The following is a 54,821-nucleotide window of genomic DNA, read 5'->3' on the forward strand; positions in this document are numbered from 1 at the left end:
GTGCTCGGGTCCCGAGGCACCGTCCACGCCGCACGGCCAAAAGCGCCGGAGACGACGGGCAGCGTCGGGAACGGCGCATCCGCCAGACCGAAGCCGGACGACGGCCTCGATCATGCGGGGCTCGACAACCTATCGCGCAGCGCGTCGGAAGCACCGGAGTCTCCGGCCTACGACGGGGAGGCGGACGATGACGGTCTTTAGGAGCCTGATGATCGCGGTCGTTCTTGCGACCCTGGGCGTAGGGGCGGCCCATGCCGGCTCGGAAGCGCCGGCCAGGTACTACGCAGACCAGAAGGTGGTCTACCATAACGACGGCGGCCCCGACGGAGCCACCTACTTCAAGCGCCTGCTCGGCAACCTGCGCAATCACGTCAAGGCCGTGGGCAAGTCCCACGTCGAGATCCGCGTGGTGAGTCACGGCGACGGTGTCGCGCTCTTCCAGTCGGCCGCGAGCGACAAGGAGGTCGCCGCCCGCATCGAGGCGCTCAAGGTGATGGGCGTTCGGTTCCTCGTCTGCGGCCATACCCTGCGCGAGCGGAAGATCGACCGTGATACGCTCTACGGCGTCACCGAGGACGATGTCGTGCCGAGCGGCGCCGCCGAACTGGCGCGGCTGCAGGGCATGGGGTTCGCCTACATCCATCCCTGAACTGGTCGAACGGGAGACGGCGAGCCTCCCGTCGGCATCGACGCCACGCCATCAATGGCGTCCGCCCGAAGGCGAAGGCGCCCGTGCGCCACCGCACCCCCTCTGCGCGTCCCAGTCCAGGCCGTCGGTTTTACGCTTGCCATTACATTAGATGATGCTAAATAAGCTTCATCTAATGTTCATGGCTTGGCAGGGGAGGACGTCCCTTGCAGCCAGCCGGGCATCCCCCGGACCACCGCCTGGGAGCGACCACCATGGATGGCTTCACGCCTGTCAGCGCCCTCGCCGGCGGTGCCTTGATCGGCACCTCCGCGGCCCTGTTCCTGCTCCTCAACGGACGGATCGCCGGCATCAGCGGCATTCTCGGCGGCCTCCTAACCCCGCCGTCTCGCGAGACCGGCTGGCGCGCCGCCTTCGTAGCAGGACTCGTCCTGGCGCCGTTCGCCTACGCTGGCCTGGGTGGCAGCCTGCCGCCGGTGACGGTGGATGCCTCGTTCCCGCTGCTCGCCGTCGCCGGCCTGCTGGTCGGGTTCGGATCGCGCCTCGGTGCCGGCTGCACGAGCGGCCACGGGGTCTGCGGCATCGGCCGTGGCTCGCCCCGCTCCGTGGTCGCCACCGGCACCTTCATGGCCGTCGCCATCCTGACCGTCCTCGTCGTGCGCCATCTCGTCGGAGCCTGAGCCATGGCCAAGACCGCCTCCGCCTTCGCTGTCGGCCTCCTGTTCGGGCTCGGCCTCCTCGTCTCCGGCATGGCCGACCCGGCCAAGGTCCTCGCCTTCCTCGACGTGACCGGGCGCTGGGACCCGAGCCTCGCCTTCGTAATGGCTGGCGCCGTCGCGGTCTCGGCGACGGGCTATCTCGTGGCGCGGCGCCGGGGGCGGCCGTTGCTCGCCTCCCGGCTTGAGATCCCGAACCGGCGCGACCTCGACCCGCGCCTGATCGCCGGCGCCGCGGTGTTCGGTCTCGGCTGGGGCCTCGCCGGCCTGTGCCCGGGGCCCGCGCTCACCCTGCTGACGGTCGCACCGGCGCAGGCGGTGACCTTCGTCGTCGCCATGGTCATCGGGATGCTGGCGTTTCGCCTTCTCCCGGCGGCAGCCCCGAAGCCGGCGGTCCAGGGAGCCGACGCATGACGCCCGGCCTGCTGACATCCGGCCTAGCCGCCGGCTCGGGCGGGGTCGTCGGCGTGATCCTCGGTCTCGTCGGCGGGGGCGGCTCGATCCTGGCCGTCCCGCTCCTGACCTACGTCGTCGGCGTGTCCTCGCCACATGTGGCGATCGGCACCAGCGCCTTGGCGGTGTCGGTCAGCGCGGCCGGCAACCTCGTCCCGCAATGGCGGGCCGGGAACGTGAAGTGGCGATGCGCGGCGGCGTTCTCGGTCGCCGGCGTCCTCGGCGCGCTGGCCGGCTCGGTCGCTGCGAAGGCGGTCGACGGGCAGAGCCTCCTGGCCCTGTTCGGGGTCGTGATGCTGGTGGTCGGGAGCCTGATGCTGCGCAAGCGGCGCGGCGACGGCGACCCGGAGGTGCGCCTGACCATGGCCAACGCCCCGGTACTCCTGCCCTGGCTGCTCGGCATCGGGTTCGCGGTCGGCCTGTTCTCCGGCTTCTTCGGCATCGGCGGGGGATTCCTCATCGTGCCGGGCCTGATGCTGGCGACGTCGATGCCGCTGCCGATGGCCATCGGCACCTCGCTGGTCGCGGTCAGCGCCTTCGGGGCGGCGACCGCGGCGAGCTACGCCGCCTCCGGCCTGATCGACTGGCCGTTGGCCGGCTTGTTCATCCTGGGGGGCGTGCTCGGTGGCCTCGCCGGCACGCGCTTCGGTCAGCGGCTCGCCGGGCGCAAGCGCGCCCTGACCGTCACCTTCGCCGGCCTCGTCATCCTGGTCGGTCTCTACGTCGTCGCCCGCGGGGCCCTGCCGCTCCTCGGGGCCAACACCTGAACCCGGAAAAGGAGGCGTTTCATGTCGGACCAGACCATCGAAGCCCTGCGCGGGCATCCCATCGTGACCGGCTTCCATGACGAGCCGACCGGCAGCATCCAGTACGTCGTCGCCGATCCCGGGACGAAGCGCTGCGCCATCATCGACCCGGTGCTCGACTTCGACCCGAAGTCCGGCGCGACCGCGACCCGGTCCGCCGACGCCCTGCTCGCCCACATCGAGCGCGAGGGCTACGAACTGGAGTGGATCCTCGACACCCACCCGCACGCCGACCACTTTTCGGCGGCCGGCTACCTGCACGACAAGACCGGCGTCCCGACCGCCATAGGCGAGAAGGTCGTCGACGTGCAGCGGCTCTGGAAAGGGCTCTACAACCTGCCCGACACGTTCCGGACGGACGGTTCGCAGTGGGACCGGCTGTTCGCTGACGGCGAGCGCTTCCGGATCGGCGACCTCGACGTCGAGGTGCTGTTCACGCCGGGCCACACCCTGGCCTCCATCGCCTATCGGGTCGGCGACGCCGCCTTCATCCACGACACGCTGTTCATGCCCGACAGCGGCTCGGCGCGGGCCGACTTTCCGGGCGGCAGCGCGCACGCGCTCTGGCGCAGCATCCAGCGCATCATGGCGCTGCCGGACGACACGCGGCTGTTCACCGGGCACGATTACCGTCCGGACGGGCGCGAGGCGGCCTGGGAGAGCACGGTGGCCCGGCAGCGGGCCGAGAACCCGCACCTCGTCGAGACCCCGACCGAGGAGGCGTTCGTCCGCATGCGCGAGGCACGCGACCGCGAACTGCCGATGCCCAAGCTGATCCTGCATTCCCTGCAGGTGAACATCCGAGGCGGCCGCCTGCCCGAGCCCGAGACGAACGGCAGGCGTTACCTGAAGATTCCGCTGGACGCCCTCGACGGCGCGGCCTGGGGCGAGTGACGGAGGAAGCTATGACCATGAGAAGCGCGAAGGATTTGGTGGCGGAAGCCAACCGCGAGGTGGACACCCTGTCGGCCGAGGAGGCGCTCGCACGCCTCGGCCAGCCCGACACGATGCTCGTCGACGTGCGCGAAGGCGAGGAATTGGCCAAGACCGGCAGGATCGCCGGCGCGGTCCATGTGCCGCGGGGCTTCCTGGAGTTCCAGGCCGATCCGGAGAGCCCGACCCACAAGGCCGAGCTCGGCGGCAGGCGCCTGGTTCTCTACTGCGGCTCCGGCAACCGCTCGGCCCTGGCCGCCAAGGCGCTCAACGACATGGGCCTCGGGCCGGTCGCCCATGTAGCCGGGGGCTTCCCGGCACTGGAGAAAGCGGGGGCGACGGTCGATCCGGCCTAGGGGCGGCTTACCTCGTCGATTGCCACTAGGAGCGGAAGGAGCGGGAGTCGGAACGGCTGCAGGCGATGGCCGCCGATATCGGGGGCGCGAGGCGCTGACGCCGGGCGTCGGCTCAGTTCGCCCCCTCGTCGGGGATGCTGAGGAGGTGGCCGCACGCCTTGCAGTGGACGGCATCCGGCTCGTGCCGCTGCAACCCGCAGGCGGTGCAGGGGTAGCGCACCTTGTAGGGGCGGAACACCACCTGCGCGAGGCGGAAGAACAGCGTCACGCCGCAGATCATCACGAAGACCGACAGCAGCCGACCCGTCGTCCCGGGCAATGTGATGTCGCCGTAGCCGGTCGTCGTGAGCGACGTCACCGTGAAATAAAGGGCATCGACGGGCGTGCGGATCGCCGGGTTGCCGCCGTGTTGGGTGGCGTAGACGATGCCCGTCATGACGAACACGAACACAACCAGGTTCGTGGCCGCCAGGATCGCGTCCTCGTTGCGGCGGAACAGGTCGCTGTCCTGCCGCAGCCGCTCCAGCAGGTGGTAGGTGCGCAGCAGGCGCAGCGTCCGCAGGATGCGAAGGAAGCCGACGCCCTCGACGACCACCGGCGCGACGAACGAGGCCACCGCCACGAGGTCCGTCCAGGTGCTCAGGTGCCGGAACTCGCGCAGCGGCGCGCGGCTGATGAGGAGGCGGGCGGCGAAATCGGCCAGGACGCAGGCGCCCACCGCCAGGTCGCATGCGACGATCCACGGCGACAGCGGAAGGAACGAGGTGACGACGACGAAGGCGATGGTCGCCACGTCGAACACGAGCAGGGCGTAGCGGAAGCGGTGCGCTCCCGGCGTGTCGCCTTCGTACAGTTCGCGCAGCGTCGCTTTGGGTGGTGTCATCGGGGTCGACGCGCGAGCGGTGAAGGTGGGAGTCCCGCGTAGGCCGGTTCAGCGCCGGGACGGATGGGCCGGGGCGAACCGCAGCACCAGCGCCCCGGCGGCCATGCAGGCAAGAGACCCGATCAGCACGCCGACCTTGGTCTCTGCCGCAAGCTCCGGGGCGTTCGCGAAGGCGAGCAGGCCGATGAACAGGCTCATGGTGAAGCCGACGCCGCAGAGGAGCGAGACGCCGTAGACCTGCGGCCAGGTCGCGTGCGCCGGCCGCTGCGCCAGCCCGAGCCTCACCGCGGCGAGGACGAGGCCGAACACGCCGACCTGCTTGCCGACGAACAGGCCGAGCGCCACGCCGAGCGTGACCGGGTCCAGCAGCATGCGCGGCGTGATCCCGGCGAGCGACACGCCCGCGTTGGCGAAGCCGAAGATGGGCAGGATGAGGTAGGCCGACCAGGGATGGACCGCGTGCTCCAGGATGTGCAGCGGCGAGGTCGGATCGTCCGGCTTGCCGACGCTCAGCCGCAACGGGATCGTCAGCGCCAGCAGCACGCCCGCGATGGTCGCATGGACGCCGGACTTGAGCACGAACACCCACAGCACCACGCCGAGCAACAGGTACGGCCAAAGGCGGGCCACACCGGCCTTGTTGAGGCCGTAGAGAACCGCGAGCGTGAGGCCCGCGCCACCGAGCATCGGAAGCGATAGGTCGGCGGTGTAGAACGCCGCGATGATGAGCACGGCGCCCAGGTCGTCGATGATGGCGAGCGCCGTCAGGAAGACCTTGAGCGAGACCGGCACCCGGGACCCGAGCAAGGCCAGCACGCCGAGGGCGAAGGCGATGTCGGTGGCGGCCGGGATCGCCCAGCCCCGCAGGGTCTCAGGCGAGTTCCAGTTCACGGCGGCGTAGACGAGGGCCGGCGCCGCCATGCCGCCGAGCGCGGCCAGCCCCGGCAGGACGCGGTCGGGCCAAGTGCGCAGGCGCCCGTCCAGCACCTCGCGCTTGATCTCCAGTCCGACGAGCAGGAAGAACACCGCCATGAGGGCGTCGTTGATCCAGTGCAGGACCGACAGGGGACCGAGATAGGCCTTGAGCGCGGCGAAGTAGGTGTCCGCCAGCGGCGAGTTGGCGATCACCAGGGCGAGCGCGGCGCTCGCCATCAGGACGAGGCCGCCGCCGGCGTCGCTGGTCAGGACATTGCGCAGGGCCGACAGGGGACGGCGGCGAGGCCGCGGAACGATGTGCGAAGGCGACGCCACGGGCACGGGTCTCCGGCGCTGGCGGCCCGACCAGCGCTCGTCCTACCGGTCCGACAGACGGACCGCGCACCCTGCGCGGGCTATCGCATCGAAGCGGGATAGGGACAACCCGTCCCGCCCCGGATCCCAGGAGAGGGGGGCCGGAACCCGCCGGCTTGTCGTGGGACGTATCCCAGCCCACGCTTGAGCGGCCTCGGGTCGGGCGGCATGGGCACGGGTCACCGCCTGCGCCCATGCCTCTTCCTAGGTTCAGTGACCGGGGGCGGCCAGCGCAGCCCCCGGCTTGTCATGGGTGCCGAGCCGTTCGACCATCGTGGCCGTGGCCTCGTTCATGCCGATGACGTCGACCGGGATGCCGTGGTGCCGGAACTTGAGCACGACCCGGTCGAGCGCGTTGACGCTGGTGATGTCCCAGAAGTGCGCAGCCGTCAGGTCGAGCACGACGCCCCGGAGGTCCTCCTCGCGAAAGTCGAAGGCGGAGTGGAACGCCTCTGCGGTCGCGAAGAAGATCTGGCCGGTCACCTTGTAGGTGCGCGCCGCACGGGCCTCGTCGCGCGAGGACGCGACGCCGAAGAACTTGGTGACCTTGTGGGCGAAGAACAGGCCGCTGAGGATCACCCCGAACAGCACGCCCTTGGCGAGGTCGTGGGTGGCCACGACGACCACGACGGTGCCGAGCATGACGAAGCTCGACGACTTCGGATGGGTCACCAGCGTGCGGAAGGACTTCCACTGGAAGGTGTTGATCGAGACCATGATCATGACCGCGACCAGCGCCGCCATGGGAATCTGCGCGACGTAGGGGCCGAGCACGACGATCAGGAACAACAGGAACACGCCGGAGAACAGGGTCGAGAGTCGTCCCCGGCCGCCGGAGGAGACGTTGATCACCGACTGGCCGATCATGGCGCAGCCGGCCATGCCGCCGAGGAGCCCGGAGGCGATGTTGGCGACGCCCTGGCCGGCGCACTCGCGGTTCTTGTTCGAGGTCGTGTCGGTCATCTCGTCGACGATGGCCGCAGTCATCAGGCTTTCCAGGAGCCCGACCATGGTCAGCGTCAGCGACACCGGCAGGATGATGCGCAGGGTCTCCCAGGTGAACGGCACCTGCGGCAGCGCCACCCAGGGCAGCTCGCTCGGCAGCGCGCCCATGTCGCCGACCTTGTGGATGCCGAGGCCGAGGTACATCGAGACCCCGGTCAGCAGGACGATGGTGACCAACGGCGAGGGTACCGCCTTGGTGAGGTACGGCAGGCCGTAGATGATGCAGAGGCCGACCGCCGTCATCAGGTAGACGGTGGTGCCCTGGCCGATGAGTTCCGGCATCTGCGCCAGGAAGATCAGGATGGCCAGGGCGTTGACGAACCCGGTCACGACCGAGCGCGAGACGAACCGCATGAGGTTGCCGAGCCGGAGCGCGCCGGCGGCGATCTGGAGAAGGCCGGTGAGGATGGTGGCGGCGAACAGGTAGCCGACGCCATGGTCCTTCACGAGGCCGACCATCAGGAGCGCCATGGCGCCGGTCGCGGCGGAGATCATGGCGGGCCGGCCGCCCGCGAAGGCGGTGACGACGGCGATGCAGAAGGAGGCGTAGAGGCCGACCTTCGGATCGACGCCGGCGATGATGGAGAAGGCGATGGCCTCCGGGATGAGGGCGAGGGCCACGACGGCGCCCGCCAGCAACTCGCGCGTGACGTTCGGAGCCCACTCGCTCCGTAGGTGGACGAGATCCATTGTTGTGAAAGGCTTTCCTTGTCCCAGGCGCGTTCGGTACGTCGCATGGGGCGCGCAACAGGGCCGGTCGGCCTCCTCGGAGGTCCGCGACTCAGGCACCACGATTTGCGTTGTCCGGCGGATCGGCGGCCGGAAGAGCCACCCGGGCTTTCACCGGGTCCGGTCTTGTGGAGGAACCATAACCGAAGAGTTCGCTGCAGCGCAATACGGCAGCTGCGTCCGGTTCCCGTCCTGGGCGGTGGGGGGCGCGGGTGATCGTCAGAGGTCGAGGGCACCGAGGGCCGCGCCGATGGCGAGAAGACCACCGAGCACGGCCGCGAAGATCGCGCGGGCACGGTCCCAGGCGCCACCCTCGTTGTCGTTGCAGGCCGTCGGGCGCGTGCCTGATCGACGTCGCCACCTGCGGGTCGAGCAAGGCGCGTCCCGGAAGCTCGGCGGGGGGAGGCTATCGGACTGGTGGCGACACGACATAGGCGAACCGCGGAGATGTTGCTGCCTTGCTGCGGGACGGCTCCGAGATACCACATCTCCTGCCCGCAGCGGCCAGGTCCACCCGGAACACGCTGTCATCGCGCTGCCGCGACCCTCGATATTGGCCGAAGCTCCATGCCCGAAACGGATTTCAACAATCGAGATGCACGACGAGGCGTTGATCGCGAATTGGACGCCGCGGTCGGCGCCGATGACGTTCAAGGCGGCACGGTGCCGGAGGGTGGCGCGTTCTGGCCGAGGAGAACGCCATCCACCGTCTGGCCATAGAAGTCGAGCGGGTCGTCGTGATGCGCCTTCCGAGTCTCGTCGACCGAGCCTTCGAAACGTGGATCCTGCGGCCTTTCGCGGCTGTCGATAAAGGCCGCGACGGACCAAGCTTCCTCGTCCGAAAGGGTGTTGCCCTGGCCGAGCGGCATGTTCGCCTTGATGAAACCGGCGGCATTGGCGACCGAGCTCATGCCCGCTCCCCAGTTGTAGGACCGCGCCCCCCAGAGCGGCGGGAACACGGTATATCCATCCGCGGTCGCTTGGCCTTCCCCGCTGGCACCGTGGCACAAGGCGCATTTTGCGGCATAGACGTCTCGCCCGCGTGCGATGTCGAGCGAGACGGGCTGCGCTAGCTTCGGGTAACCCCGGCCCGGCGGACTCACGCCGGTCCGCGCGCCCCGTGCCAGGAAGAAGGCGTAGCTCTCCAGCGCGACCAGCACCGGATCGCCGAGCTGCGGGGCCTTACCGTTCATGCTGTAGCGGAAGCAGCCCTGAAGCCGCTCCGCGAAGGTGTTCACGTGCCGGTTCTTCGAGCGATAGGCCGGATAGTTCTCGTAAGCGGCCCAGAGCGGCGCCGAGCCGGGGAGCCTGCCGCCGTCGAGATGGCAGTTCGAACAGCGCAAGTCGTTGCCGACGAAACCGCTGGCGTGTCTCCCGGTATCTTGAAAGATGTCACTGCCCATCCGGACCATCGTCCCGAACGGACCGTCCGGGATCGCGCTCTCCGGCGGGGGCTGGACGTGCCCCGCGGCGTTCCCGGCAGGGTCGGGCCGACGCGTCTGTTCCGCTCGGCCACCGCCCGTCCCCTCGGCCTTAGGAAACCCTTGTCCGACGAGCACGATGAGGCCGAGCGAGGCCGCGCCGACGGTCCGCGTCCACCTCCTCGAAACATCTGTGCTCACCGCGGACCTCCGTTTCGCGTCGCCGGGACGGGCAAGCTCGCGTAGTAGGCGGAAACGGCGGCGGCCTCGTCGTCGGTGAGCTTTTCCGCCACGCCGGCCATGAGGCCGAGCGGATCGTTCGCCCTGGTCTTGTTCTTCCAGGCCGCGAGCTGCGCGGCGGCGTAGGCCGCAGGCTGCCCGGCGAGGGCGGGGAACACCGCACCGACGCCCTGACCGACCGGGCCGTGGCATTGTGGGCAGCCCGGCATCCCACGGGCCCAATCGCCGCTCTTTGCCAGGGCACGTCCCCTGAAGACGAGCTGCCCGTCAGGAGGCTCGCCGCCCTCCGCCTTCCAGGCTGGCAGCCCGGCGTAGTACGACGCCAGCGCCCTACGCTCGGGCTCGCTCAGGGCGCTGGCGATAGGCTGCATGACCTCGCTGGCGCGGCCAGCGCCAGCGAAGCTCGCCAGTTGGCGGAGCAGGTAATCGGCCGCCAGCCCGGACAGCCTGGGAAAGCCTGCATTCGAGTTGCCCTCTCCGTTGGCACCGTGACACGAGCCGCAGGCCGGCGCGCCGTCCGCGCTCCCGTTCGAAGCGATGCTTGCCGGGTCGAGCGCGGCCGAAGGCAGGGTTTGTAGGGTCAGGCCGAGCGCGACGGTCAGCCGAGTTGCATCGCCGGGCAGGCGCCACAGGCAAAAGCCCACCCATGAACGTTTCTGCTTCCGCTGACCGGATCGCTCCATGGGACAAGCCCACCATCAGAGACCCATGCAATTTATCGCATATGTTCCGCCAGGCAAGCTGGGGTGAAGTCGGTCGGCTGACATGAGAATGCATGCCCGGTGCCGCGATGGCCGAGTTTGTCCATACGGGGGCTAGGCTCGGCCTTGTCTGTGCGAAACGGTCAGGGGGGCGCAAGCCCCAAAGCACTGACGGGCACAGGGCTGGGCGCTGAGACCCAAGGTTCGGCCAAGAGGCTTGCAAGTCACGGGACGCGGCGCTCGGCACCGGTGCGCACCGCTCCAGTAGGGCGCTCGGGGCAGCCGCGAAGGCATCCGTGCGCCTGCCGGGCATTCGCCGCCCTGCCAAGGTTACGGCGCCGGCCCATATGCAGTCTGCCGGCGAACAGGCGGCTAGTGTGACCGGTTGAAGGCGAGCCCGTTCGATTGACGATCTCGATCGCCCCGCGCCGCAACTCGACCATACCGGCGTCCATCCACTCCCCGAGGACGCGACTGGCCACCTCGCCCACGCTTCCGAAGTCGGCGGCGGGCCGCTGGTGCGGCTTCGCGACAGTCCCCTCCCTGTCAGCCTCGATCGGCAGACCTCGCGCCAGACGCTGTTCGACAGTGGCGAAAGCGAACTGTTCGCCACGAGGGTTCGATAGGCATCGGCAGGCAGGGCGGCCAGCTCTATTCGGTCCTCGACGACGCTCTGGGCCGGGAAGCCGCCTCCCGAGGCCAGGCATTGGGCCGTGAGCACGCAGCCCCCGCGCCCCCCGCCAACCTTGTAGATCAGCTTCTCGCGGCCGGCCTCCGACATCCGGAAGACCCGCATCCGGCCGTCCATTCGCATATGGCAGTCCGCGCAGGTGCCGTTGAGTTCGCAGGCGACGGCACCTGCTTCCCGCGTTGTGATGCGGGCTGCCTCGCGTGCGAACTGAAGGTATGTGGCGCCAAACCAAGGGATGATCGGGAACGGCTCGATCCGTCGCTCGATTCGGTGCGCGCTCGACGTGCGGCTTCTCGATGCCCTGGCTCGGGATAGCGGAAATGCCCGGGTCGACCTGCAATTTCGACCCGTGTTCCGCCGGTCTCGGTGACCCCGGTCACAGACGGTACGGACGAGGGAGGATACCGTCGGGGTATCACAACGAGAATTCGCCTTGAGATCGGCCTCCAGCGCGGGGCGCGGTCCCGGCGATCCTGGATGGGAGTGAACATGCGAAGCCTCGTACCCCTCGTGCTCGTCTCCATGGCGCTGGCGGGTCCGGCGCGTGCCGAGCAGGACCTGCTGCTCGGAGCGGACATGAACACGCCTGCCATGACCCGAGCCGAGATGAGCCGAGCGGACATCGAGGCCCTGATCGCCAAGGCTGACGGAAAGCCCCTGGATCTCTCCGACAAGGCCCTCTCCGGCCTGAACCTCAAAGGCGCCAACCTGCGCACCGCGCGCCTCAACAAGGCGAACCTTCGTGGCGCCGACCTAAGCGGGGCGAACCTTGAACAAGCTTGGCTCCTCAAGGCCGACCTGTCGGGCGCCAAGCTCGTCGACGCCAAGATGTTTGGCATCACCGCACGAGAGGCGAACTTCAGCGGAGCCGACCTGAGCCGCGCCCAGCCCATCGGCGACTTCAAGGGCGCCAACATGAGCGGCGCGACGTTGGTGGACCTGAGGGGGGGCGCCGACATCAAGAACCAGTCCATGGGGCTGATGCGGGCGGTGTTCACATCCGTCAACCTTTCAGGGGCGAACCTCAAGGGAGCCAACCTGGGCCGGTCGCGTCTGGAGTACGCCAACCTCACAGACGCGGACCTCACGGACGTCGTGTTGATGGGGTCCGACCTGTCCGGCGCGAACCTGACCGGCGCAACCGTCGCGGGAGCCGACTTCAAGAGCGTCGATGTCAGCGGGACGCGCCTCCTGTCGCTCAAGGGACAGGACAAAGCCAAGGACTGGGCGTCGCGGGTGAACGCCGACCGCGCCATCACCCAGGCTTCCAACTGATACCGTCCCGTTCGTCGAGGAGCCTTCCAGCATGAAGACCCATCGTTCCCTAATCGGTCTCCTGACCCTCCTCCTTTCGCTCGGCGGTACGGCGGCATTCGCCGCGGACCCGGTTGCCTACACGTCCGCAGCCTTCGAAACGGCCCAGAAGGCTGGTAAGCCGATCCTCGTGCACGTCACCGCGCCGTGGTGCTCCACCTGCGCTGCCCAGAAACCGATCCTGGCCAAACTGGAGGCCGAGCCGCGTTTCAAGGAACTCAAGGTCTTCGAGGTCGACTTCGACAGCCGCAAGGACGTGCTCAGACGCTTCGGAGCGACAATGCAGAGCACGTTGATTACCTACAGGGGCGAGTTGGAAACCGGCCGCTCGTCGGGTGAGACGAAGCCTGAGGCGATCACGGCCCTCCTCGAAAAGGCGTTCTGAACGGGCATGCCGACCGGTTCCAGCCACGCATTTCTCCCCGGCATCCGCTCGGTACCGTCGCCTTGCGTCTTGCCGCTGCAGCCGTTGGTGCTTGAGCCGCCGCCTCGGAGGTCCGTCTCGGACCAGCGGCCCTCGCGCTTGGGCTCGCCCTGCTCGTTCCGGCGGGCCGGGCCGTCTTGCGGTGCCAGCGGGCTCCGGAAGCGACTGGTCGGAAAGCCGCTTCGGCGGCTTCCCGATCCACGGTCTCGCGTGCGGCTTGCCGTCGGCCTTCTCCCCGGAGCGGTCCGGAACCCGAACGACATCGCCGCTCGGCTCGCCGATGCGGCCCCGTCTCCATCCGGCCCGGAACGACGCTCTGAGGTCATGCCCGCCGCCCGCTGGATCGAGCGAGTTTCTATCCGATGACGAGCGATTGGCCGTCGCTACAGACGGCGAAGATCGTGGTCATGGAGGCACTGGCTTCCCGATACCACCAATAACCCTCTTCGCCGTTGTAGCCGTGGACCTGGTAGGAGGCGACGTGGGCCTCGACGAAGGCCGCTGCGGCCTCGCGGCTGGCGAACCCCTCCTTGTAGACGCCGGTCCACGATACCAGCTGTCCAGGTCCCAGAGGACGCTTGAAGCGGTGAATGCAGGCCATCGGATCCCGTCGCCTCCTCTCGTCGGACGGACCTTTCCATTCCTCGGCCACCCGTGGAAGCCGGCGTGACGTCCTACGATCCGACGGAGTGCCGCGACCGGCGCACGAAGCGGGCCAAGCGCGCGCGGATCGCCACCTGCGGGTCTGCTTGGGCGACGGTGGCGTGCGGGCCGAATTCCGCAAGGCCTTGCGCCACGGCGTCCAACGCCAGGATGAAGTCGCCCTTCCGCTTGAACGAAGCTTCCATCGCGTCGAGGACGGCCTCGATTTCAAGCGCCGGGTCGGGTCCGGACGCACGAGCGCGTAGGAGCCTGGATACCCACGAGCTGCCCCTTGCGTCAGCCCGCGTCAGGCATTCCGACAGATTCGACACCGTACGCCTGAGCGCTAGCGTTCCCGTCCCGTCCACCAACCCCACTTGGCGAAGATACGTGCCGCCTCCGGTGATGCGAGGTAGTCGGCGAACGCCTTCGCCCCCTCCTTCTCCGACCCGCGCTTTGTCACCGCGACGCCGGTGTCGCGATAGATGCGGTACTCGGGCTCTATTTCCACTTGATCGGCCACCGTCTGGTTCGCCACCTGCCATATGTTCCAGATCAACCATGCGTCGAGGTTCGTGTCGGAAAGCCAAGCCTGCTTGGCATCCGCGCTGGTCTTGGCGACGAGGGCGATGTTGCGGCGGAAGGCGCGCACGGTCTCGACGTCGCCGAGGCGCCCTGCGACATCCTCCCAGAGGCCACCCTGGCCGGACCCGTTCACGACCACGATGCGGTGCCCAGGTTTCAGCAGGTCGCGTAGACCCGTGATCCGCCCTGGATTGCCGGGCCGGACCAGGATGGCGGCGGGGCGGAGGTAGAGCGGCTGCGCCGCCTTCGAATCGATCTGGTCCGGCATCAGGGCGACGAACTCGGACATCATCGCCTCCGATCCGCTGTAGACCACGTCGGCATCCTGCTTGGCCTTGTCGATCCAGCCGGGCGTGGGGCCGGCCGTGACCTGCACGTCGATGCCGCGGGCCTTGCCGAATGTCTCCGCCGCCTCCTTGACAGCCGGCAGCGGGCCGCCGGGCCCGTAGACCCGAACCGTGTCCGGCGCGGCGCGGGCCACGCCGACGAGGGCGAACGTCATGGCCGCGGCGAGAACCTGGGCGGTACGGGGCATGGCTAATTCCGATCCGGGGTGCCGTCGGCGCTGTAGGTCTTGAAGCCGTAGCGAGTGAAGATCGCGCGGGCTTCCGCACCGCGCAGGAAGTCCAGCCAGGCACGAGCTTCCTCGGGATGGGCAGCATTCTTCACAGCGGCACCGGCGTAGACGCCCGTTTCGTTCAGGTCGGCCGGGATGTCGACGCGCTCCGTCGGCAGGTTTGCTTCGGCCTGGAACACCGCCTCCGAGAGCCATGTGACGCCGGCGTCCGCCCGCCCCTGCATCAGCCACACCGGTGTTTGCCGGTGATGCATCCGCGTGAGGGTTGTCGTGCCCTCGGCCACTTTCGTCTCGTAAACAGACCTGACGAGCTCCTCGCCGCCGGCTTTCCGAAGCGCGGCCTTGATCTGCCGTGCGACGCCCTCGAATTCTGGGTTCGGCATCGCCAACCGGAGGCCTGGCCGCGCTAGGTCTGCGAGCCCTGTCACCTTCGCCGGATTGCCCTTCGGCACCATGATTGTCAGTTGGTTTGTCACGTAGGGGATGGCGGGCCCGACCAAGTCCCCCTCGCGGACGAGCCGCTCGACCGCCCCCAGCCCGGCGAGATAGGCATCCGGCTTGGCGGTCCAAGTCATGTTGCCCACCGTGATGCGTCCGTCAGCGCGCATTTGCCTGACGAGTAAGCCCGGCGGTATGGTCTCGTAATAGATCAAGCCGACGAGTTTCGGGTGTAGAGCCTCGAAGGCGGCGACCAACGGGGCCATTGCGAAGAAATAGTTGCCGCCGACGTAGAGGATCAGTCGGGCGTTCGTAAGGTCGCCGTGGAAGTCCGCTAGATTGTCCGCCTCGTGGACCGTGAACTCCAGGCCCTTATCGCGAGCCGGGGCGTTGGCGCCCCCCTGCCAGGGTGGGAATGTGCGGTCGGCGTCACGCCGCGGGTCCGCACCGGCCGGTGGAGCGGCGAGCAGGGCGAGGCAGGAGAGGACGGCGGGAAGCGGGCGGGACATCTGGCGCTCCTATGGATGGATGTAGGTGAAGCCCAAGCCCTGGAGCCGGGCGAGTTCGGCGACCCCGCTCGGCACGATGTCTTCCTCCTTGACGCCATAGAGCCCGTGCCAGTCGATCTTCCGCTCTGTCAGGGTGTTGTTGCAGATCAGGAATCGGACGCCCATGCCCTTGAGGGCCTCGATGCGTCCAGCGAGGTCGCGGTCTTCCTTCGCCATCTGGAACAGGACCAAGCCGTCGCCGTGGTCGACGACGCGGATCTCCACCTTGTCCCTGCCGAGCGCCTCGACGTGGTTGCGGATGTTGCCGAGCAGGCGTTTGAAGTAGGCCCCGTTGTCCGGCGGCGCGCCGTCGTTGTGGTAGACCACCTTCTGCGGGGTGTAATAGCCGGGTGCCGCCTCCCCGGCCGCGAGGGCGTTCCCGAGGCCGAGTCCCAGCATGAGCAGTACGGCCGTCAAGAGGCGGGACGGGATCATGGTGACCTCCGGATGCGTGTCTCGGGCTAGCCGGAATGGCCGCCTTGGAAAGGGAAAGGGTCAATCAGACGCGGAGGTAGCTCCAGCCTGCCTCCTGCAGCGCGACGAGCCGTACGGCACCGGCGCGGACCACGCCCACGCCCGGCAACAATTCCAGCTTTCGCCCTTCCGCGTGCTCCATCGCCGCGATGGTGTTGCCGCAGGCCGAGAGGACGATGCCCGGCACGCTTTCCGTCACCGAGTGGATGCGCGCCTTGGCCGGCGAGGTGTCGGCCCGGACCATGTGCAGTCCGGGGCCGTAGGCGACGATCTCGACCTCGACTTCCTCCGCGGCCTCGCCGTACTCGCGGGCGAGGTTCACGGCATTGCTGAGGGCGAGATCGAACACGCCGGCATCGTTCGTGCTCACCTGCATCGCGACCCGATGCGTCTTCGCAGCGGTCTCCGCGGCCTTCGCCCGCGTGACCGCGAGGCCGGCCACGAGCGCCGCGATGCCTGAAACGCCCCTGCGCGACACCACCATGACCGTCCCTCCCGGTTCCGAGTTTCCCTCGGTCGTCCGCCCCCGCCTGCGGGCCGCGCCTTAAGCGGGCCTTAACGCGCGGCCCGTGGCCGTACGGCTCATGCCGGCACGAACCGATAGGCGTCCCCGGACCGCTCGACGCGACCTACGCCCGAGCCTGGCAAGTGGAAGCCGACGAGCGTCACCCGCTCGTTGGCCAATCGGTCGAGCAGGGCGAGGCGGGTGCGGATCGCGAGGTCGCGGTCGAGATCGCTCCCGAAGGCCCATGCGGGGCGACGGAAGGAGGCTACGGCGTGGCTTAGGGCATCCCCACCGATGAGGAGCTGCTCCCTGCCGGCCTCGACGAGGACGGAGGCATGGCCGGGCGTATGCCCCGGCGTCGCCACGTAGGTGAGGCCGGGCGCGACCGCCTCGCCGGGCTTGCGGCGCTCGACCTTGGCTTCGAGGCGCCTCAGGGTCCGCCGGGAGCCGACGGCGAAGCCCTTCAGCCAATCCGGCACCAGGGTCTCGACGTCGTCGCGTGTCCAGAAGTCCCATTCCGCTGTTGGCACGACGTAGCGGGCGTTTGGGAAACGCTCGCTGTCGTCGAAGTCGTCGATGGCGCCCCAGAGATGGTCCGGGTGGGCGTGCGTGAACACGATGCGGGTGACCGCCTCGCGCCCAACGTTCCTGCCCTCCAGGGTATCCCCGAGCTTCCCCGCCGTCGGCTGGAACGAATTCCCCGAGCCCGCATCGATCAGGATGACCTCCCCGCCGACACGCACGAGGCTCGCGTTGGTTGGGATCGGGCTCCCTTCCGCCGGTTGTCCCTCGGCGCTGAACACCGCATCGACCTCCGCGCGCGGCACGTCGGGGAGCATGAAGGCAAGGGAGGACGACAGCGTGCCGTCACTCGCCGTCTCCACGGTTGCGTCGCCGACCTTGAGCGGCGCCGTGGGGCTGGCCACCGCCGGCCCGACCGGCCAAGCGGGGGCCAGCAGCGCCGCCACGCCGGCCAAGACGGTTCTCCGGTCGCAACTCCCGGGGAACGATTTCCGCCAAGCCGCCTCGTGGAACTCGCTCATCGATACATCTCCGCATCCCAGCAGGACACTATTGGACCGGAGGCGATTTCTTCTCGGAATCGGGCGCCTTGTCGGGTGTCACGTCGAGGATGCGGGCGCGCCCCGTGATCATCGCTTCCTTCGGCAAGCAGTTCGACATACAGGGCTTGGCCGTCCAGAACTCCTTCTCCGCGGTCTCGCGGTCGTCCATGAAGAAGTTCTTCTCGTTCGGCAGCCGGATCGTGGCGAGGTTCTTCTCGTTCACCTCGAAGTCCTGGTCCTTCAGGATGTCGTTGAGGTAGAGAAGGTAGGCGGTGACAGAGTAGGTCTCGTCCGGGGTGAGGGTCTGGGCAGCGCCGAAGGGCATCGCCCGATGCACGAAGTCGAACACCGTCGAGACGTAGGGCCAGTAGGAGCCGACGGTCTTGACGGGGCTTTCCGACTTGATCGTGCCGGCCCCGCCGGCGAGCTCGGGCCAGCGGCCGGCCCCCTCGCCGAACTCGCCGTGACAGCTGGCGCAGCGCTCCTGGAAGATCGTCTCGCCGAGTGCGGCCGTACCCTTGCCGACCGGAAGGCCCTTGCCGTCCGGACGCACATCGATGTCCCAGCCCTTGATCTCCTCGGGCGTCGCGACACGCCCGATGTTCAGGCGCTCGGCGACCGCCGGAGAGGCTGTGAGGAAGAGGGCCGCGAGAGCGGCCCCGATGCCGTTACGCGACCTCGACATTCTCGATCTCCCCGTTCGGCAGCACGTGCCAGGTCTGGATGCCGTTGTTGTGGTAGATCGAGTTGAGCCCGCGGTGCTGTCGCAGAGCCGCCTTGGTCGGCTGGACGTAGCCGGTTTCGTCGAGCGCCCGCGATTGCAACAGCAGCGGGTCCCCGTTCCAGTCGAACTCGTAGTAGAAGCGCGTCAGCGCCTTATCGAGGACAGGGCCGTCGAGGCGGGCGGCGCGCCAGTTGCGCCCGCCGTCGAGTGACACGTCCACGCCCTTGATCGTGCCGCGGCCGGACCAGGCAAGCCCGGAGAGCACCGTGAAGCCCTTGTGGTGGATAGGCGCCTGCGGACTCGGATTGGTGATGACGGACTTGGCGTCCATCGCCCAGGTGAACCGCCTCGCCTGCCCGTCCGGCATCAGCGCGGTATATTTCGAGGTCTCCTCGCGGGTGTGCCAGGGCTCGTCGCCGACCTTGATCCGGCGCAGCCACTTCACCCACATGTTGCCCTGCCAGCCGGGCAGGACGAGTCGCAGCGGATAGCCGTGCTCGGGATAGAGTGCCTCGCCGTTCATGGCGTAGGCGACGATGGCGTCGTCGAGCGCCTTCTCGATGGGCACCGAGCGCGTCATCGCCGCGGCGTCGGCGCCCTCGGGCAGCAGCCACTTGGCGTTCGTCTTGAGGCCGGCCTCCTCCAAGAGGCGCCTCAGCGGCACGCCGGTGTACATCACGCAGTGGACCATGCCATGCGTGAACTGGCAGCCGTTGAGTTGGGCGCCCTTCCACTCCATGCCGGAATTGGCCGCGCATTCTAGGAAGGCGATCCGGTTGACCCGGGGGAAGCGCTTCACGTCCTCCAGCGTCAGCATCAGCGGCTTCTCGACGAGGCCGTGGATCATCAGCCTGTGCTCGGCCGGGTCGATCTCGGCGATGCCGCCATGATGGCGCTCGAAGCCGAGGCCGTTCGGGGTGATGATGCCCTCCAACTGATGCAGGGGCGTGAAGCTGACGGAACTCTGGCGCGAGGCTGTCAGCCACTCGACATCACGCCGGATCACGTCCGCCTCGAACTTCGACGGGCGGCCGTAGGGGCGGCTGACGACGCCTTCGCCGAGCGCCTGCGACCATTCGGGCACGTTGGGCGGCAGGTTCTTCGCGTCCGGCGTCTCGGCGGCGGCCCGGCCCGTGAAACCGCCGGCCCCGACTGCGCCGCCGAGCGCCAGGCCGGTGCGCAGGAAGGAACGGCGTGAGGTAGGGCTCGATGGACCGAGGTGGCGCTTCGGTTCAGACATGGGTCTCTCCGAACTGTTTCATATATTCAGATACGTGAATGAATAAGGCGCGATCAAGCGCCGCGGACCGTGACCTGCGCAGGCGTCGGGTTTACCGTGCCCTTTCTCCGGACATGCGTGGCCACGACGTCCCAGATCGGTGGCCCCTCGGTGCCTTCGTTGACGCTGGCCCAGCCGGCCACCGTGTAGGAGGCTCCGGCTTCGATGGGCTTGCCGGTGCGCAGTAGGGTCAAGTCGGACACGCGGCTGCCGGCCGGCCGGGCCACGTCGATGGCGTAGGAGACGCCCCCGACCCGCACCATGTCGCCGCCCTGCTGATAGTAGGGGTCGGCGTTGAAGAGGTTGTCGGCCACATCCTCCAGCACCTCCTTGAGCCGGGTACCCGTCATGGTCATGCGATAGGCTGCCGGGTAAGTGATGGCGGTGGCGTTGTAGACGTCCTCGCGGGTGATCGGCTGGCCCGGCAGCAGGGTCGTGCCCCAGCGGAAGCCGGGGGAGAGCGCGATCTCCGCCTCGCGCTCGGCGAGCAGCGCGTCGCAGATCATGTCGTCGAGGGTGCCGTTGAAGTTGCTACGGCGGTAGAGCAGTCCCTCGGTCCGACCGAGTTCCTCCTTCAGCATCGCCTCGTGGGGCTCTCGGATCGATCCGATCTTCTCGGCCATCGCCTTCTGCGGCGCGATGACGTCGGAGAAGATCGGAATCAGCTTCGAGCGGAACCCCTTCACGGCGCCGTCCCTCACGTCGAGATCGACGCGGGTGAGGAACTTGCCGTGGCTGCCCGACGCGATGAGCAGGGTCTGGCCGACCTTCACGGCCTGCGGCAGCGCGTCGTGGGTGTGGCCGGTGAGGACGACGTCGATCCCCTTCACCCGCGAGGCGAGCTTTCGGTCGACGTCGAAGCCGTTGTGGGAGAGCAGCACGACGAGGTCGGCGCCGTCCTTTCGGGCCTTGTCGACGCTCGCCTGCACCTCCTCCTCGCGGATGCCGAAGGACCAGTTCGGGATCATCCAGCGCGGGTTGGCGATCGGCGTGTAGGGGAAGGCCTGCCCGATCACCGCGACCTTCGCGCCGCCGCGCTCGAACATCTTCATGGCCTCGAAGGCCGGCTCGTTCCATTCGGCGTCGCGGACGTTCTGGCCCAGGAAGGGGCAGCCGAGCCCGTCCACGAGCTCCTTGACCCGCTCGGTGCCGAGGGTGAACTCCCAGTGGCCGGTCATGGCGTCGGGCTTCAGCAGCGCCATGCAATCGACCATGTCCTGGCCCTTGCTCACCAACGAGGTGTAGCTGTTCTGCCAGGTGTCGCCGCCGTCGAGGAACAGCACCTTATCGCCGCGCTCTGCGCGGATCGCGTCGAGCACCGTGGCGATGCGGTCGAGGCCGCCCATGCGGCCGTAGCCGCGGGCAAGCGCGACGTAGTCCTCGGGCGTGAGCGCGTAGGCGAGCGGGGAGCCGCCCGGAATGCCGTAGAGGTCGAGGTAGGCGCGCCCCGTGACGTGTGGGACCTGCCCCCGCGCCTCGCCGACGCCGAGATTGGTCGAGGGCTCGCGAAAAAGCACTGGCAGAAGCTGCGCGTGGATGTCCGTCAGGTGGACCAGGGTGACGTTTCCCATGGGCTCGAAGGCCAGGAGGTCGTCCTGGGTCAGGCGCTGCTGGGCGAAGGCACGCGCCCAGCCGGTCGGCACCAGGGCCGCGGTGGCGGCGGCGATCTGCAGGAAGTCGCGGCGTGAGGTCATCGTAGGTTCCGACGCTCAGTTGCGGACGGCCGGCGTCTCGACCGGCAAGCCGAGGCCACGCCAGGCGACGTAGGTCTCCAGCGCGATGAACTCGTCGGAGAGCGGCTTGTAGGGAGTGGCCCGGACGTCCTGCATGCAGCCCTCCATGCGCTCGTGGAGCGGCACCAGGCGCTGGTCGCGCAGGCGGTAGACGGGGAAGCCGTTGCTCTGTCCCTGGCTGAGGAAGTCGGCGCGCAGATACTTGCCGTGGTTCGACTGGTGACAGCTCGCGCAGGCAAGGTCGAGCTGGCCGTTGCGCTGGTAGTAGAGAGCTTTGCCTCGCTCGAATCAGGGCGTCATCGGCCCGTCGACCTTCACGGCGACCGGCATGCCGCGGGACTGGTTGCGAATGTAGGTCGTCATCGCGGTGAGTTCCGGCGAGCCGAAGGCCCAGGGCTCGGCCTTCAGCGCGCCGCTGCGGCAGATGTTGATCCGCTGCTCCAGGTTGACCGGCTTGGCCAACTTCTCGTTCCACTTAGGGTACGCGGCGGCAATGCCCTTCATGGTGGACGCGGCATCGTTGTGGCAGCTCGCGCAGGACTTCCCAGCCGCGCCGTCGACCTTCGACCAGAGCTCTTCGCCCTGCTCCACGGCGAGGAAGCCCGGGTTGTTGAAGTCGTCGGCCTGCATGGCCTGCGTCTCCTTCGAGCGGAAATACAGGCCCGAAACGACCTCCTCGAAGGGGGAGTCGGGGCTCTGCGGCTTGATACCGTGCTCCTGCCAGGCCGGGCGCTCGGACGTCTCCTGCACACGCGGCGTGGACGAGGACGTGTCCTGCGCGCGCGGTGAGACCGCAAGGGCGAGGGTCGCAACGGCGGCGAACGCCAGAGGATAGCGGACTGACGGCATGGGAGCTCCGGCTCGGCGTAGGGAGACGCCCCGGGGCGGGATGCCCCGGGAGGGCGTCAGGCAACCTTGATCTGCTCGGTGGCCTGTATCTTCGACCCGTCGTCATCGACCCATGTGAAGGTCAGCGTACCAGATTCCTCGGGCTTTAGCTTGAATTGGAAATACGGATTGGCTGAAACGGCACTTTCGAGTTCTGCGCTGAAGATCGTCTTGCCGTTCAGGTCGCAGGTGAACTTGTTCAGGATCTTGCGCGGGATTGTCTTGCCGTCCTTGTCCTTGCGCTGGCCGGATTCCATTGTGTGGGATACCAGGGTCTTAACCTCGATGACGCCACCCTTGGCGACTTCCTTCTTGTCCAGTTTGATCCGCGGTTTCACGTCGGCCATGTCGTCCTCCGGGTCCTGTCCTGATGGGCTTCGTCCAGGCGCTAGCCGCCGCAGCCGCCGATGGTGACCTTCACCTGCCTCACGTCGCTGAAGACCGAGCCATCGTTCATGCGGGCGACGGCGATGACGTTTTGGGTCTCGGCCAGACGGATGCGCGTGTTGGCCTCGGGGACGCTCGACGGGGTGAAGTGGAAGCTGACGACGCCGGGGTTCGGGTTGCCCTCGGCGACGATCATCACCTCCTCGACGTAGCTGTCCGGCGTCATCGGCGCATCGACGCTGACCGTCATCGGGACGGTGTTGCCGTTCTCGGCGATCTCGGGAAGTTCGAGCTTCACCTTGCCTTTGGCCGGCTCCTTGCCGCGCGTGAATGCCTTGATCGCCTCGTCGGTGTTGTTCTTCGCCGCGCGCGCGGGGCCGGCGCGCAAGGAGAGCGTCGTCGCCACCACGGCGCCAGTGCCGAGCGTCAGGGCTTGGCGGCGGTTCAGGGAATGTCTCATCGGAAGCGGCTCCTTCGCGGCTCGCTATGTCACTTCAGGGTGGCGAGGTAGGCGACCACGTCCTCGACCTGCTGGGCGGTCAGGATCGGCTTGCCTTGGAACTCCGGGCGGACGCGGCTGAGGCCGTCGACCCGGTAGAAGGCCGGCATCACCGTGGCGTCGGTGAAGACATGCTTCGGGTTGACCACGATCATGCGCAGATGCGCCGCATCCCACCGGCCCGCGACGCCGTCGAGGGAGGGACCGACTTCACCGTGGAAGGATTCGGTCTTCAGCGACGAGATCTGGTGGCAGCCGAGGCAGTTGCCCTGACGGCGGTTCGCCACGACCTTGGCGCCGGCGGAGGCGTCGCCCGGCTTATCGGTCAACGGATCCGGGATGGCGTCCGTGCCATCGAGTGCCACGATCCGGAAGGTGGCGAGCCCACCCGGGGCGGTCTCGGCTCCGGCGGCGGTCGCGAGGACGCATAGCCCTGCGAGCGCATAGGCGGTGATCGGCCCACGCATCTGGCGTTTCCTCCGTGCGCCGTCTCTGCGGCTTTCGCGACCGTTTTCCGGCCGCACGCAACGCCTGTGGGTCGCAACCCATCGACATATGCGAATTATTGCAAGTTTGACCCGGATCGCGTTTGAGTCAAGTCGAAATCTTTCCTGAGGGGCGGCCGTCCGGCTTGCCTTGCTAGCCCTTCTGCCCCGGCCCCGGGGAGCGCAGGTATTCGCGCAGGCTCATCCGCTCGTATCCGCGCTCGGACACGAAGGCGAAGGAACGGCGGAAATCCTCGGGTGCGACAAAGCCCTGGATGCGCAGGACCTCGCGCTCCCGGGGCCGCTTGCCCGCCAAGGCTGCTCCCTCGTCCGGGAAGAATTGGAGGGTCGGCGTGAAGCGGACGCCGTACTTCTCCGCGAAGCGCTTCTCGGACAGGCGCTCCCCGTCGAAGTCCGTCACCTCCCGCGCGCCGATGATGTTGAGTTGCAGGATCTCGAACCGGTCGCGGACGAAGGCACTCGTGCCCGGGTCGGCGAAGTTCACGAGGTGCATCTCCTTGCAGTAGGGGCACCCCTTGAGCTCCCAAAGCACGGCGAGGCGCTTGCCTCGCTCGTGCGTCGCCTTCAGATCGTCGGGGAGATCGAGGAAGCTTTCGAGGAACCAAGGCTGCCGGTACAGGCCGTCGTCGCCCAGGACCGGCTCGGCCCCGGCACGCCGGGGCAAACCGAGCGTCAGGACGCCCGCGAGGAACCGGCGCCGGGTGGACATGGCGTTTCCTCCAAATATTCTGCTTCGTGCATGTGTAGGGCGCTTCGTCGGCGTCTGGCAATCCAGGGAGCGCGGTCCGTGCACGAACGACGTCTACCAACCGCGCTTCGCCGAGCCTGCCTCTGCGCCCTTCTGGTCGCCGCGTTCGGTCCGGCGCCGCACGCCGGAGAGACGCCTGGTTCAGACCTCGGGACGGTCCTGGACCGTCTGCAGGGTGAACGGCGTACGGTGTTGGCCTACCTCGCGCACGACAACGCAGACCTTGCCCTGACCGCGCTCGACCGCTGGCGTTCGACGCTGCGGACGGAAGGCGCCAAGCTGGTCGCGCTCACGCGACGTCGCTCGGACCTGAACCCCGTCCTCGAAGCGCTCGACGCCTCCCTGGTCGAGGCGGCGAAGGCGGTCGAGCGGGAGGATGGCGCGCGGGCCCGCGAGATCGTCCTGGCGGCGACCGCGCCCTTGGAGGCATGGCGGCGCTCAGGCGGCTTGGCGTTGTTCTCCGACTGCATTGCGGACCTGTCCGGGCGCTACGACGCCCTGGACCGGTATCGTCTGGTCCGTCCGGAACTCGCGGAAGCCGCTGTCCGCGCCGGGATCGGGGTCGCCGCCACCGACGTGGCCGCGGCCGTGAGCCGTTGCGACGCGCAGGCCGGCGAGACTATCCGGTCCGACCCGGAATTCCGGCGCATGGCAGACGGGATGTCAGCCAGCCTTGCGAAGGTTCCGGTCGCGCTCGACGCCCGCGACCCGGAGCTCCTGCATCGCCTGTTGATCGAGTTGCGCGCCTTCGAGCGACTCCTCGCGTTCCGCTACGGGTGAAGTCCCGGGCCGGTCAGGTTGCCGGAGCCCCCCCCGAGCGCGGCGGACGCTCAGCCAACGCGCCCGAGGACGGGCACGGCGTCGGTCAGCCAGGCGCCTACGAGCGGCATCCAGCCGCCGAAGATGATGAGCCCCGTCACAACGAGGGCGAGCCCCATCGTCGCCTCGACGGCACGCACGTGGCGCCGGAACCGACCGGCCAGCCTCAGGAACGGCCCGGTGAAGAAGGCGGCGGCGATGAACGGCAGCCCGATCCCGGCTGCGTACGCGGCCAGCAGCCACGCGCCGCGCGCGACCTCGTCCTCGCCGCCGGCGAGCAGCAGGATCGAAGCCAGGACGGGCCCCACGCACGGCGTCCACCCGAACGCGAAGGCGAGCCCTACCAGGAAAGCTCCGATGATGCCTTCCGGACGGGCCTCGACTTGGAAGCGCACGTCGCGCAGGAGCGGCATCCAGCGGAAGACGCCGATCATGTGAAGTCCGAGCGCAACGATCACGATCCCGGCGACGCGGGACAGCACGCCGACATGGTCAGCCAGGAGCTGGCCCGCAGCGGACGCGCTCGCGCCAAGCATCACGAAGACCGCTGCGAAGCCGAGCACGAAGGCCAGGGCCCGCAACACGGCCCGACGCGCGAGCGTGCGGTTCGGCCGTTCAACCAATTCCTGCAACGAGGCGCCCGCCAGGAAACAGAGGTAAGGTGGCACCAGCGGCAGGATGCAGGGCGAGAGGAACGAGAGCAGCCCGGCGCCGAAGGCGGTAAGGATCCCGACGTCGGCAGTCACGATGCCCCCTCGAACATATTCGACTTTCCCTATATTATGCGCCTGGATGGGTCGCTTGGGAAGGCCGATGCGCGCAACGAGGCGGTCCATGCTGGCGTGGGCGGGCGGGCTCTGCCTGCTGACCCCGACGGCGGAGGCCGCCGAACTGCTGATGTTCGAGCGGCGTGGTTGCCCCTGGTGCAGGGAATGGGAGAAGGTGATCGGCCCGATCTACCCGAGGTCGGAGGCAGGCCGCCGGGCACCCTTGCGCCGGGTCGACCTCGACGCAGGCGTGCCGCCGGGACTCACGCTCAAGCGCCCGATCCGCTACACACCCACGTTCGTCCTCGTCGAGGATGGGCGCGAGCTGGACCGGATCGAGGGCTATCCGGGTGAGGATTTCTTCTGGGGGAGGGCCGAACGGCTGCTCGGTCGATTGCCTGCCTCGCCCCGAAGCGGTCCCGACGGCACGACACCTGCAGGCGAACGGCCAGGAGAGGAATGAACGATGCCGCTGCAGCAGGCGGAGACGGCGACGAACGACACGGCCTCCGGATCCATCGACTTGGATCTGCTACTGGCCAATGCCCGCGATGCGAGCGAATTGCTCAAAGCCCTCGCGCACGAGGCGAGGCTCGTCATCCTCTGCCTCCTGGTCGAGGGCGAGCGTTCCGTGTCGGAGCTTGAGCAATTGCTGAACCTGCGCCAGCCTGCCGTGTCGCAGCAACTCGCACGCCTGCGCGCCGACGACCTCGTGGAGGCGCGTCGGGATGGCAAAAACATCTATTATACGCTCGCGCGTCCCGAGGTCCGCGAGATCATCGCGGCCCTGCATCGCGCCTTCTGCGAAGGGCGAGCTGGCTGACGGAAAACCGGGACCGCGGTGCCTGTCCGTCGGCTTCCGGCACAGCCCGGGCCGGCAGGCGTCGGTGCCCGGGCGAGACCTATAGTTCGAGCTTGTCGCGCACGGCCTGGATGCCAGCCTTCGCGCAACCCTCGTCTTCCGGGCCCCCGGGTGCTCCTGACACGCCGACGGCCCCGACGGTGGTCCCGGCGCTCTCGATGAGCACGCCGCCGCCCAGCACCACGACGTTCGGCAAATGGCGGATCCCAGCTTGCGGCTGCCCCGGTTGACTTAAGGCGACGAGTTCCGAGGTGTTCGTGCGGAAGCTTGTCGCGGTCCAGGCCTTCGCGCTCGCCGTCGTCAGGGTGTGTGGTCCGGCAAAGCGGTCGCGCAGAATGACTTGCGGCGATCCGAACCGGTCCGTCACGGAAACGGCAACCTGGTATCCCGCGGCCCGGCATGCCTCCAACGACGCACGGGCCAGATCCAGCGCCACGTCCGGGGACAGGCTACGGTAGCTGACGAGTCCGTCCTGAGCCGTGGCGGCACACGACGACATCATGGCCACCATCAGGCAACCGCGCCGCAATGTCATTCTCATCGTCTGCTCCCGTCGAACGGGCGTCACGGGCGTCGAGGTCGGGGCGCCGCTTCAAGAAGCCGCTTACGAACGTTCCCGACGCCCCCGCACCGCCGTTATTCGCGATACGATTCAGGCCGTACCATAACACGCCGCGGCGGCCCCGACAGCGAAACGCTCAAGTGTGACGGTCCACGAGATAGTACAGACCGGCCCGTGCCCCGACGAGAATGGATGCCAGGGCGAGCATCGAGCCGGCCGAAAGTGTCGACAGTCCGCTGAGGCCCTGGCCGATGGTGCATCCCAGGGCCGTCACGCCTCCGGTGCCCATCAGGAAGGCCCCCAGGAGATGGCGCTTGACCTCCCGCGCGTCGTCGGGAGCCTCCCAATGGAATTCGCCTGTGCCGCGCGCGGCGAGGAACGCGCCGAGGAGCACGCCGAGGACGGAGCCCACGCCGAAATCGACCTTCGTCCCGCTGGCGAGCATGGCGTACAGCAGCGTGTCGCCGACGGGTCGGGCGAAGCTGAAGGAGCCGACCGCACGGGTTTCGAACTCATCGAAGCCGACGATCCCGTTCGTCCACCAGCCGGCGACTATGAGGCATCCGATCAGGATGGAGCCGAACAACAGCCGCCGGTTATTCCGGAACTCGCGTCCGGCGAGCGCCATGAAGCCCAAAGCCGCGGCGGCGGCGATGCCTAGCGTTTCGCTGCCCCCTCGACCGAGGCCGAGCAAGGTCCCCAAGCGTTGCGCTCCCGCCGCGCCGAGCTCCACACTCAACGGCTCGGCCAGCGCTACCCGTCCGAGCGCGGTCAATCCGCTGACGGCCATGTAGGCGGAGAGGCCCAGCACCAGCAGGACGAGAAGCGCCCGCAGGTCGCCGCCGCCGAGGCGTAGGAGGGCCCCGAAGCCACAGGTCCCCACGAGCGCCATCCCGAACCCGAACATCGCGCCCCCGATGACCAAGGCTCCCCATTCAAGACGGGCGCCAGCATAGATCGACCGCGCGAGGTCGAGGCCCGCATAGGCCTCCAGCAGGTGGGTGCCGAGGATCGCGATGCCGGCGGCGAGCATCCAGGCACGGGCGCGTCGCGTATCTCGCGCGTAGACCGCGTCCTCGACGGCACCCAGGGTGCAGAACCGGCCACGTCGGGCGACGAGGCCGAGCAGCACTCCGAGGACGAAGCCGAGCGCCGCCCGGAGCAGATGCGGGGGAAGGAGTTCCAACATCAACCGAGACTCGGGGCCGAGGATGCGACGGCATGGGTCGAGATGGCGACTGCCTCCGCAAGCACGGTCCGGTTTCCGGTCGGAGGATAGGTAATCCCGGGAGGCGCAAGAGACAGCCGAGTGGTCATGGCGGGGCGGTCGCGCCGGCGGGACGTCGCGAGAGCAGCCGCCGCAAGGTGCGCGTCTCGATGCCGAGGGCACGGGCGGTCGCGGGTACGTTGGCGTCCATGGCGCGTAGCACCGCCTCGGCATGGCGTCGGTCGACGTCCCGGATCGACGACGCGGGCGCACGCGCCAGCCTGCATGCGGCCGGGAGGTTTCGCAGGACGGCATCGATCTCGCCAGGCGCCGCCGGTCTCGCAAGGAATTCCTCCGCCCCCATCCTCAAGGCGGCAACCGCCCCGCGGAGGGATGCGTAGCGCGACAGGACCACGATGCGGGCGGTCGGTCGCGTGGCGACGAGAGGTGGGATGAGGGCGAGGCCGCTGCCGTCGGGCAAGCGATAGTCGATCACGGCGAAGCTCGGCTTCTCCGTCGTTATGACAAGCGTGGCTTCGGCCAGCGTGGAGGCGACCTGGACGCGGTATCCGCGCTCGGCCATCTCGACCGCCAGCCGCTCGCGCGCGACGGGATCCGCCTCTGCGAGCAGCAATGCGCCACATCCGAGGCCCAGTTCCGGCGCAGGATCTGCCGGCGCTTCGTTGTCCGGGGAGCGCATCCAACGGACGGACCGGACCCCGAACCTCGTGTCGGCCACCTGGCGCTGCCCGCTCAAACCGCCAGCTTGGGCCTTGCCATCCATTCGCGTCCCTTGAGCATGCCTTGCCAGTAGATCGGCGGGAGCATGCGTTCCTTAAGCAGCCACGCGGCCCGGCTTGGCTTCGTGCCGTCGATGAGCCAGGACGGAAAGCTTGGGAGGAGTTTGCCGCCGTAACCGAACTCGGCAAGCAGGATCTTGCCGCGCTCGACCGTGAGCGGGCATGAGCCGTACCCGTCGTAGACCGCATCCGGCTCCTTGATGAAGCCCATGTCGCGCAACAGGTTGTGCGCCAAGACGGGCGCCTGCTTTCGCGCCGCGGCGGCGGTCTTGGCGTTCGGCGCACTGCAGGCATCGCCCAGCGCGTAGACGTCGGCGAAGCGTTTGTGGCGCATGCTCGCCTGGTCCACCTCGACCCAGCCGCTCGAATCCGCAAGGGGCGACGTCCTGACGAAATCGGGGGCCTGTTGGGGCGGAACGACGTGGATCATGTCGAACTCGGTCTCCACCGTCGACTTGGTCCCGTCCTCGGCCGTGCGAGAGAACCAGGCGCGCTTGGCTTGGCCGTCGATGCGCGTGAGGTTGTGATTGAAGTGCAGCTTCGCGTCGTAGCGACGGACGTACTCCATCAGCGGCGGGACGTACTCCTTCACGCCGAACAGGCCAGGCGTAGCGGTGAAGAAATCGATCCCGATGTCCGGCAAGCGACCAGACCGCCGCCAATGGTCGGCGGAGAGATACATCGCCTTCTGCGGAGCGCCCGCGCACTTGATCGGCATGGGCGGCTGAGTGAACACGGCCCGTCCCCTGCCGAGGCCTTGCACCAGTTCCCAGGTATAGGGCGCGAGGTCGAAGCGGTAGTTCGAGGTGACCCCGTTCCGGCCGAGCGTTTCGTCCAGGCCGTCGATGCCGGCCCAGTTGAGCTTGAGCCCCGGGGCGACGACGAGGCGGTCGTAGCCGATGGCCCGGCCGCCCTCCAGCACCACGGCCTTCCTCTCGGGCTCGAAGGCGACCACGCCGGCCTTGATCCAGGTCACGCCGTCCGGGATCAGCGACGCCATGGTCCGGGCCGTTTCGTCCTGGTCGAACACGCCGGCGCCGACCAGCGTCCAACCGGGCTGGTAGTAGTGGACGTCGGCTGGGTCGATGACAGCGACCTGCAAGTCGGGCTTGCGCGCCTTCAGGCTTGAGGCCGCCGCGATGCCGGCCGCGCCGCCGCCGACGACAACGACCGTGAAGCGCCTCTCGACACCCTCCGTCGCGACGCCGCCGCGCGTTGCCATCCGGGCGGCCGAGCCGCTCATGTCGTAGCCCGCGGCCTTGGCGGCGGCCACGATCTCCGGCACGGCGCGACCGCGCCGCGCCTCGGCGAGCGACCACAGCGTGGCCGAGCGCGTGCCGGTGCGGCAGTAGGCAAGCGTCGGCTTCGGCAGGGCGCCCGTCGCCGTCTCGAAAGCCGCGACGTCCGCGTCGGTGATCCCGCCCGAGGTGACCGGCAGGTAGCGCGCGGCGATGCCCGCCTGCCCGGCCAATCTTTCGATCTCGCGGAATGCGGTTTGGTCGGCGGCCTCGGCATCGGGGCGGTTGCAGATGATCGACCGGAACCCGGCGGATGCAACCGCCGGGATGTCGTCTGGCCCGATTTGCGGCGCGACGGCCAAGTCGTTCGTGATGAGCTTGGCGTCCATTGCAGGCTCCTTCGTTATGTCAAATTACATATTGACTTTGGCTGATCTGAGCATAAGGGATATTGACAGGGGCGCAATCCCCAGAATAGCTGGCGCTGTGCCGGCGGAACGCTAGGAACATCAATATATGATTTCACATATTGATTTGGGCGACGATGCGGTCGGCAGACCGGCCTGTCCGCCGGTGATGGGCGATCCCGCCCCTGGCTTCCGGGCGCGCACGACGATGGGCGAGCGGACGCTTGAGGAGTACCGCGGGCGCTGGTTGGTCTTGTTCTCCCACCCGGCCGACTTCACGCCGGTCTGCACGAGCGAGTTCCTCGCCTTCTCGCGCGCCTATCCTCGGTTCCAGGCGCTGGATTGCGACCTGCTCGGCCTCTCGGTCGACAGCCTCTCGTCGCACCTCGCATGGGCCCACAACATCGAGGAGCGCTTCGGCGTCCGGGTGCCGTTCCCGATGCTGGAGGACCCCTCCATGGCCATCGCGCGCGCCTACGGCATGTTGCCGCCGGGCGCCGTGTCGAGCGCGACCGTAAGGACAACTTTCGTCATCGATCCGGACGGGATCATCCGGGCCGCCTCCACCTACCCGATGACGGTGGGGCGCAACGTCGAGGAGATCCTGCGCCTCGTCGCCGCGCTTCAGCTCACAGACGAGGAGGACGTCGTCACGCCGGAAGCTTGGCGGCCGGGCGATCCGATCCTCGTCGCGCCACCGCTGACGTTCCACGCGGCCGCCGGCCGCTCGGAGGGCGAGGTCGGCGACTGGTACTTCCGAACGGGGACCCTACGAGCATGACGGAAGCGGACGGCCCACGCCCCATCGTCCGGGGGTTCTACGAGCGGCGAACCGGCAGTATCCAGTACGTGGCCTCGTGCCCGCGGACGAGGCGCTGCGCCATCATCGATCCGGTGCTGGACTTCGACGAGAAGTCGGGTGCGACCGCGACGCGTTGCGCCGACGAGATCTTGGCGTACGTGCGGGCGGAGGGGCTCTCCGTCGAGTGGATCCTCGATACCCACCCGCACGCCGACCATTTCTCGGCCGCTCGGTACCTTAAGGAGCGAACCGGAGCACCGACCGCCATCGGCGAGCGGGTCGTCGAGGTCCAGAAACTTTGGAAGGCGATCTACGGCTTCGTGGACCTGCCGACCGACGGCTCGCAATGGGACCGCACCTTCGCGGAGGGCGATGCCTTCTCGGTCGGCGAGGTACCGGCTCGGGTTCTTTTCTCGCCGGGCCACACGCTGGCTTCCGTCACCTACGTGATCGGAGACGCCGCCTTCGTGCACGATACCCTATTCATGCCGGATTCGGGCACCGCACGCGCCGACTTCCCAGGCGGCAGCGCCGCCGCGCTCTGGCGCTCGATCCAGGCCATCCTCGCTCTGGCGGGCGAGACGCGCGTCTTCACCGGCCATGACTATCGGCCCGGCGGTCGCGAAGCGCGCTGGGAAAGCACCGTCGCCGAGCAGCGGGCGCGGAACACTCACATCGTCGCGGCCCGCACCGAGTCGGACTTCGTGCGCATCCGCGAAGAACGCGACGCCACCCTGCCGATGCCCAAGCTCATCCTGCACGCGTTGCAGGTCAACATCCGCGGTGGTGGGCTGCCCGAGCCCGAGGCGAATGGCAGGCGCTATCTCAAGTTTCCTCTCGACGCCTTGGAAGGGGCTGCGTGGGAATGAGCCCGGCGGCGTCGCTTCCCGAGGACATGGCCCGGGAGGTCTCTGACCTCCTGAAGGTGTTCGCCCACCCGGGTCGCTTGCGCCTCCTATGCCGATTGTTCGAAGGCGAGTGCTCCGTGGCCGAGATGGAACGCGAACTCGGCATACGCCAGCCGAGCCTCTCCCAGCACCTGGGCGAGTTGCGGGAGGCCGGGTTGGTCTTGACCCGCCGCGAGCACAAGACCGTATTCTATACGCTGACGGAGCCCCGTGCGGTCGATCTCGTCCAGTTCCTGCACGAGATGTTTTGTTCGGGAGAGCCGCGGCGGCGTCCTCGCCGCGGCAAGGCGAGCGAACATGCCCGGAGCGGCGGGGCGGCCATGTTCGCATGGACCGGCGGCGCGGCGCTCGACCAGGGGGCGAGGCGTCCGGGGCGGCCCACGCGATGAGCGCCTTGCTCGCTCTCCTGTCCGGCGGCTTCGTCGGCTTCAGCCTCGGCCTCATCGGCGGCGGAGGGTCGATCCTGGCGACCCCCCTCCTGCTCTACGTGGTCGGCGTCGGACAGCCGCACGTCGCAATCGGGACAGGCGCCCTCGCGGTGGCGGTGAGCGCCTTCGCGAACTTCACCGGCCACTGGAGGGCGGGCAACGTGCGGTGGGGCAACGCGCTCGTGTTCGCTGCCTTCGGCGTCGTCGGTGCCCTCGTTGGCTCGACGTTGGGCAAGGCGTTCGACGGCGAGCGCCTGCTTTTCCTGTTCGCCCTGGTCATGATCGCCGTCGGGCTGCTGATGCTAAGGTCCGGCACGCGCAATCGCTCCGGCAACGCCGCGGCCGGCGAGGCGGTCGCCCCGCCGGCCTTCACGCCGAAGTTGGCCGCGGTGGCGCTGGCCGTCGGCGTCATGTCGGGGTTCTTCGGCATCGGCGGGGGCTTCCTGATCGTGCCGGGTCTCGTGTTCGCCACCGGAATGCCGATGATCAACGCCATCGGCACCTCGCTCTTCGCAGTCGGTGCCTTCGGCGTCGCGACGGCGGCCAACTATGCCCTGTCAGGCATGATCGATTGGCCGGTCGCGGCCGAGTACATCGCTGGCGGTCTCGTCGGCGGCTGGATCGGCATGCGGCTCGCGTGCCGCCTTGCCGGGGAGAAGGGCACGCTCGACAAGATCTTCGCCTCTCTCATCTTCGCGGTCGCCGCTTATATGCTGTACCGGACAAGCAGCGCCTGGACCTGAATCGAGAGAACGTCTCGGATCGCACCATGTACCTCGCAAGTCTCGATGCCCTTGTGCTCGCTCGCGCGCAGTTCGGCTTCACGGTGGCCTTCCACATCGTGTTCCCGGCCTTCTCGATAGGTCTGGCGAGCTACCTCGCCGTACTCGAAGGCCTGTGGCTCGCCACGGGACGCGCAGTATACATCAACCTGTTCAAGTATTGGCTGAAGATCTTCGCCGTGGCCTTCGCCATGGGTGTCGTCTCCGGCATCGTGATGTCCTACCAGTTCGGCACCAACTGGTCGGTCTATTCCGACAAGACCGGGCCGGTGCTCGGGCCGATGATGGCCTACGAGGTGCTATCGGCCTTCTTCCTGGAGGCGGGCTTCCTCGGGGTGATGCTGTTCGGCATGAACAAGGTCGGGCGCGGCCTGCACTTCCTCGCGACCCTGATGGTGGCGGTCGGCACCTGCTTCTCGGCCTTCTGGATCCTGTCGGTGAACTCGTGGATGCAGACGCCCCAGGGCTACGGCGTCAACGCGCAGGGGCAGTTCGTGCCCGCCGATTGGTGGGCCATCGTCTTCAATCCGTCCTTCCCCTACCGCCTCGTCCACATGGTGCTGGCGGCCTACCTCACCACCGCGCTGGTGGTCGGCGCGGTCGGCGCCTGGCACCTCCTGCGGGAGCGCGCCAACCCGGGCGCGCGCGCCATGTTCTCCATGGCGATGTGGATGCTCGCCTGCGTCGCGCCGCTGCAGATCCTGGCCGGCGACGCGCACGGGCTTAACACCTTGGAGCACCAGCCCGCGAAAGTCATGGCGATGGAGGGCCATTTCCAAAGCCATCCGGATGGGGCGCCGCTGATCCTGTTCGGCCTGCCCGACGAGGAGGCCGCCACCGTCCGCTACGCACTTCAAGTCCCGAAGCTTTCATCGCTGATCCTCCAGCACAGCCTGGACGCGCCGCTGAAGGGCCTCGACACCATGAAGCGGGAGGACTGGCCGCCCGTGCCGGTCGTGTTCTGGTCGTTCCGCGTGATGGTCGCCCTCGGCTTCGCGATGCTGGGGCTCGGGCTGTGGAGCCTGTGGGCCCGCGTGAAGGGTCGCCTGTATGCGATGCCTTGGCTGCACCGCGCTGCCGTGGCGATGGGCCCGGCCGGGTTCGTGGCGGTGCTTGCCGGCTGGATCACCACCGAGGTCGGGCGCCAGCCCTACACCGTATACGGGCTCCTGCGCACGGCGGATTCGGTCTCGCCGCTGCAGGCACCAGCGGTGGCCGCTTCCCTGGTCGCCTTCGTGCTGGTCTACTTCGCGGTGTTCGGCATGGGCGTCCTCTACATCCTGCGGCTGATGGCGCACGCGCCCCAGGGGGCCGAGCCCGGCCTGCAGCCGGGCCTGCCGATCCGCACCGCCGGCGTCACCCCGGCGCCCGCGGTCGATCCCGACCGCCACCTCCAGCCCGCGGAGTGAGGCCATGCCCGTCGATCTCGGCCTCTCCCTCGACCTCTCGGTGGTCTGGGCCTTCGTCATCGCCTTCGCGGTCTTCGCCTACGTGGTGATGGACGGCTTCGACCTCGGCGTCGGTCTGCTCTTTCCGGGGCTGCGCCCGGGGGAGGAGCGCGACACCGCCATGAACTCGATCGCCCCCGTCTGGGACGGCAACGAGACCTGGCTGATCCTCGGCGGCGGCGGCCTGTTCGCGGCCTTCCCGCTCGCCTACGCGATCATCCTGCCCGCGCTCTACGCGCCGATCATCGCCATGCTGCTCGGGCTGATCTTCCGCGGCGTCGCCTTCGAGTTCCGCTGGCGCGATCCCCGACACCGCGCCGCATGGGACGTGGCCTTCACGGGCGGCTCGCTGGTGGCGGCCCTCGCGCAGGGCATCACGTTGGGCGCGCTCCTGCAGGGCATCGCGGTGGCGGGCCGGGGGTACGGCGGCGGCTGGTGGGACTGGCTGACCCCGTTCAGCCTGCTCACCGGGGTGAGCCTCGTCGTCGGCTACGCGCTGCTCGGAGCCACCTGGCTCGTGATGCGCACGGAGGGCACGACGCGCATCCACGCGCGGCGCATGGCCTTCCGCCTCGGCGTCGCGACCGTCACCTGCATCGGCCTCGTCAGCGCCGCGACCCCGTTCCTGGACGCCACCTATGCCGGGCGCTGGTTCGCGTGGCCGAGCGTGCTCCTGACAGCGCAGGTGCCGCTCCTCGTGGTGGTCGGCGCGGCCCTGTTCTTCCGGGCGCTGGCGCGCGACGCCGACCGGGCGCCCTTCCTGCTGGCGCTCGGCCTGTTCGCCCTCTCCTACATCGGGCTCGGCATCAGCATCTTCCCCGACATCGTGCCGGGCCGGGTCACGATCTGGGAGGCGGCTTCGCCCCCCTTCTCGCAGATCTTCATGCTGGTGGGCGCGAGCGTGCTGATCCCTGTGATCCTCGCCTACACGGCCTATGCCTACTGGGTGTTCCGGGGGAAGGTCGGCACGGAGGGATACCATTGAGCCGCCCCTCTCTCTCCTGGGCCGCCCGCGTCGGCTGGTTCGCGGCTCTCTGGCTCGGCGGCGTCGCGACGGTCGGTCTCGTCGCCTATGGACTGCGTCTGTGGCTGAAGAAATGACTGCCGGCAGGGCCTCCAGCCTCCGGAGGCCGACGCCAACCGAGATAAATTCAATTTCTTGCATATGTTGTTGGCTGCCGGACCGACATGTGCAAACGATGCGCGTGCTCTCTCCGGTGCGGGACGTCTAGTCGGAGGATCGGATGGCAGGGGCCGAGCAGGTTCAGGATCGGTCGTTCCCCCTAAGCGCGGGCATCCTGTTCGGGCTCGGCCTGGGCGGCTTCTTCGATGGGATCGTGCTGCATCAAGTGCTTCAGTGGCATCATATGCTGAGCAGCTGGTACCCCATCAACTCTATCCCCAACCTCGAACTGAATACCTTGTGGGACGGCATCTTCCATAGCACGACGTACGTTTTCGTGGTCATCGGGCTATTTATCCTCTGGCGGACTGCGCATCGCCGTCACCTCTACTGGTCCAACAAACTTCTTGCCGGCACTCTCCTGATCGGGTGGGGTTTCTTCAATGTCGTCGAAGGCGTGATCGACCATCAGTTCCTCGGCGTGCACCACGTCAACGAACTCATGCCCCGGGAACAGTGGATTTATTGGGATGTTGGCTTCCTGGCATGGGGGCTCGCCATGCTCGTCGCCGGCTGGTTATTGGTAAGGTCCGGACGTGCGGAGCAAGCGACGGCGCGAACGGTGCGGGCATAGTCCGGTGGACGTCAGGCGACGCGAACTCCGGCTCGGCATCCGGCAGGGCCTGCCATGGCTCGTCCTGTTTTCAGCCCTGGTTCTTGCCACGATCCCGACGTGGCGGCCTCTGATGTTCAGGGTTTCGCCGACCCTCGACGACCTACTCGACATCCGCTGCCGCCAATGGTGATGTCCCCCCCACCGGGTACGCCGCGTGCCATCGATCCGCACGCGAAGGGCGCGACGCGACCGTTCCGAAGCCGCTCGACGGGCCGCAAGTCTTTTCGTCGAGGGCTGCGATTGGCTGGTGGCAGCCGGCAAGCGGGACTGCGTGCGGCGGCGAACTGGTCAAGCACAGCCGGCCGCTTCACTCATCCTGAGGGCGAGGCTTCGCCTGCCGGGAGCGGACCGGTCCCGAGGAAGGGGGCCTGACGTTGGAAGGTGAATGAGGGGCATCCGCGTTGCCCGGCGCACCCTGCCCAGCAGGCTCGGACACGATGCCCACGCCAGCCGTGCGCCCGGTCACGATCACCCCGACGAAATCCTCCCCCGCGATGAAGCGGGCACCTGCGCAGCGTAGGGCAGCCACCAACCGCCCAGCGAGTGCGACGCGGAGCACGATGAAGCCGTTCTCGTAGTCGTTGATCGACTTTTTCGAGACGCGCGCCAGCACGTGCAACTCCTGCTGGGTAAGGCCGACCAGCAGGCGGGCGGCTTGGCACAGGTAACCCGGAACCACCCGATCCAACGGAAAATCCCGCACCGACGCGAAGTCGAGGCCTGGGGGGATGTCGGGAGACGCTTGAAAGATTTTTATAGCACAGGTATAATTAAGCCCTTCATCGAGTACCGCCGCCTGCCCGACCTCCCTCGACCCCGCGTCGAGCGAGACGGCCTTCCTCTGCCTTTGGGGTTCCACCATGATCATCGCGCTGTTCGGTGGCGATGGCCGTGCCGTTGGCACGTACGCCGCCGTCCTCATTGCCCGTGCCGCAGCCTCAGTCGGCACCGCCACGACGCTGCTACGCGTCGTCGGCATGCACGAATCCCGGTTGCTCCGTCCCGACAGCGTGCCGGACCCGTTGCGCGTTGTCGAGGTATGCAACGATGATCCGTCGTTCGCCACGGTCCTTCGTGAGGAAACGGCTGCCGTTCCCGGAAACCGCCTCGTGGTGCTCGACCTGCCGCCGGGGTGGGTCGCGGCCTGTCCGGTGGAACTCGGGGACTGTCCCAAGGTCGTGGCGGTAGGGCCTTCCGCTCTGGAATGCGCCGTCGCGGCGTCCGCGCTTCGCCGGATCGGCGACAGCCCTGGCCCGTGGGTGCTGGGTTGCGGGGCCACTTCTGGCAGAGCGTTCGAACAGACCGTGCGTGAGATGGCGTCCGCGGTCGGGCTCGACGACGCCCTTGTTCGCGTAATCGCTCACGGCCTGCCTGCCTCACGACCGGATGACGCGGCGTCGACCCACTGGGTGCCGCTCCCTCACCTGTTCCGTTGCGCCGCGCTCCAAGTCCTGAGTGCCATACTGCCGGGCGCGTTCGCGCCTCCCAAGCATCCTGCCGACTTGCTCGCATGCTTCCTCACCGGCATGGGCGAGGCAGACCGCCGCGGTCCGCAGGAACGGCTCCGGGATCTCGCCGACGCCTTGGACGCCGCGGAGGGGGACGGTTACCCGTCCGCCCAGGAACTCGCCGCAGCGCCTCTCCTGGATGACTGGGAGTTCGGGGTGCGGCCGGTGGCGGCGCTCGTGGGTCGCGTCACGCAGCATCCTGACTTCCCCGCCGGCCGACGGGTTCGCACCTCGGAGGTGTACGTCTCCGACCGTCGCACCTGGGCCAGGACCTATTCGCGACTCTACCGGCTGGGGCGTCCCGCAGGTTCGCGTCCGAGCTTGCAGTAGGGCGCAGGTCCTTTCGTCGACACGAGCTGTCGCACCTTTCCAGACACGTGGATGCCATTCCCACCCTTGGAGACCCAAGAGGAAGGGTGCCCTCGCCTGCCTGCGCCGTCATGAGAGGAAGGCACGAGATGCCGGTGCACATCGAGGGCGGACGCCGTTGGGCGCTGCCGGCGGCCGATGGCGCGTCATCCCTCCGCCGGCTGTGGCGGACGGTCGGGCCCGGCGCCCTCACGCCCGACTTGGCCAAGCCCTTGATGGCCGCCGTAACGGACGCCCTCGCCGCCAACGGACCGGGGAGCGCCATCCTGACCTGGGACGACGGCCCGGCGGTGATCGGCGAGGCCCGAGCGACGCTCGAACGTTGGGGGCCGACGCATCCGGGCATCGACGTGGCCGCCACGGCGGCCCTCGCGCTGGCCCTTCGTGGCGACGAGATCGCTGCCACGTTTCTCGCCGACGCCCTCGACCGGCTCGCCGTCGGAGCGGGCGGGCCGCACCATGCCCGCTTCGCCCGCGCGTGGCGCGCCCGGTCCGGAAACACTGCGAACGCCGCGTCCGCAGGCGGGTGACAGGACGCCGGCCCCACGGTCGATCTCAGCCAATAGCCAGATGGAGGCTCCATGCGCTTGTGGATCTTCTCCGACCTGCACCTCGATATCGGAGGTCCCTGGATGCACGCGCCGGTTCCCGCCGCCGACCTTGCGGTGGTCGCCGGCGACGTCGGCGAGGGATTGACCCGTTCAGTGGCGTGGCTCGCCGCCACCGTCCGCCCGCACATGCCGGTCGCCTTCGTAGCGGGAAACCATGAATACTATCGCCAGTGTTTGCCGGACGAGTTGCAGGCGGGGCGTGCCGCCGCAGCCGAAGCCGGCATCCATCTGCTGGAGAACGACACCGTCCGCTTCGGCGATCTCGCGATCTCTGGGTGCACCCTTTGGACCGACTACGAGCTCGATGGCCCGGCGACACGGACCGCCGCCATGCGGGATGCACGCGTGGGGATGAACGACCACCGCCTCATCGCCTGGATGCGCAAGCCCGAGTGGCAGCGGTTCCGGCCGGAGGAGGCGCTCGCGATGCACGTCGCGTCCCGCCGCTTTCTTGAAAGTGCGCTGCGGCCGGACGCGGACAGTACGCTGCGGGCGCACGTCGTGGTCACCCACCACGCTCCCGCGGCAGCCAGCATCGCCCCCCGGTTCGTCGGGAAGCCCCTCAATGCTGCCTTCGCGTCCCGGTTGGATGACCTGATCGAGAACGGCCGGCCGTCACTTTGGGTGCACGGTCACACCCACTCGTCGTTCGATTATCGCCTCGGCCAGACCCGCGTCCTCTGCAATCCACGTGGGTATCCAGGCGAGAATCCGTACTTCCAGCCAGGCCTCGTCGTCGAGGTCTGAGATCGCCCGCGACGACCCGCGGGCCCTTCCCGTCGCACCCTGCCAGCACACCGCGAGTTGAGGACCGATGCCGAGGCTTCGCTTGGACACCTTGCGCGCTCAGATCCGAGCCTACGTCGGGCAGGCGCCCCGGGAGGATCAGTCTCCGGGCGCCTTCCCACCCCCAGCCGGGGCCGATGCCGCCATGGCGGCATCGCCCGGGTCGGGCTCGCCGGCCGTCCGCCCTCCTCGCGCGCCGGCGCCGTCGTGGAAAACCGGCGAGGTGTCGCCATGACGCGGCACGTCCGGCCGCCGCGCCGGATGCCGGGCGAGGTCGTCCCGGAGCCTCTTCCGCTACCGTTCCGGCCCAAGGCACGCATCACCCCGAAACCGGAGGTGCTGCCGCCCTGTCCCGGGCCGGCATCGAGCCCGGGGCGGCGGGAGGGTGCCCGGTTCTGGATCATCTCGGACCTGATCGTAGACCGGCATCCGGGCTTTCGGCTCCCGGACCCACTTCCGGAGTTCGATGTGCTCTTGGTTGCCGGCGGCGTGGCCATAGGGCTGGAGCCTGCGCTGCGATGGCTGGCGCAGGCCCTGGACGGTCGGCAGGGGGACAGGCCCGTCATGATGGTCGCGGGTAGCGCCGAACTGTGGTCCGAGACGCCGATGGTGGAGGCCGTCGCCCGCGGTCGTGAAATCGCCCGGGAACTCGGCATCCACCTCCTCGCCGACGAGACCGTCCGCGTCGGACCACCCGCCGGGGGCGGGACCATCGTCGTCGGGGCGACCTTGTGGACCGACTGGTGCCTCGAAGGCCGGTTCGAGGGCCGCCTCGCCAGGGTGGCCGCGCGGCATTCCTGGGCGGATTGCAAGCGCGTTCTGCTGCGGCGGGGGCGCCCGTGGACGCCAATCGACGCCCTCGGGGCGCACGCACGATCCCGAGGCTACATCGAGGACGCTCTGACCAGCATCGTTTGCCAGTCCCTCGGTGTCGCGAGGGGCCCCGGCACGCTCGTTCCCGACGTTCGCCCGGGAGACCGTGCGGTTGTCCTCACTCATTTTGCGCCGTCGCGCCGCTCCCTGCCGGAAGACTGGCCGGGATGGCTTGGGGACGCTTGGTTGGCGGCATCGCATGCCTCGGACCTGGAGGATGTCATGCACGCCTGGGGGGCGCCGGCGCTCTGGGTGCACGGTCGGGCCGTCGCATCGGCGGACTACAGGATCGGCCGGACGCGGGTGGTGGCCAATCCCTTACGACGCTGGAAGACGGCCGCCACCTTCAACCCGGCTTTGGTGATCGAGGCCTGAAGCGGATGTGCGGTCGGCGATCTCATCCGCGGCTCTCACGGACGCCGCGTATGTGAGGCCCCGGCCTGCGGAACGGTACGGGGCCCAGTTGCCCTCAAGGCGGGGCCGATAGCTACCGCGTCTCGGGGTGCTTGCTCCATAAATATATCGCTGGTATAATTGTGGTCCTCGAACGGTTCCGCCAAATCACACCGCAATCCCTTCAATGATGAGGAACCGCGCGGTCGAGCCATCGTGGTCGACCGGCTGCTGGGGCGGTCGTGTCGCGAGATCTCGGGTGGGTGACGGCTTCCACGAAACTTTCGAGTTCTGTCGTGGCGAACGTGGCGGGTGCGCTGCCGGCTCGGGTCAGCGGAACGGTCGGAGGGGAGATGAGTTCGAAGACCGCCTGTATCCATTCGGGTCCGGACGTGATGCACGCGGGCCGGGCATCACGACGGACGCCGTCGATCCGCGTCGACGCTGGACCGATGGCGGCTTGGCGGACGCGCGCCCCTGGTAGTCTCGGCGGCTCGGAGGCGATGGCGCTTGCACGGCTATTGGCGTCGACGTCGATCCTGGGCGAGCCGCGGTGGCCAGCCGCGAGGAACGGGGATGCCGCCGCCGCCGCCGCGCTGGCGATCCGCCAAGTTCGGGCATGCGGTGCGGACTCGGTCGCGTCAGACCTGGTCATGGGCAACCTCCTGCTGCTGGCCGAGCGGGGCGACCCGACGGCGCCGACAGTCATCGCTTACGCCTTGCGCGCGCTGGCACGGCGCGGCGCGGGCGACCGCCGCCTGTTGCGGCTCGCGGCGCGCTGGGCACGACCGAGGAGGCGCCCCCCCCGCGCCGTCGCTGAGCCATAGACCCCACGCCAACGCCTTGCCGAGTGAAGCCGGAGGAAGCCATGCCCGAACCGAACGTGGCGGGGTGCGCCATGGCGCGCGCCTTTATCGAGACTATGCGGAAGGAAGCCGCGAGCCCGGACCCGTCGTGGTGTCTGGACGAGGCGGAGATCGACGCCCTCGCGCACGGGCGGCAGGAAGGCTCCGCCGTGCCCAGGCTAGCCGCCGACATCGTAGCCGCGGCGGTCATGCTGGCGCACGCTCTCGCTCCGTCCGAACCGTTGCTTGCCGACGACCGCTTCCCGGTGCTGCTGGTGCGCGTGCCGGCGGCGGATTGGGTCGAGCCGATGCGGTGCGTCGTGGGCCCCTGCCTCTTCGGTTTGGGATGGAGGGTCCGCGACGGTGAGGCCGGTCGCGGATCATGGGGTGAGCGAGGCCGCCGCGAGGTCGTCGTTTTCGCACGGGACGGGTCGTCGCGCGAGCATCGGCCAGAACGCGGCAACGAAGTGGTCGGCGCGGCCGTGGTCGCGGGCATCCCGCTCCTGGGCGTGGCCGACGATCCCGCCAAGACGCTGCCGCGCGACCTCCTTCAGGCCGTCGACCGGGAGATCCTCGTCGGACCGCTCGACGCCGGAGCGCTTCGCCTCGTAATCGAGGTGGTGACCGGCGAGGTTCCGCCTCTCTCGACGCTCCCGGACCGCATCGGGGCGTGGGCAGCCGCCGAGCTCCGCATCGGTATCCGTCCGGGCCGCGGAGCGTCGGAAGCCCTTGAGCGCCTCGGGCGCCCACGCCTGCGAGAGAGGCAGCGAGCGGCGAATGTGCCACGCCTTGAGGAACTGCTTGGCTTCGGAGCCGCCCGCGACTGGGGCCTCAACCTCGTGGCGGACCTAAAGTCATGGCACGAAGGGCGGATCCCGTTCGAGGCCTGCGAGTCTGCCGCCCTTGTTAGCGGCGCGCCCGGCACGGGCAAAACGCGGTTCGCCATGGCCCTGGCCCGGAGCGCGAACCTGCCGTTGCATCCCGGCTCGCTCGCGCAGTGGCAGAGCGCCCGCGACGGCCATCTCGGCCACACGCTGGGTGCCATGCGACAGTTCTTCGAGGAGGCGCGGCGGTCGCCTTGCGTAGTCCTTCTCGACGAGCTCGATTCGTTCGGAGATAGGAATACATTCTCAGAAAATCATCGGGATTACTCCAGCCAAGTCGTCAATGCGCTCCTGGAGCATCTCGATGGCGCCGTCGGGCGCGAGGGCGTTGTGGTCGTGGCTACGACGAACCATCCTGCAAGGATTGATCCTGCGATCCTACGTTCGGGGCGCCTGGAGCGGCACTTCCGGATCGATTTACCAAACCTCGACGCGCTGGCCGGCATGCTCGGCCAGTATCTCGGGCCGGGAGCCGGAAGCCTCGAACTGGCCCCGGTCGTCCCTCTGTTGCGCGGCATGACGGGCGCGGACGTCGAGGCGCTCGTACGCCGGGCAAGGGGCAGCGCACGAAGGGCCGCCCGGCCCCTCACGGTTGACGATCTGGTGGCGGCCGCGTCGAACGGTGCGCCGGCGCTGGGGGATGGGCTCCGGATGCGCTGCGCCGTCCACGAGGCCGGCCATGCGGTCGCGCTCCTGGCCGCAGGCGCGAGCGGACCGGTGACGCTAACCGTCGCGCCGACGGGCGGCCTGACCGAGCACGTCCTTGCCGACGCCTACGGTACCTTGACCGAGGGCGATCTCGAACGGTCCCTGGTGATGACGCTGTCTGGGCGTGCGGCCGAAGAGGTTCTTCTTGGCGAGGTCTCGGCAGGCGCGGTCTCCGACCTCGCCGAGGCGACCCGCTGCGCGGTCGCCATGGAGGCATCTTGGGGATTCTCGGCGGAGTTCCCTCTGCTGTCCCTCGCCTCCGTCCACGACGCCGACCTCATTCGGATGCCGTGGTTGATGCGCCCGGTACTGGAGCGCCTCGGCCGTGCCTATGACCGCGCATGCGATCTGATGCGGACCGAGCGCCTCGCACTCGAACGGATTGCGGAGGCCCTTTTCCGGACAGGCTACCTCGACGATGCGACCACGCGGAGGCTGTTCGCGGGAACGACCGCCTCGCCCCGACGCCGGGTCAATCCGGGCCGCGGTGCCCGACGCACGCACGCCAACTGAGCATGACAATTGGGAAGGAGAGGCCATGACGTCCTTCGCTCGCCAACCGTCCGCCCGCCGGGAGCCGTCGGCATCGCGGTCGCCTGCCCGCCATCCGCTTGCGGAACGCACCCTGTTCGATGCCACTGCCCCGAAGGAGGTCCCTAGACCGGCAGGGGGATGGCGTCCGGTGCGCCGCCGCGTCGACGAGGAGGCCTGTAACGACACGCTGATGATGCTCGACATCGAGACCGTACCAGACCCGGTCCTGATGCCGGCCGACTGGGCCGCCGACCGGTTCCCGAAGGCGCCCTGGCATCAGGTCGTCGCCATTTCGGTGGTGGAGGTTTCGGTCGAGCGTGACCCGGCCACGGGCTTCGAGACATACGCGCTGCGATCGTGCCGGAGCGGCGGCGAGCCGGGGTGGGACGAGGCACGGTTGCTGCGAGCGTTCTGGCGCCTCTTCGAGAGCGAGCGCTACCGGCTCGTCACATGGAACGGCAGGGCGTTCGACATGCCGGTGGTCCTCGCCCGTTCGCTCATGCACGGTCTCGCGGCTCCGTCATGGTTCTTGCGCGGGACGCGCTGGGCCAATTACGGCCAGCGGCATGCCCAGGAGTGGCACCTCGACCTCATGGACACGATCTCATCCTTCGGGGCATCCCCGCGGCTCACCCTGGAGGAGGCTTCGGCGGCGGTCGGGGCACCGGGCAAAATGGGAGAGCACGGCTCCTGCGTCGGCGACTTGGTCGCGCGGGGGGAACTCGGCCGGGTGCGAGCCTACTGCGAGACTGACGTCGCCAACCTCTACGTCGTCTTCCTGCGTTGGGCGCACCTGACGGGAAGGACCAATGCCGCGGGGCACGACGCCGCGGTCGATGGGCTCCTGCGGTACCTGGAAGCGGAGGGGACGGCGCGCCCGCACTTGGCGGCGTTCGCACGCGAATGGGTGCGGAATGGCAGGCGCGTGCCGATGTGCGTGGGGCGCACGACGGGGGCTAGCGACGCCGAGGCCGGTGAGGGAGCCGATCCGGGAGACCGGGGGGGCCTCTCCGGCGCCTGATTGCACGCCTGATAGTGACGTCGTTGCTGGAGCGTCTGCGGGGGCGCTTTGGCATGCTTCGCCAAGGCGGTTCGGGCGGCGTCGGTAGAGGAAGCCGTCGGTCGGCTGGACGCGGAACGGAAGCGGCTCACCTCCAAGCCGCGCGAAAGACGATCTGCGCGTTGCAGCGACGACCCAGGCTTCGCGACCGAGAACGCGACCTTGTGGGACGAGGTCGCGCGGCCTCGCCGACGCCCGGACCGCGTTCGCTCGGAGGGGGGCTGGGACCGCGTGATGCGGGAAAGGTCGAACGGCGCTGGTATGATGATGGGCTCGCCCGGGAGCATGGCCTTGACGGTTAAAGTATCCCACAGATCGACAGATCCCGGCCGGCCGGGTTTGGCGCCCACGCGAAGAGCGGTCGTACCACGCGGCGGAATCTCTCCGTTTCGTCCCGATGCCACGGCCGCACGGAGGCCATTACAGCGGCGCGCGGCCCCACAGCTCACTGAGATCAAGCTCGGCGACGGCGACGTGCGCAGCCGCGGCTGGCTGGTGCATCACGACGGCGCCGTCAGGGCGTTGCTGCTGCCGGCGGGCGACAATCGCCTCGGACTGTTCGCCCTTGATGCACGGCTGCGGCCGCGCGGGTCATACAACCCGGATTTCTCCTCCTTGCCGGAGGCGGCCAAATGGATGGGACGCCGATTGAGGAAGGCTTGAGCGCCCCCATCGGCAGCCGAGGGAGGCGCGGATGCCGGCGGTCGGTCGGGGTACGGGACGTGCATCGATGCTCTACGCCTTTCGGAGAAACCTACGAGGGGCGGAGGGCGCTTGCGGTGCCGCCGGTATTCCCGGGATCGATCAAGCGCCGGCGCCGATGTCCGATGCCGGACCCGATGAAGGCCCAGGCCGGGTCGTAGACCGGGAAGAGGCGGCACAGGGCGCGACCTTCGTGAGGGATGCTTGCGTAGACGCAGTGGTTGTCCCGACCTTCGTCGACTTAGCCGATGCAGCTGGGCGTCTGGCAGATTTCGTCGCGCCGAACCCGCGCTCGGTGCACGCGCTGCCTGACGGGCGTGGGCCTTTCGACGCCTGGGGGGGCGACGGGAACTTGCTTCGTGTTCACCGCGATGCCGGCAGCTTCCGATGCGGTCGGCGTTACGACGCCGGTGATCTCCTGGCCGACGGCGTCGACGACCATCAGGCTTGTGTTCTTCTCGCCGGGCACGAGACGCACCTCGTGCGTGGCGAGTGCGCCAGTCAAGGTTTGTTGATTTTTGGTGGCCATGCGGTTTTAGCCCTTGAACTCCGGCTGGAGGGCTTCGCCGAGGCAGGCACCCTCGGTGGCCAGGATTTGCAACATCACCGAGCCCTGCACGCCGGGAAAGATGCCGAAGTGGATCGCGTCAGAGTGGGGTTGATCGTTCCAGAGCGCGATGGCACCGGGCGCCGCGCAACGACTGGCCAGTCGTGGTCGTCACGATCTGCAAGCGGGAACGGCTGGGGAATATCAGCGAGCCGCGATGAGAACGCTGATATGGGCGATGTCCACCATCAGCTTGGCGCCAACGTAACCGGCGATGGCACGGAAGCCTTGAAATTTTGGGTCCAGGCGTAAGCCGAGCCGCCCGCAGGACGAGCTTGGAACGATACCCGCGCGTTAACGACCGCTCATAGTCCAGCTCGACCTTCTCGTCTTCCGGTCGACGCAGTAACGCACGCTAACGTAGTCTCGTCCGGTCGATCTAGCCGAGAGGTTGCGATTGGTATGGCCGCTTGCCGTTGCCTGCATGGACAGTTGAAGCCGCAATGCAGTCGCTCGCCGCATAATTCACAGAATTCACACCCCTGACGGCGATCTGAGCCGGCCGATGAACCCTGTGCGCTGGCCAGAGCGTCGTTCCCAAGGCATAATATACCAGCGATATAAAAAGTTTCGTTTGTCCTTCCGCTGCGGTACCGCCCGCCGCGACGCGCGAGTCCCCCTGAGCGGCGGGCCAGTCCTCGTTCCCGTCCCCCTGTTTGGCCGCAAGGGCCCCGCCGGGGCCCGCGCGGTGACGATGGCCAACTCCCGCTTCACGACACCCCCTTACTTACGGCAGGAGCGATACGATGAAGCATGCTTGCCTACGCAACGTCGGACAGGATGTGGACCTGCGCAGGGCGCCGACTAAGACGGCACGCAGACGCCCGCAACCATCTAGGCAGCGGCTGGGCAGGTTGGAGGCGATAGGCGGCCGGATCGCGGGCCTCCTCAATGCCGACGAAGAGTGCGAGGAGGAAGCCTCCGACATCGCCGGCCCCGAACTGCTCGACGCCGCTTTCGATGAACTTGGCGACCTCGCAATCGTCAGGGGCCACCTGTCGGATAGGGTGAGACTGCACGTCTCGACCAAGCATCGTCACGACCTGGAAGACCTTTGGTGAGCCTTGACGCCGCGGCCGGGCTCGCTCGACCGGCCGCGGGAGACCGGGCGGACGGCGCCGACGCCCTGTCGGTCCCACCGAATGCGTTCACGCTCACCCCGCGCCCCGTCCCCGTCGGGCAGTCGCGCGTAGGCGTGGTCCCAAGCCTCTCGAAGTAGCCTTCGTGCTCGACGCGAACCTCCATCTTCTAACGGAGCATGCCCTCCGATGATGGCTCGCACGCGAGGCGACCGCCTTTCGGCTTTGCCGCTCGCAGCCGTGTCATGATCTACACCGCCGACGTTCCACCTCGCTGCCGCTGGATCTCGTGAGCTTGGGGAGCACCCAGGTCGCTGCTTAGCCCAACCTCATACTCGGGCTGCCGCGCCTGGCAATGGTCCGCGAACGACGACCGGAGGGGCCGTGCGGGCCGGTCTCGGGCCGAACCTCCCGCGCGGCCGCCGAATGCCGCTTCGGGCATGCTTGGTCGCGGCCGAGTCCAACCTTCGGTTGGTACCCAAAGACAGGTCGCATTCTCGTGGCGCCTAGCTGCCGCATCCCGCACGACCAGCGCAGGATGGGTCATCGTCCCGCGGTGGATCTTCGGATGGCCTTCCCGGTGCACACCGCGCTTCTTCTCCGGCGCAGTGGAAGGGGTGGCGGGCCACATCGGAGTCGCTAGGCCCATGCGGCTCGCAGCACGGAGGGCGGGGTGCCCAGGGTCAAGCCGTGCGGTCCCAGCCCGGATTTTCACGAACCCATCGCAATGTCTCGGCGATGTTGTCGTTCTTGGCCCGCTCCCGCTCACTTAAGTGATGATAAAGTCGATCATAGCGGTCGAAGTAGTTCCTGGCGGCCTCGAACGCCTCGGCCGGCACTTCGCCATACCTGCGCCTGAGGTAGCCACGAAGATTGCGCCGGCGCTCCCCCCTGTCATCGCCAAAGAGCGCCGAAAGGTTCTGGGCCTCTATGTCGGAGGGGAGGCAAGGAAACTGTCCCATCCGCAAGCCGCCCGCATATCCGGCTTTGACATGCTTGATGCCCTTGAGCACGGCCACGGCGTAACCGTCGACGCCTTCGGCGTCGGGCCAGCATGCAATAATCCCATCGTGCTGGGCGAAGAGGGTGGCGGCGGCCTGGTGCCGCTCGTCTTCATTGAGAATGGAGTATGCGGGCTCCATCTGTAGGCAGATCTCAACCTGCGCCCTTCTCGATGGCAGATCTTGCGTGACAATGTGCATGTCCGACACTCCGTGCGATCATCGCAAGCTGCACTGAACCTCTCACTTTCGACCGAAAGCATTCGGTAAAATGCTTGATATCCGTGACGTCCGCTTCCGTGGGTGAATTCGACGGCCGGCACGCGATCGAAACGAGAGCGCTTTGTTCGTCATGCGCCGGGCACGTCGGTACAGGTAACTTCGAGGCGTACCCAGGCAACGCAAGGCACCGGCTATGTGACCGGCGACATCGAGGGGGTGGCGAAGGCAGTAGACCATACAGGTTTGGCGACCAGTCAGGTCAAGCCGCCGGCCTGTCGAGACAGTCAAAGCATCTCTTGGGCGAGCTCGCACGCTTCCCGGCCACCATTCGAGCGGCGTGAGATCAGGGCGAGTGGGACGGTCGCAATCATGCGCTTCGGTCGCGTCGCCTTGTCCCGGATGGCGACACCAGCCGATTGCTAAAACCTTCAAGAAACGGTTGGCGCACGAACAAGCACTTGGGCCGCCTCCCATGTCGCACCTTGGGGAACAGCTCCCACTCGGCTGGTCACGCTCGTTCCGATGAATGGCATCGAACGTTCGTTTCCGTGACCAGTTTCGTTTGTGAAAAGGCGCATGAGACGTCGCGGCGCGCTGTGGAGTATGGCTGCGGAAGGGGGAGATACCTACCTTCGTCTGCAGCCCTGTCACATTCCGCCGGTCTACTTTCAGCCGCCTTCCCAACGTGGCAGCGGTGAGTGCGACGACCATATGTGGATACATCGAAGGGGGTAATATGGCATGGTATCCCACCCTTCGACTCCATAGTTCGAGGAATATCAAAGACTTCCATATGTGGGTTCCATAGTAAAACCCCGGAATTCTCCACAGTTGGAGCCGGCCACGCCTCTGCGAGGATCGGGAAAGCGCCCGCCGGCCTCCATCGCGGACCTTGCTATGGGGTTCCCGGGTCGGCTCCACTGTGGATTTCTGTATGGGCCCATACCGGAGCCCACAGCAGGGCCGAGCGCCGGCTTCGGAGCCGTCCACAATGGACTCCACAGTGGAATCCATTGTGGACGGCCCGGCCGACAGCGGCGGGAAGGGGCCGATCTCCCGAGACGATCGGAAGGGGCGTGCGCCCGGCGGGGCCGGCGAGACCGCCCCTAGACGCGGCCGCCTCCCGCTGCGATCGTCCGGCTCGATCACGGCGTCGAGACGCCCGCATGGATGGAACGTGGGGCCCCTGACCAAGACATACGGCAACCTCGACGTCGCCGGCCGGCTGCGCGAGGCCCGGCGCATGGCCGGCCATGCCTCGGCCCGGGCCGCGGCCAAGGCCCACGACTGGGCGCCGAGCAGCGTCCACGGTCACGAGCGGGCCGAACGCGCCCTGACCCCCGAGGACCTCGTCCGCTACGCCAAGGCCTACGGGGTCGACCCCGGCTGGATCGAGACGGGCGCCGCCGGGCCCGATGCTGCCCTCGGACCTCCACGCGAGCCGGATCCTCGCGGACGAGCCACCGACGCCGGTCGCGAGACGTCGCCCGTGGAGAGCGCGCGCCGGACCCGCATGGCGACGCGCACGGGAAACCACTTCATGGGTTTCCGCCTCGGCGTCGCCAGACGCCTCGCGGGCTTTCGCACGGCGTCGGCGGCATGTGCCCAATTCGGGTTCGTCCGCTCGACCTACGGCGGGCATGAATACGGTCTCAAGGGCTCGCTCCCGGCGGAGGCCGCCGAGGCCTACGGCGCCGCCTTCGGCGTCCCCGCCGCCTGGCTCCTGCTCCGCGGGCCCCCGGCGGGGCTGCCCGAGCCGGTCGCCGCCGAAGTCGCGCAGGCGGAGGCACGCGCCCCCGAGGTTCGCATGCTCGTCGATTGGGATCCCGACTTCCGGTACCGGTCGGTCGCCGCCGAGCCGGTCTTCGCCAAGTGCGCCGCGTTTGCGGACCCGAGGCGCCGGGGAGACCCGGAGACGGTCGGATCGATCCTGCGCAACTCCGCCGCGGCCCGCGAAGCCGCGCGGTCCCGGTCTCGCATCGGACGGTCCGTGACCTTGCGCGAGATGCCGGTGGAGCATCTCCGGACACCCGGGTCCCGCGCGTCCGGCACGACGTCGAACCATTGGTCCATCCCGGCGGACTTCATGGACGGCGCGCGCACGGCGACCGCCGTCGTCGCGGTCCTGTCCGATCACCAGCCGGCGCTGGGGCTCGGGCCAGGCGACCGCATCCTCGTCGAGATGGGTGGGGAGAGGCGGGTCGGCGACCTTTTGGTCCAGTCCCAAGGATGCCTGCGCATCGAGCGGGTAGGCATGCCTTCGGGCGAGCCCCGACCGGCGTCCAGCGACCAGGTCCTCGGACGCGTCCTGGCGATTATCAGGCGCGGCGTCGACCGATAGCGGGCACGACCCCGGCCACCCGCCCGCCGATGGACGATCCACGCTCCTGTCCGGTCGCGTCGGCCGCCGCATCCCCCGCGCGGCGCAGGCGCTCGGGCATCCCGAACCCCTCGACGCCCCGCGACCGACGAGGATGGACCCGCCTCGAACGTGCCGGGCCACCCTCGACGGCAGCCCCCGCTCCGTGACGGTCCGCGGCTCCCAGGGGCCGTGCCCCGAAACGCCCGCCGCAGGCCCCTCACCGCCGCGCCAATCCGGCCGCTCGACCGCGCCCCGCGACCGGGGTTCGTGGGACTGCCAACATCCCATGCATCGAAGGCCGACGGTTGGATCCGCTGTGAGCGCCTGCATCCGACCATCGGCATCCGAAGCACAAGAACCTTCGTCGCCCCAGGAACGGACGAGGAACATCATGAGGCCGCGTACGTTAGCTCGGCGGCGCTCCGGGGGCCTGGGCGCCTGAGGTGCCGTGGTCGAATTCCATGGCGCCCGAGACGGACGGCCCTGCCACCGGGGCGGAGGCTTCGGTTCGCACGGGGGCCGCCGTGAAGGTGTTCATCAGTTCGCTCATCGCCGGCCTGGAGCCGATCCGCGCCGCCGCGCGGGCCGCGGTCGTCGGGCTCGGGCACGAGGTCGTCATGGCCGAGGACTTCGGCGCCAGGCCGACGTCGCCGCAAGTGGCCTGCCTGGAAGGCGTCCGGCAGGCCGGCATCGTCGTGTTGATCCTCGGCAAGGATTATGGCGCCAGGCAGCCGTCCGGGTTGTCGGCGACCCATGAGGAATATCGCGAGGCCCGCCAGTCCCGCCCCGTGGTCGCGTTCGTGCAGGAGGGCGTGGACCGGGACGCCGACGAGGCTGCGTTCGTCAGGGAAGTCCAGGAATGGGTGGGGGGGCTGTTCAGGGGCGGCTTCACGTCGCCGGAGGACCTGCAAGCCAAGATCGGCCGCGCGATCCACGAGGTCATGCTTTCTCGCGCGGCCGGGCCCGTCGACGAGGGCAACCTGCTCGAAAGGGCGCTCGGCATGCTGCCCGAGGATCGGCGCGGCTCCGTTTCGATGGGCCGGCACCTCACCGTCGCCATCGCCTCCGGACCCACGCAGGCCGTCCTGCGACCGAGCCGGATCGAGGACCGGACCCTCGCCGAGGAACTCTCGCAGGCCGCGATGTTCGGGCCGCTCCGCATCTTCGACCGGAGGAAGGGCGTGGCGGAAGCGGTCGAGGATGGCGCGCTCGTCATCCGCCAGGAGCGGGAGACGTCATTCACGCTGACCCCGCAGGCCGACTTGCTGTTCGCGCTCCCGATCCCGCGCGGCGACGACATGATGGGCGGCGTCATCGAGGAGGATGTCGCCGACCTCCTGGGACAGACGTTCCGGTACGCCGCGTCGGTCCTGGACCGCGTCGACCCAACGCAGCGGGTCACCCATGTCGTGCCGGTCGCCGCCATCGGCGACGCGCAGATGCTGGCGTGGCGGACACGGGCGGAGACCGACCGGGGACGCGGCGGCGGGATGAGCTACGGCATCGGTCGCGGCGAGCCCGGACCCGTCCGGTTGACGCCGGCGCTGCGGACGCGGTCGGCGCTCGTCCATGATGCCGCCGACCTGATCGAGGATTTCGTCACCCTCCTGCGCCGCGCGTACCGAAGCAACGCCAATTGAGGTCGAGCGTCCGACGGGGTTCCACCAGCACGTCGACGAAGGAAGGAAACCGTGAAGCGCCTGGCCATCTTCCTGGACGGCACGTGGAACACGCTCGGCAACAACACGAACGTGTGGCGCCTGAGGTCGCTCTGTGACCCGCTGGCCGTCGGCCAGATGGTCCACTACGGTCAGGGCGTCGGGACGCGGCCGGGCGAGAAGGTGCGCGGCGGCGTCGGGGGCTACGGGCTCGACGACGAGATCCTCGACGCCTACGCGTGGCTCGTCCAGGCCTACGACCCGGGCGACGACATCTTCATGTTCGGATTCAGCCGCGGGGCCTACGCGGCCAGGAGCCTGTCCGGCCTCGTCGCGAAGTGCGGCGTGCTGAAGCCCGGCGCGCCCTTGTCCATCGAGCAGCTCTATGCCCGTTACCGCCGCGCCGACGGCAGGACCATCCGCGCGCTCATGGCCGCCGACGCCGCACCGCCGGCCGACCTGGAGGAGCGGTGGATACTCGGCCACTCCGTCGCCGCGGACATCAAGTTCGTCGGGGTCTGGGATACGGTCGGATCCGTCGGCAACCCCCTGACCAGCCTTCGCTCCCGGTTGGCCCGCTATCGGTTCCTCGATACGCACCTTCGCAAAGCGAACGCGCACGCCTTCCACGCGGTCGCGCTCGACGAGCACCGCAAGGCGTTCGAGCCGACCTTTTGGACGGTCACGACCCCGAACGGCGCGCCGCCGACCTCGGGCCGCAGCCTCGACGAGGTCGAGCAGCGCTGGTTCGTCGGGGCGCACGCCAACGTCGGCGGCGGCTATCCAAGCGATATCCTGGCCCAGGCACCCTTGCGGTGGCTGATGGAAAAAGCGTCCCTCCACGGGCTGGTCTTCCGCGACCGCCTCACGACCGACGAACCCGACCCGAATGCTGCGATCGCCGACTCCTACGCGGACTTCACCCCGCGGTGGCTGCGGCCGGTCAGCAAACGCTTCCAGCGTCCAGTCGGGCCACCGGCAAGCGTGGGGACGAAGTTCACGACATCGCGGATCAACGAGACCATCGACGGCTCCGTCTTCGACCGGTGGCGGGACAATCCCGGCTACAGGCCGGCCGGGCTGGCATTCTGGGCGGCCCGATTGGGCCTGAACCCAGCTACCTTGAACGGCGCGGTCCAGGCCGCGGACGGAAGGCCGGTCGAAGGCATCGCGCTCACCCAACCCGCCCCCGTGCGCTGACGCTCCCTCCAACGAACCGCCGGGACGCCGCGCGTTGGTGCGACGCAAGCCCCGCCGAACGTCGGCTCGGCTCAACGGACATCGTGCCCCAACGCCTCCGCTTACGTTCGAGCGCAACGCGTTTACCACGGCGTCGGTCGACGCATGGCATGTCTTGTTCCGTGTGCGCGCACGGAATATTATAGGCCCTGGTCTGGCGGCGGTGCCCGCGGAGGAGGCCTTGCGTGCACCCGAACGCGGTTACGCCCAGCCATCACGTGGCGATGAACTTCAGGGACGGAGCCGGCCGTTCGGTGCGCCTCATCGTTACGGAGGGCGGCATCCTGCGCGAATTCCTGGACTACTGGGAGGCGCCTTCGAACTGCGGCTACAGCCTGAGCTG

General features: G+C 68.4%; 58 protein-coding genes, 1 pseudogene and 1 other annotated feature (2 of these 60 cut by a window edge). Of the genes and pseudogenes, 32 read left to right on the plus strand and 27 right to left on the minus strand.

The features are described 5' to 3' along the window. From MFF04_RS03005 to MFF04_RS03035, 7 genes are all read left to right on the plus strand, one after another. Positions 1-201, plus strand: the end of a protein-coding gene (locus tag MFF04_RS03005; protein ID WP_238273983.1) for a L,D-transpeptidase. It extends 648 nt beyond the left edge of the window; the window shows 201 of its 849 coding nt (coding positions 649-849); the start codon falls outside the window, past its left edge; it ends in the stop codon at positions 199-201. Beyond that, positions 188-649 carry a DsrE family protein gene (locus MFF04_RS03010; protein ID WP_238273984.1) on the plus strand — a complete coding sequence of 154 codons (462 nt, stop codon included), beginning with the start codon at positions 188-190 and terminating at the stop codon, positions 647-649. Before MFF04_RS03005 ends, MFF04_RS03010 begins: the two co-directional genes overlap by 14 nt. 254 nt (positions 650-903) lie before the next feature. After that, positions 904-1,329, plus strand: a complete 426-nt coding sequence (locus MFF04_RS03015) for a YeeE/YedE family protein (protein ID WP_238273985.1) — start codon at positions 904-906, stop codon at positions 1,327-1,329. 3 nt (positions 1,330-1,332) lie between these two features. Then, positions 1,333-1,779 carry a YeeE/YedE family protein gene (locus tag MFF04_RS03020; RefSeq protein ID WP_238273986.1) on the plus strand — a complete coding sequence of 149 codons (447 nt, stop codon included), beginning with the start codon at positions 1,333-1,335 and terminating at the stop codon, positions 1,777-1,779. Then, positions 1,776-2,585 carry a sulfite exporter TauE/SafE family protein gene (locus tag MFF04_RS03025; protein ID WP_238273987.1) on the plus strand — a complete coding sequence of 270 codons (810 nt, stop codon included), beginning with the start codon at positions 1,776-1,778 and terminating at the stop codon, positions 2,583-2,585. The genes MFF04_RS03020 and MFF04_RS03025 overlap by 4 nt, the downstream gene beginning before the upstream one ends. A gap of 21 nt (positions 2,586-2,606) precedes the next feature. Further along, on the plus strand, positions 2,607-3,518 hold the full coding sequence (locus tag MFF04_RS03030) for an MBL fold metallo-hydrolase (protein WP_238273988.1): 912 nt from the start codon (positions 2,607-2,609) through the stop codon (positions 3,516-3,518). 11 nt (positions 3,519-3,529) lie between these two features. Then, positions 3,530-3,913, plus strand: coding sequence for a rhodanese-like domain-containing protein (locus tag MFF04_RS03035; protein WP_238273989.1), 384 nt, complete (start codon positions 3,530-3,532; stop codon positions 3,911-3,913). A gap of 112 nt (positions 3,914-4,025) precedes the next feature. On the opposite strand, the gene MFF04_RS03040 is transcribed toward MFF04_RS03035, so the two are convergent. From MFF04_RS03040 to MFF04_RS03060, 5 genes are all read right to left on the minus strand, one after another. Continuing rightward, a complete protein-coding gene (locus MFF04_RS03040) occupies positions 4,026-4,796 on the minus strand; it encodes a potassium channel family protein (RefSeq protein ID WP_238273990.1) in 771 nt (256 codons plus the stop codon). A 48-nt stretch (positions 4,797-4,844) separates the two neighbouring features. Then, positions 4,845-6,047: a Na+/H+ antiporter NhaA gene (gene nhaA, locus MFF04_RS03045; RefSeq protein WP_238273991.1), complete on the minus strand. Its 1,203-nt coding sequence runs from the start codon at positions 6,045-6,047 to the stop codon at positions 4,845-4,847. Between the two features lie 249 nt (positions 6,048-6,296). Next, positions 6,297-7,781 (minus strand): SulP family inorganic anion transporter, encoded by a 1,485-nt coding sequence (locus MFF04_RS03050; protein WP_238273992.1) that lies wholly within the window; start codon positions 7,779-7,781, stop codon positions 6,297-6,299. A gap of 108 nt (positions 7,782-7,889) precedes the next feature. Then, positions 7,890-7,945: a sequence feature (sul1 is cis-regulatory element that is thought to sense ions involved in sulfur or methionine metabolism; They are found in Alphaproteobacteria), on the minus strand. A gap of 525 nt (positions 7,946-8,470) precedes the next feature. Then, a complete protein-coding gene (locus tag MFF04_RS03055; RefSeq protein ID WP_238273993.1) occupies positions 8,471-9,223 on the minus strand; it encodes a c-type cytochrome in 753 nt (250 codons plus the stop codon). A gap of 215 nt (positions 9,224-9,438) precedes the next feature. Beyond that, positions 9,439-10,164, minus strand: a complete 726-nt coding sequence (locus tag MFF04_RS03060; protein ID WP_238273994.1) for a c-type cytochrome — start codon at positions 10,162-10,164, stop codon at positions 9,439-9,441. A 1,198-nt stretch (positions 10,165-11,362) separates the two neighbouring features. On the opposite strand from MFF04_RS03060, the gene MFF04_RS03065 reads away from it, so the two are divergent. Both MFF04_RS03065 and MFF04_RS03070 read left to right on the plus strand, forming a co-directional pair. After that, on the plus strand, positions 11,363-12,148 hold the full coding sequence (locus MFF04_RS03065) for a pentapeptide repeat-containing protein (protein ID WP_238274081.1): 786 nt from the start codon (positions 11,363-11,365) through the stop codon (positions 12,146-12,148). 31 nt (positions 12,149-12,179) lie between these two features. After that, the gene (locus MFF04_RS03070) at positions 12,180-12,572 is read left to right on the plus strand and encodes a thioredoxin family protein (protein WP_238273995.1); all 393 of its coding nucleotides are present in this window, start codon (positions 12,180-12,182) and stop codon (positions 12,570-12,572) included. A 394-nt stretch (positions 12,573-12,966) separates the two neighbouring features. On the opposite strand, the gene MFF04_RS03075 is transcribed toward MFF04_RS03070, so the two are convergent. The 15 genes and pseudogenes from MFF04_RS03075 to MFF04_RS03145 all read right to left on the minus strand — a co-directional run bounded on the left by MFF04_RS03075 (position 12,967) and on the right by MFF04_RS03145 (position 24,169). After that, the gene (locus MFF04_RS03075; RefSeq protein ID WP_238273996.1) at positions 12,967-13,212 is read right to left on the minus strand and encodes a hypothetical protein; all 246 of its coding nucleotides are present in this window, start codon (positions 13,210-13,212) and stop codon (positions 12,967-12,969) included. Between the two features lie 73 nt (positions 13,213-13,285). After that, entirely contained in the window at positions 13,286-13,459 is a 174-nt protein-coding gene (locus tag MFF04_RS03080) for a hypothetical protein (RefSeq protein WP_238273997.1), read from the minus strand. A 140-nt stretch (positions 13,460-13,599) separates the two neighbouring features. Further along, positions 13,600-14,373 carry an extracellular solute-binding protein gene (locus tag MFF04_RS03085; protein WP_238273998.1) on the minus strand — a complete coding sequence of 258 codons (774 nt, stop codon included), beginning with the start codon at positions 14,371-14,373 and terminating at the stop codon, positions 13,600-13,602. Between the two features lie 2 nt (positions 14,374-14,375). Next, a complete protein-coding gene (locus MFF04_RS03090) occupies positions 14,376-15,362 on the minus strand; it encodes a substrate-binding domain-containing protein (RefSeq protein WP_238273999.1) in 987 nt (328 codons plus the stop codon). A gap of 9 nt (positions 15,363-15,371) precedes the next feature. Continuing rightward, the gene (locus MFF04_RS03095) at positions 15,372-15,836 is read right to left on the minus strand and encodes a DsrE family protein (RefSeq protein WP_238274000.1); all 465 of its coding nucleotides are present in this window, start codon (positions 15,834-15,836) and stop codon (positions 15,372-15,374) included. A 64-nt stretch (positions 15,837-15,900) separates the two neighbouring features. Continuing rightward, on the minus strand, positions 15,901-16,359 hold the full coding sequence (locus MFF04_RS03100) for a DsrE family protein (RefSeq protein ID WP_238274001.1): 459 nt from the start codon (positions 16,357-16,359) through the stop codon (positions 15,901-15,903). 98 nt (positions 16,360-16,457) lie between these two features. Further along, positions 16,458-17,423 (minus strand): MBL fold metallo-hydrolase, encoded by a 966-nt coding sequence (locus tag MFF04_RS03105; protein ID WP_306308040.1) that lies wholly within the window; start codon positions 17,421-17,423, stop codon positions 16,458-16,460. Between the two features lie 28 nt (positions 17,424-17,451). Then, positions 17,452-18,129: a c-type cytochrome gene (locus tag MFF04_RS03110; RefSeq protein WP_238274002.1), complete on the minus strand. Its 678-nt coding sequence runs from the start codon at positions 18,127-18,129 to the stop codon at positions 17,452-17,454. Beyond that, positions 18,113-19,408 carry a sulfite dehydrogenase gene (gene soxC / locus MFF04_RS03115; protein WP_238274003.1) on the minus strand — a complete coding sequence of 432 codons (1,296 nt, stop codon included), beginning with the start codon at positions 19,406-19,408 and terminating at the stop codon, positions 18,113-18,115. Before soxC ends, MFF04_RS03110 begins: the two co-directional genes overlap by 17 nt. Before the next feature lie 53 nt (positions 19,409-19,461). After that, on the minus strand, positions 19,462-21,141 hold the full coding sequence (soxB, locus tag MFF04_RS03120; RefSeq protein WP_238274004.1) for a thiosulfohydrolase SoxB: 1,680 nt from the start codon (positions 21,139-21,141) through the stop codon (positions 19,462-19,464). Positions 21,142-21,156: 15 nt separating this feature from the next. Continuing rightward, positions 21,157-22,029: pseudogene (soxA, locus tag MFF04_RS03125) on the minus strand (sulfur oxidation c-type cytochrome SoxA). Between the two features lie 56 nt (positions 22,030-22,085). After that, the gene (soxZ, locus tag MFF04_RS03130; RefSeq protein ID WP_238274005.1) at positions 22,086-22,415 is read right to left on the minus strand and encodes a thiosulfate oxidation carrier complex protein SoxZ; all 330 of its coding nucleotides are present in this window, start codon (positions 22,413-22,415) and stop codon (positions 22,086-22,088) included. 41 nt (positions 22,416-22,456) lie between these two features. Next, positions 22,457-22,915 (minus strand): thiosulfate oxidation carrier protein SoxY, encoded by a 459-nt coding sequence (gene soxY / locus MFF04_RS03135; RefSeq protein ID WP_238274006.1) that lies wholly within the window; start codon positions 22,913-22,915, stop codon positions 22,457-22,459. Between the two features lie 29 nt (positions 22,916-22,944). Next, positions 22,945-23,421: a sulfur oxidation c-type cytochrome SoxX gene (soxX, locus tag MFF04_RS03140; protein ID WP_238274007.1), complete on the minus strand. Its 477-nt coding sequence runs from the start codon at positions 23,419-23,421 to the stop codon at positions 22,945-22,947. 172 nt (positions 23,422-23,593) lie between these two features. Continuing rightward, positions 23,594-24,169: a thioredoxin family protein gene (locus MFF04_RS03145; RefSeq protein ID WP_238274008.1), complete on the minus strand. Its 576-nt coding sequence runs from the start codon at positions 24,167-24,169 to the stop codon at positions 23,594-23,596. Between the two features lie 228 nt (positions 24,170-24,397). On the opposite strand from MFF04_RS03145, the gene MFF04_RS03150 reads away from it, so the two are divergent. Continuing rightward, a complete protein-coding gene (locus MFF04_RS03150; RefSeq protein WP_238274009.1) occupies positions 24,398-24,988 on the plus strand; it encodes a hypothetical protein in 591 nt (196 codons plus the stop codon). Positions 24,989-25,038: 50 nt separating this feature from the next. On the opposite strand, the gene MFF04_RS03155 is transcribed toward MFF04_RS03150, so the two are convergent. Continuing rightward, entirely contained in the window at positions 25,039-25,773 is a 735-nt protein-coding gene (locus tag MFF04_RS03155; RefSeq protein WP_238274010.1) for a cytochrome c biogenesis CcdA family protein, read from the minus strand. 88 nt (positions 25,774-25,861) lie between these two features. On the opposite strand from MFF04_RS03155, the gene MFF04_RS03160 reads away from it, so the two are divergent. Further along, positions 25,862-26,257: a thioredoxin domain-containing protein gene (locus MFF04_RS03160; RefSeq protein ID WP_238274011.1), complete on the plus strand. Its 396-nt coding sequence runs from the start codon at positions 25,862-25,864 to the stop codon at positions 26,255-26,257. 3 nt (positions 26,258-26,260) lie between these two features. Further along, positions 26,261-26,617 (plus strand): ArsR/SmtB family transcription factor, encoded by a 357-nt coding sequence (locus MFF04_RS03165; protein ID WP_238274012.1) that lies wholly within the window; start codon positions 26,261-26,263, stop codon positions 26,615-26,617. 79 nt (positions 26,618-26,696) lie between these two features. Here MFF04_RS03165 and MFF04_RS03170 read toward each other — a convergent pair whose 3' ends face one another. From MFF04_RS03170 to MFF04_RS03185, 4 genes are all read right to left on the minus strand, one after another. After that, entirely contained in the window at positions 26,697-27,197 is a 501-nt protein-coding gene (locus tag MFF04_RS03170) for a GlcG/HbpS family heme-binding protein (RefSeq protein WP_373319944.1), read from the minus strand. A 157-nt stretch (positions 27,198-27,354) separates the two neighbouring features. Beyond that, a complete protein-coding gene (locus MFF04_RS03175) occupies positions 27,355-28,407 on the minus strand; it encodes a YeeE/YedE family protein (protein ID WP_238274013.1) in 1,053 nt (350 codons plus the stop codon). A 124-nt stretch (positions 28,408-28,531) separates the two neighbouring features. Further along, a complete protein-coding gene (locus MFF04_RS03180; RefSeq protein ID WP_238274014.1) occupies positions 28,532-29,059 on the minus strand; it encodes a response regulator transcription factor in 528 nt (175 codons plus the stop codon). A 119-nt stretch (positions 29,060-29,178) separates the two neighbouring features. Beyond that, entirely contained in the window at positions 29,179-30,852 is a 1,674-nt protein-coding gene (locus tag MFF04_RS03185; RefSeq protein ID WP_238274015.1) for a bifunctional protein tyrosine phosphatase family protein/NAD(P)/FAD-dependent oxidoreductase, read from the minus strand. A 127-nt stretch (positions 30,853-30,979) separates the two neighbouring features. Here MFF04_RS03185 and MFF04_RS03190 point away from each other — a divergent pair, with 127 nt between their 5' ends. The 8 genes from MFF04_RS03190 (at position 30,980) to MFF04_RS03225 (ending at position 36,995) form a co-directional block, all read left to right on the plus strand. After that, the gene (locus MFF04_RS03190) at positions 30,980-31,651 is read left to right on the plus strand and encodes a peroxiredoxin (protein ID WP_238274016.1); all 672 of its coding nucleotides are present in this window, start codon (positions 30,980-30,982) and stop codon (positions 31,649-31,651) included. Further along, entirely contained in the window at positions 31,648-32,541 is an 894-nt protein-coding gene (locus tag MFF04_RS03195) for an MBL fold metallo-hydrolase (RefSeq protein WP_238274017.1), read from the plus strand. Before MFF04_RS03190 ends, MFF04_RS03195 begins: the two co-directional genes overlap by 4 nt. After that, on the plus strand, positions 32,538-32,969 hold the full coding sequence (locus tag MFF04_RS03200; RefSeq protein ID WP_238274018.1) for an ArsR/SmtB family transcription factor: 432 nt from the start codon (positions 32,538-32,540) through the stop codon (positions 32,967-32,969). The genes MFF04_RS03195 and MFF04_RS03200 overlap by 4 nt, the downstream gene beginning before the upstream one ends. Beyond that, positions 32,966-33,751, plus strand: a complete 786-nt coding sequence (locus MFF04_RS03205) for a sulfite exporter TauE/SafE family protein (RefSeq protein WP_238274019.1) — start codon at positions 32,966-32,968, stop codon at positions 33,749-33,751. The genes MFF04_RS03200 and MFF04_RS03205 overlap by 4 nt, the downstream gene beginning before the upstream one ends. A gap of 26 nt (positions 33,752-33,777) precedes the next feature. Further along, positions 33,778-35,199, plus strand: coding sequence for a cytochrome ubiquinol oxidase subunit I (locus MFF04_RS03210; RefSeq protein WP_238274020.1), 1,422 nt, complete (start codon positions 33,778-33,780; stop codon positions 35,197-35,199). A gap of 4 nt (positions 35,200-35,203) precedes the next feature. Continuing rightward, positions 35,204-36,223 carry a cytochrome d ubiquinol oxidase subunit II gene (cydB, locus tag MFF04_RS03215; protein WP_238274021.1) on the plus strand — a complete coding sequence of 340 codons (1,020 nt, stop codon included), beginning with the start codon at positions 35,204-35,206 and terminating at the stop codon, positions 36,221-36,223. Beyond that, positions 36,220-36,339 (plus strand): DUF2474 domain-containing protein, encoded by a 120-nt coding sequence (locus MFF04_RS03220; RefSeq protein ID WP_238274022.1) that lies wholly within the window; start codon positions 36,220-36,222, stop codon positions 36,337-36,339. The genes cydB and MFF04_RS03220 overlap by 4 nt, the downstream gene beginning before the upstream one ends. A gap of 143 nt (positions 36,340-36,482) precedes the next feature. Beyond that, positions 36,483-36,995 carry a DUF2243 domain-containing protein gene (locus tag MFF04_RS03225; RefSeq protein ID WP_238274023.1) on the plus strand — a complete coding sequence of 171 codons (513 nt, stop codon included), beginning with the start codon at positions 36,483-36,485 and terminating at the stop codon, positions 36,993-36,995. A 349-nt stretch (positions 36,996-37,344) separates the two neighbouring features. Here MFF04_RS03225 and MFF04_RS03230 read toward each other — a convergent pair whose 3' ends face one another. Further along, positions 37,345-37,905: a helix-turn-helix domain-containing protein gene (locus MFF04_RS03230; protein ID WP_238274024.1), complete on the minus strand. Its 561-nt coding sequence runs from the start codon at positions 37,903-37,905 to the stop codon at positions 37,345-37,347. Between MFF04_RS03230 and MFF04_RS03235 the strand changes: the two genes are divergently transcribed. From MFF04_RS03235 to MFF04_RS03270, 8 genes are all read left to right on the plus strand, one after another. Further along, positions 37,898-38,875 (plus strand): DUF6634 family protein, encoded by a 978-nt coding sequence (locus MFF04_RS03235; protein ID WP_238274025.1) that lies wholly within the window; start codon positions 37,898-37,900, stop codon positions 38,873-38,875. The genes MFF04_RS03230 and MFF04_RS03235 overlap by 8 nt on opposite strands. 128 nt (positions 38,876-39,003) lie before the next feature. Further along, positions 39,004-39,444 (plus strand): hypothetical protein, encoded by a 441-nt coding sequence (locus MFF04_RS03240; protein WP_238274026.1) that lies wholly within the window; start codon positions 39,004-39,006, stop codon positions 39,442-39,444. A 51-nt stretch (positions 39,445-39,495) separates the two neighbouring features. Continuing rightward, positions 39,496-40,272 carry a metallophosphoesterase gene (locus MFF04_RS03245; RefSeq protein WP_238274027.1) on the plus strand — a complete coding sequence of 259 codons (777 nt, stop codon included), beginning with the start codon at positions 39,496-39,498 and terminating at the stop codon, positions 40,270-40,272. A 270-nt stretch (positions 40,273-40,542) separates the two neighbouring features. Continuing rightward, complete coding sequence (locus MFF04_RS03250) at positions 40,543-41,559, plus strand: metallophosphoesterase family protein (RefSeq protein ID WP_238274028.1); 1,017 nt, start codon at positions 40,543-40,545, stop codon at positions 41,557-41,559. A gap of 886 nt (positions 41,560-42,445) precedes the next feature. Beyond that, complete coding sequence (locus MFF04_RS03255) at positions 42,446-44,527, plus strand: AAA family ATPase (RefSeq protein WP_238274029.1); 2,082 nt, start codon at positions 42,446-42,448, stop codon at positions 44,525-44,527. A 169-nt stretch (positions 44,528-44,696) separates the two neighbouring features. Then, positions 44,697-45,569: a 3'-5' exonuclease gene (locus MFF04_RS03260; protein ID WP_238274030.1), complete on the plus strand. Its 873-nt coding sequence runs from the start codon at positions 44,697-44,699 to the stop codon at positions 45,567-45,569. A gap of 769 nt (positions 45,570-46,338) precedes the next feature. Beyond that, on the plus strand, positions 46,339-47,169 hold the full coding sequence (locus MFF04_RS03265; RefSeq protein ID WP_238274031.1) for a hypothetical protein: 831 nt from the start codon (positions 46,339-46,341) through the stop codon (positions 47,167-47,169). Between the two features lie 494 nt (positions 47,170-47,663). Beyond that, positions 47,664-47,978, plus strand: a complete 315-nt coding sequence (locus MFF04_RS03270; protein ID WP_238274032.1) for a hypothetical protein — start codon at positions 47,664-47,666, stop codon at positions 47,976-47,978. A gap of 701 nt (positions 47,979-48,679) precedes the next feature. On the opposite strand, the gene MFF04_RS03275 is transcribed toward MFF04_RS03270, so the two are convergent. Beyond that, positions 48,680-49,198 carry a hypothetical protein gene (locus MFF04_RS03275; RefSeq protein WP_238274033.1) on the minus strand — a complete coding sequence of 173 codons (519 nt, stop codon included), beginning with the start codon at positions 49,196-49,198 and terminating at the stop codon, positions 48,680-48,682. A 1,198-nt stretch (positions 49,199-50,396) separates the two neighbouring features. On the opposite strand from MFF04_RS03275, the gene MFF04_RS03280 reads away from it, so the two are divergent. The 4 genes from MFF04_RS03280 to MFF04_RS03295 all read left to right on the plus strand — a co-directional run. Then, positions 50,397-51,560 carry a helix-turn-helix domain-containing protein gene (locus MFF04_RS03280; RefSeq protein ID WP_238274034.1) on the plus strand — a complete coding sequence of 388 codons (1,164 nt, stop codon included), beginning with the start codon at positions 50,397-50,399 and terminating at the stop codon, positions 51,558-51,560. Positions 51,561-52,105: 545 nt separating this feature from the next. Next, on the plus strand, positions 52,106-53,221 hold the full coding sequence (locus MFF04_RS03285) for a DUF4062 domain-containing protein (RefSeq protein ID WP_238274035.1): 1,116 nt from the start codon (positions 52,106-52,108) through the stop codon (positions 53,219-53,221). Between the two features lie 51 nt (positions 53,222-53,272). Next, the gene (locus MFF04_RS03290; RefSeq protein WP_238274036.1) at positions 53,273-54,439 is read left to right on the plus strand and encodes a T6SS phospholipase effector Tle1-like catalytic domain-containing protein; all 1,167 of its coding nucleotides are present in this window, start codon (positions 53,273-53,275) and stop codon (positions 54,437-54,439) included. Between the two features lie 224 nt (positions 54,440-54,663). Beyond that, on the plus strand, positions 54,664-54,821 hold the beginning of the coding sequence (locus MFF04_RS03295) for a tyrosine-type recombinase/integrase (RefSeq protein WP_238274037.1). The gene runs 1,273 nt beyond the window's last position; 158 of the gene's 1,431 nt are visible here — the first part of the coding sequence; it begins with the start codon at positions 54,664-54,666; the stop codon falls past the right edge of the window.

The organism is Methylobacterium jeotgali, from assembly GCF_022179345.1.
Taxonomy (GTDB): Bacteria; Pseudomonadota; Alphaproteobacteria; order Rhizobiales; family Beijerinckiaceae; genus Methylobacterium; species Methylobacterium jeotgali.

Coding starts and splice junctions, on each gene's coding strand:
- MFF04_RS03010 (WP_238273984.1), top strand. CDS start 188: ATGACGGTCTTTAGGAGCCTGATGATCGCGGTCGTTCTTGCGACCCTG.
- MFF04_RS03015 (WP_238273985.1), top strand. CDS start 904: ATGGATGGCTTCACGCCTGTCAGCGCCCTCGCCGGCGGTGCCTTGATC.
- MFF04_RS03020 (WP_238273986.1), top strand. CDS start 1,333: ATGGCCAAGACCGCCTCCGCCTTCGCTGTCGGCCTCCTGTTCGGGCTC.
- MFF04_RS03025 (WP_238273987.1), top strand. CDS start 1,776: ATGACGCCCGGCCTGCTGACATCCGGCCTAGCCGCCGGCTCGGGCGGG.
- MFF04_RS03030 (WP_238273988.1), top strand. CDS start 2,607: ATGTCGGACCAGACCATCGAAGCCCTGCGCGGGCATCCCATCGTGACC.
- MFF04_RS03035 (WP_238273989.1), top strand. CDS start 3,530: ATGACCATGAGAAGCGCGAAGGATTTGGTGGCGGAAGCCAACCGCGAG.
- MFF04_RS03040 (WP_238273990.1), bottom strand. CDS start 4,796: ATGACACCACCCAAAGCGACGCTGCGCGAACTGTACGAAGGCGACACG.
- MFF04_RS03050 (WP_238273992.1), bottom strand. CDS start 7,781: ATGGATCTCGTCCACCTACGGAGCGAGTGGGCTCCGAACGTCACGCGC.
- MFF04_RS03055 (WP_238273993.1), bottom strand. CDS start 9,223: ATGGGCAGTGACATCTTTCAAGATACCGGGAGACACGCCAGCGGTTTC.
- MFF04_RS03060 (WP_238273994.1), bottom strand. CDS start 10,164: ATGGAGCGATCCGGTCAGCGGAAGCAGAAACGTTCATGGGTGGGCTTT.
- MFF04_RS03065 (WP_238274081.1), top strand. CDS start 11,363: ATGCGAAGCCTCGTACCCCTCGTGCTCGTCTCCATGGCGCTGGCGGGT.
- MFF04_RS03070 (WP_238273995.1), top strand. CDS start 12,180: ATGAAGACCCATCGTTCCCTAATCGGTCTCCTGACCCTCCTCCTTTCG.
- MFF04_RS03075 (WP_238273996.1), bottom strand. CDS start 13,212: ATGGCCTGCATTCACCGCTTCAAGCGTCCTCTGGGACCTGGACAGCTG.
- MFF04_RS03080 (WP_238273997.1), bottom strand. CDS start 13,459: ATGGAAGCTTCGTTCAAGCGGAAGGGCGACTTCATCCTGGCGTTGGAC.
- MFF04_RS03085 (WP_238273998.1), bottom strand. CDS start 14,373: ATGCCCCGTACCGCCCAGGTTCTCGCCGCGGCCATGACGTTCGCCCTC.
- MFF04_RS03090 (WP_238273999.1), bottom strand. CDS start 15,362: ATGTCCCGCCCGCTTCCCGCCGTCCTCTCCTGCCTCGCCCTGCTCGCC.
- MFF04_RS03095 (WP_238274000.1), bottom strand. CDS start 15,836: ATGATCCCGTCCCGCCTCTTGACGGCCGTACTGCTCATGCTGGGACTC.
- MFF04_RS03100 (WP_238274001.1), bottom strand. CDS start 16,359: ATGGTGGTGTCGCGCAGGGGCGTTTCAGGCATCGCGGCGCTCGTGGCC.
- MFF04_RS03105 (WP_306308040.1), bottom strand. CDS start 17,423: ATGAGCGAGTTCCACGAGGCGGCTTGGCGGAAATCGTTCCCCGGGAGT.
- MFF04_RS03110 (WP_238274002.1), bottom strand. CDS start 18,129: ATGTCGAGGTCGCGTAACGGCATCGGGGCCGCTCTCGCGGCCCTCTTC.
- soxC (WP_238274003.1), bottom strand. CDS start 19,408: ATGTCTGAACCGAAGCGCCACCTCGGTCCATCGAGCCCTACCTCACGC.
- soxB (WP_238274004.1), bottom strand. CDS start 21,141: ATGACCTCACGCCGCGACTTCCTGCAGATCGCCGCCGCCACCGCGGCC.
- soxZ (WP_238274005.1), bottom strand. CDS start 22,415: ATGGCCGACGTGAAACCGCGGATCAAACTGGACAAGAAGGAAGTCGCC.
- soxY (WP_238274006.1), bottom strand. CDS start 22,915: ATGAGACATTCCCTGAACCGCCGCCAAGCCCTGACGCTCGGCACTGGC.
- soxX (WP_238274007.1), bottom strand. CDS start 23,421: ATGCGTGGGCCGATCACCGCCTATGCGCTCGCAGGGCTATGCGTCCTC.
- MFF04_RS03145 (WP_238274008.1), bottom strand. CDS start 24,169: ATGTCCACCCGGCGCCGGTTCCTCGCGGGCGTCCTGACGCTCGGTTTG.
- MFF04_RS03160 (WP_238274011.1), top strand. CDS start 25,862: ATGCTGGCGTGGGCGGGCGGGCTCTGCCTGCTGACCCCGACGGCGGAG.
- MFF04_RS03165 (WP_238274012.1), top strand. CDS start 26,261: ATGCCGCTGCAGCAGGCGGAGACGGCGACGAACGACACGGCCTCCGGA.
- MFF04_RS03170 (WP_373319944.1), bottom strand. CDS start 27,197: ATGAGAATGACATTGCGGCGCGGTTGCCTGATGGTGGCCATGATGTCG.
- MFF04_RS03175 (WP_238274013.1), bottom strand. CDS start 28,407: ATGTTGGAACTCCTTCCCCCGCATCTGCTCCGGGCGGCGCTCGGCTTC.
- MFF04_RS03185 (WP_238274015.1), bottom strand. CDS start 30,852: ATGGACGCCAAGCTCATCACGAACGACTTGGCCGTCGCGCCGCAAATC.
- MFF04_RS03190 (WP_238274016.1), top strand. CDS start 30,980: ATGATTTCACATATTGATTTGGGCGACGATGCGGTCGGCAGACCGGCC.
- MFF04_RS03195 (WP_238274017.1), top strand. CDS start 31,648: ATGACGGAAGCGGACGGCCCACGCCCCATCGTCCGGGGGTTCTACGAG.
- MFF04_RS03200 (WP_238274018.1), top strand. CDS start 32,538: ATGAGCCCGGCGGCGTCGCTTCCCGAGGACATGGCCCGGGAGGTCTCT.
- MFF04_RS03205 (WP_238274019.1), top strand. CDS start 32,966: ATGAGCGCCTTGCTCGCTCTCCTGTCCGGCGGCTTCGTCGGCTTCAGC.
- MFF04_RS03210 (WP_238274020.1), top strand. CDS start 33,778: ATGTACCTCGCAAGTCTCGATGCCCTTGTGCTCGCTCGCGCGCAGTTC.
- cydB (WP_238274021.1), top strand. CDS start 35,204: ATGCCCGTCGATCTCGGCCTCTCCCTCGACCTCTCGGTGGTCTGGGCC.
- MFF04_RS03225 (WP_238274023.1), top strand. CDS start 36,483: ATGGCAGGGGCCGAGCAGGTTCAGGATCGGTCGTTCCCCCTAAGCGCG.
- MFF04_RS03235 (WP_238274025.1), top strand. CDS start 37,898: ATGATCATCGCGCTGTTCGGTGGCGATGGCCGTGCCGTTGGCACGTAC.
- MFF04_RS03230 (WP_238274024.1), bottom strand. CDS start 37,905: ATGATCATGGTGGAACCCCAAAGGCAGAGGAAGGCCGTCTCGCTCGAC.
- MFF04_RS03240 (WP_238274026.1), top strand. CDS start 39,004: ATGCCGGTGCACATCGAGGGCGGACGCCGTTGGGCGCTGCCGGCGGCC.
- MFF04_RS03245 (WP_238274027.1), top strand. CDS start 39,496: ATGCGCTTGTGGATCTTCTCCGACCTGCACCTCGATATCGGAGGTCCC.
- MFF04_RS03250 (WP_238274028.1), top strand. CDS start 40,543: ATGACGCGGCACGTCCGGCCGCCGCGCCGGATGCCGGGCGAGGTCGTC.
- MFF04_RS03255 (WP_238274029.1), top strand. CDS start 42,446: ATGCCCGAACCGAACGTGGCGGGGTGCGCCATGGCGCGCGCCTTTATC.
- MFF04_RS03265 (WP_238274031.1), top strand. CDS start 46,339: ATGCTCTACGCCTTTCGGAGAAACCTACGAGGGGCGGAGGGCGCTTGC.
- MFF04_RS03270 (WP_238274032.1), top strand. CDS start 47,664: ATGAAGCATGCTTGCCTACGCAACGTCGGACAGGATGTGGACCTGCGC.
- MFF04_RS03275 (WP_238274033.1), bottom strand. CDS start 49,198: ATGCACATTGTCACGCAAGATCTGCCATCGAGAAGGGCGCAGGTTGAG.